A 49,202-nucleotide genomic window follows, 5' to 3' on the forward strand; every position below is an offset into this window, starting at 1 on the left:
CCACGGTGCCGCCGGGCGTCCACCGGGTGCTGCGCCAGATCCCGCCGGCGGCGCTGGCCGCCCTCGTGCTGCCCGCTCTGCTCCGCCCGGAGGGCACCCTCGACCTCGTCCAGCCCCGACTCCTCGCCGGAGCCGTCGCCGCCGCGGTGGCCTGGCGGTTCCGAAGCGTCGCCCTCACGCTGGTGGTGGGCATGGCGGTGCTGCTGTCCGTCGAGGCCCTCTGAACCTAGATCACCTTCAGCTCTGGGTGCCGCCGCTTGGTCGGGGCGAGGTCCTCGTCGATCTGCTTGGCGATGGCGGCGAAGGCCATGGCGACCTCACCGTCGGGGTCGGCCACGGTGATGGGCCGGCCGACGTCGCCGCCCTCGCGCAGCTCGCGCACGAGGGGCACCTGGCCGAGGAGCGGCACACCGAGGCGGTCGGCCAGCACCTGACCACCGCCGGCCCCGAAGAGCTCGTAGCGGGTGCCGTCGTCACCGGTGAACCAGCTCATGTTCTCGATGACACCCTGCACCGGGATCTTGAGCTGGTCGCTCTGGAACATGAGCCCGGCTCGCTGCGCCACCCGCTGGGCGGCCGACTGCGGCGTGGTGACGATGTAGGCCTCCGACCGCGGGAGGAACTGGGCGATGGAGAGGGAGATGTCGCCGGTGCCGGGCGGCATGTCGACGACGAGGAAGTCGGGGGCACCCCAGTAGAAGTCGGTGAGGAACTGCTCGAGGGCCTTGTGGAGCATGGGGCCGCGCCACACCACCGGCTGGTCGTCGCGCACGAAGAACCCGATCGAGGCGACCGTGATGCCGTTGGCCGTGGGCGGGATGATCATGGTGTTGTCGACCAGGGTGGGCGGCCGGTCGACACCGAGCATCGGCGGGATCGAGAACCCCCACACGTCGGCGTCGACGACCGCCACCCGCTTGCCGCGCTGGGACAGCGCGACGGCGAGGTTGACGGTGACCGACGACTTGCCCACGCCGCCCTTGCCCGAGGCGACGAGCAGGACGCGGGTCCGGTTGCCGGGGTCCTGGAAGGGCACCGCCCGGCCCTGGGCGTGGCCGTGGGCGGGCCCGCTTCCGGCGGTGGCGGCGGGGTCGCCGTGGAGGCGCAGGCGGAGATCGGCGCGCTCGTCGTCGCTCATGGCCACCAGGTCGACGGCCACGTCGCGCACCCCCTCGACCGCTCCCACGGCCTCGCCGGTGCGGGCGATCAGCTCGTCGGGCTGGGCGTAGTCGTCGACGATGACGGCGAGGGTCACCGCCACCCTCGACCCGTCGACCGACACCCGCCTGACCATGCCGAGATCGGCGACGCTCTGGTGCAGCTCGGGGTCGGTGACACCCCCGACGGCATCGAGGATCTGGGCTTCGGTGACGGCCATGCGAGCGTCGCTCTCCTTGGTTGCGGGGATTTCACCTACGCGCATAGGTAGAATACCGGCCGTGCCGAGTGACCCCCTCGCCGTGGAGCCCGCCCCCAGGGTGCCCTTCTCCGCCGACGACTTCACCTCGGCCGTCACCGCCATCACCTCGGCGTTCGGCGACCCCACCCGCCGCCAGATCTACCTCTTCGCCCACGAGCGGACCGAGGGCGTGACCGCCTCCGAGGTGGCCGAGCACTTCGACCTCCACGCCAACGTCGCCCGTCACCACCTCGACAAGCTCGCCGGCGGCGGCTACCTCGAGGTTCGGGTGGGGCGCGGCAGCGGCGGCGCCGGCCGGCCGTCCAAGCGCTTCGCCGTCGCCGAGACCGACGTGGCCCTCGACTTCCCCGTCAAGCGCGACGACCTGGTCCTGTCGCTCCTGAGCCGGGCACTCGAGCTGCTCCCCCAGGAGGTCGCCGAGGCAATGGCCGAGGACGTCGGCGTCAGCTACGGCAAGGCCCTGGCCGCGTCGCTCCAGCCCGGTGGCGCCCAGCGCTCGTTCCGCGCCGCCCTCCACGCCGTGGCCGACGCCCTCACCGCCCACGGCTTCGCCGCCCACACCGAGGAAGGGGGCGACGGCGTGCAGATCGTCTCCGACCACTGTCCCTTCGGCGGGGCGGCGGTGGTCTCGCCGGTGGTGTGCGCGGTCGACCGCGGGATGGTCAAGGGCATGCTCGGGGCCCTCTACGGCGAGACCGACCCCGAGACGTCCATGTCGAGGGCCCTCGGCGACGACACCTGCATCACCGCGGTCCACGGCTGAGCGTGGCCGGCCGGGCCTACCTCGACCACGCCTCGACGTCGCCCACCCGGCCGCGGGCGGTCGAGGCGATGCTCCCCTGGTTCGCGGCCGCCGCCGACCCGGGACGGATCCACAGCGAGGGCCACGCGGCGCGGGTGGCGGTCGAGGTCGCCCGCGAGCAGGTCGCCGCGCTCCTCGGCGCCCGGTCGCGCGAGGTGATCTTCACCAGCGGCGCCACCGAGTCGATCGTGACCGCCACCTGGATGGCCACCGAGCGGGGCGACCACGTGGTGGTGCCGGCGGTGGAGCACTCCGCCGTCCGTGAGGCCTCGGCCCGCCACCGCGTGACCGAAGTGGGCGTCGACCGCCTCGGTCGGGTCGACCCCGACGCGGTCCTCGCCGCGATCGAGGCCGGCACCGCCCTCGTGCACCTGCAATGGGGCAACCATGAGGTCGGCACCCTCCAGCCGGTGGCCGAGGTCGTCGCTGCTTGCCGACAGCGGGGCGTGCTCATCCACGTCGACGCCGCGTCGGCCGCCGGCCACGTCCCGATCGACTTCGTCGGCCTCGACGCCGACCTGCTCTCCGTGTCGGCCCACAAGCTCGGCGGCCCGCCCGGGGTGGGCGCCCTCCTCGTGCGCCGAGGCCTGCGGCTGCGGCCCCTCCTCGTCGGCGGCGACCAGGAACGTGCCCGCCGCGCCGGCTACGAGAACGTCCCCGGTGTGGCCGGCTTCGGCGCGGCGGCGGCGGTTCTCGCCGAGGGGGCGCTCGACCACGAAGCCGCGGACGCCCGCCGCCGCATCGCCCGGGTGACCGACGCAGCAGCCTCGGGCGCGCTCGGACCGGGCGTCGACGTCCTCGGTGACCCCGACCCGGGCGGCCGGCTCCCCCACCTGGTCTGCCTGGCGGTGGCGGGGGTCGAGGCGGAGCCCGTCCTGTTGGGGCTCGACCAGGCGGGTGTCGCCGTGCACTCCGGGTCCTCATGCTCCTCAGAGTCGCTGGAACCCTCACCGGTGCTCGAGGCCATGGGCGTCGACGCCTCGCGCTCGCTGCGCGCCTCGGTGGGGTGGTCCACCACCGACGACGAGGTCGAGGCCTTCTGCGCAGCGCTGCCGGGCGTGGTCGACCGGCTGCTGGCGCTGGGCCGCCCCGCCGGCTGACCCCGCCCCAGCGCTCACCCGACGCCTTCTGGCACCAGAAGCGCGCTGATAAGCAGCGCGATCCTGGTGCCAGAACCGTCCGGTGCACCTCCTGACCAAGGTCAGAGCCCGGGCAGGTCCTCGCCGATGGCCTCGTAGAGCTGCGCCAGCTGTCGGCGGAGGGTGGCGACCTCCCGCTCGAGGCGCTCGATGCGATCGGGGTCGACCGACGAGCGGGACGACCCGCTGGCTGCGGGCGCAGCCGATGCCGCCTCCACCACGACCGCATCGGGACCGCTGAGGAGGTGGGCCCAGCGAGCCTCCTTCTGCCCGGGCTGGCGAGGGAGGTGCACGGCGAGGGGCTGGTCGCGGCCGGCGAGGCGCTCGAGCACCTCCTCCACCTCGGCGAGGCTGGCGAAGGCGTGCAGCCGCTCGGCACGGGTCCGCAGCTCGCCGGGCGCCTGCGGGCCGCGCAGCGCCAGCACGGCCAAGAGGGCGAGCTCGTCGGGGGCCAGGTCGAGCGCCTCGTCGAGCACGTGACGGTAGCGGGTGGTGCGGGCACCGGCACCGGGGTGCACGAAGCGGAGCACCTTACGGGCCTTGAGCGAGTCGAGCGCGTCCATCACGGTGCGCTCGTCGTACGCCACCACCGGGAAGCGGCTCGTGCTCTGGTTGCACGCCGACCGAAGGGCGTTGAGGGTGAGGGGATAGCTCTCGGGCACCGTCGCCTGCTTCTCGACCAGGCTCATGACGACCCGGAGCTCGGCGTCGCCGAGTGGCAGGATCGGCGGCGGCGGTGCCTCGTCGGTCACGACCCCGATTGACGACAGGTGCTGCGCCGCTCCAGGCGGCGTAGGCCGAGGGCCGCGCCGGCGGCGGCCAGCCCTGCGAGGACGGGCAGCACCGCGCCCGTGGCCGGGATCTGCGACCGCGGCGGTGCCCCGTCGCTGGGGGCCGCCGTGGGGGTGGCCGCGTCGGCGGCCAGGGCCTCCGGCGGGTCCCAGACGCCGTTGGTGAGGCGGACCGCGTAGAACCCGCTGTTGCCGTCGGAGTACCAGATCTCCCTTCGCTCCGGCGCGAAGGAGGGGCTGGCCATGGCGTAGGCGCCCTCGCTGACGGGCGCGGCGCTCGCGTTGATGGGCCCGTTGAAGTAGGCGATCTCGCGCGGCTGGGCCGGGTCGCGGATGTCGAACACGCGCAGCCCCGACAGGATGAAGGTGCAGGCGACGATCCCAGGATCGACCCGGGACGGCACGTCGCAGTAGTGGCCGGTGTAGTTCTGGAGCGAGCCGGTGCCTGGGTCGTCGGCCTGCTCGCCGCGGTGGGCCTCGGCCTGGTTGACCTCGAGGCGGATGTCGGAGACGATCACCGGCGCCGTCTCGTCGGCGATGTCGATGATGCGCGCCGCGCCGACGCGCTCCTCGCTGCCCCGGAACTCGTCCATCTCGACCAGGTACGGGTGGCCGTCGATGGTCACCGGGACGTTGATCTGAGGGGTGCTCACCAGCGCCCAGGTGCTCCTGGAGAGGACCTCGACCGTGGGGTTCGGCTCCCTCGACTGGATCTCGCTCACGTCGAGGACCAGGAGGCCCTTCGGGCTGTTGGACGACTCGTTGCCGTTGGCCGCCATGTACAGGCGGTTGCCGTCGTCGCTGAGGTTGATCCCGTGGGAGTTGAAGTCGTAGATGCCGAGGGGCAGCGGGACCGTGGGGTCGCTGACGTCGATGGCCGTGACCGTCCGGCCGGACAGCGACGAGATGTAGAGCGTGTTGCCGTCGGGAGCGAAGCCGCTCTCGTGGCCGAGGACACCCACCGCAGCACTGGCCTTCAGCGTCGGCTGGCGGCAGTCCTCGGTGAGGTCGTAGATGTCGACGATGCCCGGGTAGTAGATCGGGTTGGCGGTCACGGCGGCCAGGAGGCCCCGCTCCTGGTTGAGGACCAGCGACTCGTGCGGCGACTGCATGGCCGGGCTCACGAGCGTCGTCGTCTTCACCGGTTCGGACGGGTCGGACATGTCGAGCACGGCGACGCCGGTCAGGTCGCCGCCCGACAGGTTGATCACGTTGGCAGGGAAGAGGAGCGTCGTGTCGTAGTAGGCGCACTCGTTGCCCGAGGTGTCGACGTAGCGCTCCACCTTGTAGCCGCCGGTCTGGCCCACGTGTGAGACGAGCTCGGCGTTGCACCAGTAGCCCTCCGCCGCCCGACCGCTCTCGACCTCGCTGCGCGGGACCCGTCCCTGGGCGCCCGTCTCGGGGTGGGAGCCGGGACCGCACTCGGCACGAGGCGTGGGCTGGGCGTCGAGGCCGGCCGTGCCGTCGATCGTCTGAACGGGCACTTCGAGGCCGGTGATGCGACCGCTCGGGTTGACCTCGGCCTCGGTCACGGTGCTCGCCGCGCGGGCGGCGGCGTCGCCGTGGGCGCCCACCGGCGGGGCCACCGCGAGGGCGGCGGCCGCGGTGACCACCATCGTGACCACGAGCAGCGCCCGCGGGGTCCGCTGTCCGTTTCGTGGTCCCATGGTCTTCCCTGCGCTCGTCCCGACTCCGCTGCCAACCTACCGACTCCCTCGGGTGCGACCTCCATCGCCGCCGGCTTGCCCGGCGCACCGGGGCGCCGGTGCACCGGCGCGCCGACCGTCGCTACCGTGCCGCCATGACCGTGACCGACGCACCCTGGCCGGGCGATACCTGCTCGCTCGTCGACGCCTTCCGCAGTGGCGAGCGCAGCCCTGCCGAGGAGCTCGAGGCCACCCTCGCCGCCATCGACGCCTCCGAGCTGAACGCCTGGTCGTTCCGGGACGACGAGGTGGCACGCCGGACGGCCGCCGAGGCCGACGTGTCGCTGCCCTTCGGCGGTGTGCCCATGGGCATCAAGGAGCTCGACCATGTCGCCGGGTGGCCCTTCACCAACGCCTCGGTCCCCCTCGCTGACCAGGTCTCGGCCTACGACGCCACCAAGGTCAGCCGCCTCCGGGATGCCGGCGCCGTGCTCGTCGGCATGACGACGGCCAGCGAGTTCGGGGGCGTGAACCTCACCCGCACCGTGCTCAACGGCATCACCCGCAACCCCTGGCAGCCCGATCGCACACCCGGAGGCTCCTCGGGTGGCACCGCCTCGGCGGTGGCCGGCGGCCACGTCACCATCGGCACCGCCGGCGACGGTGGTGGCTCGATTCGGATCCCTGCCGGCTTCACCGGCATGGTCGGGCTCAAGGTCACCTACGGCCGCATCCCGAAGGGTCCCCACTCCGAGATCGGCTCACTCACCGCCGTGCCCGGCTGCATCAGCCGCTCGGTGCGCGACAGCGCCCGCTGGCTCGACGTCTCCAACGGCCACGACCGGCGCGACCCACTCAGCCTGCCGCGCGTCGAGGGATGGGAGGCCGGTCTCGGCTCGCACCTCGGCGACCTCCGCGGCGCGCGCGTGGCCGTGCTGCCCACCTTTGCCGACGCCACCGTGGCGCCCGACGTGGTGGGGATCGTCGACGAGCTCGGGGGCTGGCTCACCGACCACCTGGGCCTGACGCGCGTCGACGTCGACGTGCGCATCCCCTCCATGGGCACGGCCTGGGCCCTGGCCGGCCTGCTGGCCGAGTTCGCCGCCCTCGGAGACCGCTGGCCCGACTGCGAGGACCAGCTCACCCCCCAGATCCGCCACGGCCTGCGCTTCGCCCACGACCGCTACGGCATCGACGCCCGCATCCTGCTGGAGCAGCGCCGCACCGAGCTGTTCGAGGCCATGGCCGGCCTCTTCGACGACGTCGACCTGGTGGTCACCCCCACCAACCCCGACGTGGCCTTCGCCGCCGAGGGGCCGCTGCCCGACACCTTCGGCGGCATCAAGTCCGAACCCGGCAACAACGGGCGCCTCACCATCCCGGGCAACATCTACGGCAACCCCGGCATCTCCATCCCCGCCGGCACCGTCGGCGGCCTGCCGGTGGGCGTGCAGGTGATGGCGCCACACCACCAGGAAGCAGTCCTGCTCGACGTGGCCCTGGCCGTGGAGCGCGAGCGACCATGGCCCCTCGTCGCCCCCGGCTCGCCGTCGTAGCGGCCGCACCAGCTGGAGACAGGCGCCGGCGCCGCCCGGCGGGGAATCAGCGGCGGGCGCCCTCGGTTGCACCGGCCATGCCCGACGATGTGCTCCGCCAACTGATCGCCGATCACCACCGGGGCGTGCTGGTGACGCTCAAGCGCGATGGGCGACCGCAGCTGTCCAACATCATGTACGCCCTCGGCGATGACGGGATCGTGCGGATCTCGGTGACCGACGGCCGGGCCAAGACGGCGAACCTGCGGCGCGACCTGAGGGCGAGCCTGCACGTCACCAGCGACGACTTCTGGTCCTACGCCGTGGTGGAGGGCGACGCCGACCTGTCGGCGGTCGCCGCCGACCCGGGGGACGACACGGTCGAGGAGCTGGTGGCGCTGTACCGGTCGCTTCAGGGCGAGCACGACGACTGGGACGACTACCGCGCCGCCATGGTGCGCGACCGGCGCCTGGTGGTGCGCCTGCCGGTCGGGCACCTCTACGGGATGGCCCGCGGCTGACCCATGGCCCAGGACCCACGGGGTCGCGCCTAACCTGCCCCACCCCCCGGTCAGCCCGGCCGGGGCCGGTCGGCGCGCGCCAGGGGGCTCGGCAGTGCGGTTGTTCTGGGAGCTCACGCGGCGGTCGTTCCAGCGATGGTCGACCTATCGCGCCGCCATGCTCGGCGGCCTCGTGCCCAACGTGGCGTTCGGCTACATGCGGGCCTACATCCTCCTGGCGGTCGTCGCCCAGGCCGGGCCCATCGGCGGCTTCGACGAGGCCGGCGTTGTCACCTACAGCTTCTACAGCCAGGCGCTGATCGTCCCCATCGCCATCTTCGGCGGGGGCGGGCCCGACATGGGCCTGGCCGAGCGCATCAAGACCGGCGACGTCGCCATCGACCTCTACCGCCCCGTCGACTTCCAGCTCTACTGGCTCAGCCAGGACCTGGGCCGGGCCGCGTTCGGCTTCCTGTCGCGCGGCGTGGCCAGCTTCGCCGCCGGCTTCCTCGCCTTCTCACTGGTGGTGCCCTCAAGCCTCGGCGGGATCGCGGCGTCCGCCCTCGTGCTGGTGCTGGCGGTGGTCGTGAGCTTCACGTGGCGATTCATCATCTCCCTCACCACGTTCTGGCTGCTCGACGACCGGGGGATGCAGACCCTCGCCGGCGTCACCGCCATGTTCTTCTCGGGCTTCCTGATCCCCACCACGTTCTTCCCCGGGTGGCTCCAGGGCGTGGCCGCCGCGCTGCCGCTACGGGCGATGGTGCAGCTGCCGGTGGAGGTGTTCCTCGGCCTCCACGACGCCCGGGGGGTGGCGGGCGTGGTGGCCGTGCAAGTGACCTGGATCGTGGTGCTCGGCCTCGCCGGGCGGGCGCTGGCGAACCTGGCCCTGCGCAAGGTGGTGGTCCAGGGTGGCTGACGTGGTCGAGGCGACCGCGCGCAACGCGCGGCTGTGGCGGCGGCTCATCGGCGCCCGCATCCGCAGCGACCTCCAGTACCGGACGTCGCTGGTCATGCTGGCCACCGGCACCTTCCTGGTGACCACCATGGACTTCGCCATGATCGCCGTGATCTTCGGCAGGGTGCCGTCGTTGGCGGGCTGGTCCCTGGCCGAGGTGGCGTTCCTCTACGGCACCGCAGGGATCGCCTTCGGCATCGCCGACCTCTTCGTCGGCTCGGTCGACAAGGCCAGCGAGCGCATCCGCACCGGGAGCTTCGACATCATCTTGCTGCGGCCGGTGGGGACCCTCCTCCAGCTGGTCACCGATGAGTTCGCCCTTCGGCGCGCCAGCCGGCCCCTCCAACCGCTCGTGGTGCTCGTGATCGCCATGATGGCCCTCGACGTGGCATGGACCCCGTTGCGCCTGGCCATGATCGCCCTGATGATCGTGGGCGGCACCGTGATCTTCAGCGGCATCTGGGTCATCAGCGCGGCGGCCACGTTCTGGACCGTCGAGGGACGGGAGGCCGCCAACGCGGTGACCTATGGCGGTGGCTTCCTCACGCAGTACCCGCTGCCGGTCTACGGGGAGGTGGTGCGCTCGCTGGCGTTCGTGGTGCCGCTCGCCTTCGTCAACTACGTCCCCGCCCTCGCCGTGCTCGGCAAGGACGACACGCTCGGGATCCCCGGCCCCCTCCGCTACGCCGCACCCCTCGTCGCCGTCGCCCTGACCGTCGTGGCCACCGTCACCTGGCGCGTCGCCGTCCGCCACTACCGCAGCACCGGGAGCTGACCGTGGGCCTCATCACCCTCGACGAGGTCGAGAAGACGTTCGTGCTGCGCCGCCGGGCCGGTCGCCTGCGGCGCGAGCGGGTGACGGTCCACGCAGTCGACGGGATCACCCTCGACGTCGTCCGGGGCGAGATGGTCGGCTACATCGGCCCCAACGGCGCCGGCAAGTCGACCACGGTCAAGCTCCTGACCGGCATCCTCGTGCCGTCGGCGGGCACCGTCCGCGTCGCGGGCCTCGACCCGTCGCGCCGGCGCATCGAGCTCACCCGGCGCATCGGGGTGGTGTTCGGCCAGCGCACCCAGCTGTGGTGGGACCTGCCGCTGCGCGACTCCTTCGCCCTCCTGCGTCACATCTACGACGTGCCCGCCTCTCGCCACGCCGAGAACCTGGCGGCCTTCACCAAGCTGCTCGACATGGGTCCGTTCCTCGACACGCCCGTGCGCCAGCTCTCCCTCGGCCAGCGCATGCGCGGCGACCTCACCGCCGCCCTCCTGCACGACCCCGAGATCCTCTACCTCGACGAGCCCACCATCGGCCTCGACGTGGTCTCGAAGTCCCGTGTGCGCGACTTCCTGGCCGAGGTCAACGCGGAGCGAGGCGTCACCGTGCTGCTCACCACCCACGACCTGGCCGACGTGCAGCGGCTGTGCCGACGACTGGTGGTCATCGACCACGGTCGGGTCGCCTACGACGGCGAGGTGACCGAGCTGCTGCGAGCCCACGGTGCCCACCGCACCCTCGTGGTCGACCTCGAGACGTCGATGCCGCCGCTGCAGCTCGCCGACGCCGAGGTGGTCCGGGTCGAGGGCCCCCGCCAGTGGCTGCGCTTCGACCGCACCCGCACCACCGCCGCCGAGCTGGCCTCTGCGGTCGGCGCCCACGCCCGCCTCGTCGACCTCGCCGTCGAGGAACCCGACATCGAAGACGTCGTCCGTCGCCTCTACGGCGGGCGGTGACACAAGGCGCGCGTAGCGCCACGACCCCGCGGCATGCTGGTCGGATGGACGGTCCGATCGTCGACCCCACGGGCGTCGTCCGCGTCGATGCCGACGCCACCATCGAGCGCCTGGCGCTCGACGAGGGGTCGTGGGTCGACACCAGCCGCGGCTGGCTGCGCGGCGCCGACCACCTCTTCGACGTGCTCCTCGCCGAGGTGCCGTGGCGAACGAGCCGGCTCTTCCGATACGACCACATGGTCGAAGAGCGACGCCTCGGTTCGTCCTGGAAGCGCGGGCGGCCCCTCCCCCACCCTGCCCTGGCGGAGGTGACGCGGCTCCTCCAGCGTCGATACCGCGCCACCTTCGACGGCTTCGGGATCATCCAGTACCGCGACCACCGCGACGGCCAGGCCTTCCACCGCGACACCGACATGCGCTGGCTCGACGACACCGTCATCGCCGTGCTCAGCCTGGGGGCTCGCCGCCCGTGGCTCCTGCGGCCCCGAACCGCCCGCCACGACCACTCCGAGGGCCGGGGCGCCGTCCACGATCTGGCGCCGGGGCCCGGCGACCTGCTGGTGATGGGCGGTCGCTGCCAGGCCGACTGGGAGCACAGCGTCCCGTACCTGCGCGAACCGGTGGGCACTCGCATCTCCCTCCAGTGGCGGTTCACGACCCGGCGGGGCCGGCCCTTCGTGGGTGCCTCGTACCGAGCACCGCGCCACTACGGCCGGGGGTAGCAGGCGTTCGGATCCGGCCGGGGCCCGGGTACCGTCGGCGCCATGGCCCCCGGGACGACACCGACGAGCACCGGCGAGCTGGTCACCGACCTCGACCGGCTGCCGTTCGACAACCGCTTCACGTCGCTGCTCCCGGCCGACCCCGACACCTCCGGAAGCCGGCGCCAGGTCCACGGTGCCGCCTACAGCCGGGTCCAGCCCACGTCGGTCGCCGCGCCCCGCACCCTGGCCTGGTCACCCGAGGTCGCCGACCTCCTCGGCCTCGACCCCGAGCTGTGCCGGTCGCAGGACTTCGCCGAGGTCTTCGCCGGCAGCCGCATCCCAGCGGGCGCCGACCCCTTCGCCATGGTCTACGGCGGCCACCAGTTCGGCAGCTGGGCGGGCCAGCTCGGCGACGGGCGAGCCATCGCCCTCGGTGAGGTGGTCGACCGCGAGGGAGGCCACCAGATGCTGCAGCTGAAGGGTGCGGGGCCGACCCCGTACTCCCGCACCGCCGACGGGCGAGCCGTGCTGCGGTCGTCGATCCGCGAGTTCCTCTGCAGCGAGGCCATGCACCACCTCGGCATCGCCACGACCCGGGCGCTCTCCCTGGTGACCACCGGGGACCAGGTCGTCCGCGACGTCCTCTACGACGGCAACCCGGCGGCCGAGCCGGGCGCCGTGGTGTGTCGGGTGGCGCCATCGTTCACCCGGTTCGGCACCTTCCAGCTGCCCGCCTCGCGGGGCGACCTCGAGCTCCTCCGCCAGCTCGTCGAGGTCACGCTGCGGACCGACTTCGCCCACCTGGTCGACGACGCCGTGCCGCTCGCCGGGCAGGTAGCGGCCATGTTCGCCGAGGTCTGCGACCGGTCGGCCGAGCTGGTCGTCGACTGGATGCGGGTGGGGTTCGTCCACGGCGTGCTCAACACCGACAACATGTCGATCACCGGCCTCACCATCGACTACGGCCCCTACGGGTGGCTCGAGAGCTTCGACCCAGGGTGGACGCCCAACACCACCGATGCGGGCATGCGTCGCTACCGCTACGGCGCCCAGCCGCAGGTGGTGCAGTGGAACCTCTTGCAGCTGGCCAACGCCCTGGTCGCCCTCACCGACGACCCGGGCCCCTTCGAGGCCGCCCTGCACGACTACGGCGACACCTATCACCGGCGCTTCCGGGAGATGACGGCGGCGCGCCTCGGCTGGGGGGCGCCGCGCGACGGCGACGACGCCCTGACCGAGGCGCTCTTCGGCGTGCTCGTGCGCACCGAGGTCGACCAGGTGCGGTTCTTCCGCGACCTCGCCCGGGTGCCCGTCGACCCCGACGCCGGCGACGACGACCTCCTCGCGCCCCTCGACGGTTCCTGGTACCAGCCCGACGAGGTGGTGGGCGACGTGCGCGAGGCCATCGTCGGGTGGCTGCGGTCGTGGGGCGAGCGGGCGGCCGCTGGCGGTCTCGACGACGACAAACGCCGCCACCGCATGGACGCCCTCAACCCCCGCTTCGTGCTGCGCAACTACCTGGCCCAGGAGGCCATCGACCTGGCCGAGCAGGGCGATGCCTCGCTCGTCACCGAGCTGCTCGACGTGCTGCGCCGGCCCTACGACGAGCAGCCCGGACGGGAGCGCTTCGCCGACCGTCGGCCGGAGTGGGCCCGCGACCGCGTGGGCTGCTCCATGCTCTCCTGCAGCAGCTGACCGGTCGCACTGCCCGGCCAGACCACCCGGTGACGGGTTCCGGGCACTCGCGGCCTACGCTGCAGCACCGATGGCCCTCCACATCGTCCGTCACGCCGAAGCCGGCGTCCGGCCCGCCTGGGACGGCCCTGATGACCTCCGCCCCCTGACCGACGAGGGATGGGGCCAGGCTCACCGCCTCGCTGATCACCTCGCCTCGTTCCCGGTCAAGCGGATCCTCTCCAGCCGCTTCGCCCGCTGCACCCAGAGCGTCGAGCCGCTGGCTGCACGCCTCGGCATCGACGTGGAGACGGTCCCCGCCCTGGCCGAAGACGCGCGGATCGAGGCATCGTGGGCCCTGCTCGCGGACCTGGCCGGCACCGAGGCGGTGCTGTGCAGCCACGGCAACGTGATCGGCGCGCTGCTCGACCGCCTCCACCGGCGCGGCGTCGACCTCGTCGCCGACGAGTGGTCGTGCAAGAAGGGCTCGATCTGGTCGATCGACGTCGGCCCCGGCGGGAACTTCGCCGCCGCCCACCTGGCCCTCGAACGGGCCTGACCGGGCCCGAGCGGACCAACGCCCTACGGGGTGGTCGTGGTCGTGGGTGTGTCGGGGGTGGCCGTGGTCGAGAGGAACGACTCGATCGACTCCCGCAGCGCGGGGGGCGGGTCGGCATCGAGCGCCCGGGCGAAGGCGTCCTCGGCTCCGCGGTCGTCGCCCTCGAGGCGCAGCGCCAGGCCCAGGTAGAACAGCGATCGGGGGTCGTCGGGGCGCAGGGCGAGGGCCCGCTCCACCGACTCCTTCCCCGCCTCGAGCAGCACCGGGCGCCCGGTGGCCTGCCCGAGGGAGACCAGCAGCAGGCCGCGCTCGCCCAGGGCCTCGACGTTGTCCGGGTCGTCCTCGAGCAGCCCGTCATAGACCTCGAGCGCCTCGCGCACCTGGCCCTCCTGTGCGAGCAGGGCGGCCCGCCGGAGCTCGGAGGAGGCGGTCGGGCGGATCTCCCCGGTGAAGGTCTCGCCCGGCAGCCTGGTGCCCGACGACGCGGCCACCGCCACGCCGGCGCCGACCGCCAACGTCACCACGGCCACGACGACCGCTGCCTGCCGCGGCCAGCCGCCCCGTGGCGACCGGGCCGCCGCGAAGGCGGCCCGGTCCTCGTCGATCGCCGGCACCCGCCGGCGGCGGAAGGCAAGCCCGAGGGCGGCCGCCGTGCCCAGCAGCGCCGCCACGGGCAGCACCCACACCAGGCCCGCGACCCCACCGCGGGGAGGGTTGAGCAGGATCCACTCCCCGTAGCTGCTCGCGAGGGCAGCCCGGATCTCGTCGTCACCCTGGCCCTCGGCCACGCGCCGCGCGATCTCACCGCGGATGTTGGTGGCGGCCGCGGCGTTGGAGGCGGCGGCCGACTGGCCGGCGCACGTCGGGCATCGCACGGTGGCGGCGATCGACCGCACCCGCTCCTCCGGCTCCGCCGGCGGGCCACCACGGCCACCGGCCACAAGGGTGGCGCCGACCACGACGACGAGGGCCAGCCAGGGCAGCCAGCGACGCATCAGCGGGTGACCCCGTCGCCGGCCTGGACCCGGGCGAGGAGCTCGTCGAGCTCGGTGGCCGAGATGCCGCCGATGATCTTGGCCCGGACGGTCCCCTCCGGGCCAACGAGGTACGACTCCGGCGGCTGGGCCACCCCCCAGGCCACCGCCAGGCGGCCACCGGGGTCGTCGAGCACGGGCCAGTCGCCACCCTCGCGCTCGAAGAAGCGCTGCACGGCCCGGGGGTCGTCCTGGAGGACCACGGTCACCACCCGGGCGTCGCCGCGCGCCTCGCCGGCCGCGGCGAAGCGCACCAGCTCGGGGTGCTCGACGATGCACGGGGGGCACCACGTGGCGAAGAAGTTGACGAGGGTGTAGCGGCCGTCGGCGTCGGCCAGGTCGAACTCAGCGTCGCCGACGATCGACGTGCCCGCCGTGGCCGGCGCCGGCCGGCCGATGAGGGGGCTGCTCACCGTGCGGTCCCCGGTGGGGCCGGTGGCCAGGAGAGCGATGAGGGCCACGAGGACGGCCCCCACAGCAAGGGCGACGAACAGGGCGGAGCGCCCGCGGCGGGGCTCGTCGCCGGGGAGGCCCGGGTCGTCGAGCCCGGCGGTGGAGGCAACCACGTCAGCCGACCTGCACCGGCTGGCGGACGTCGTCGTCGTCACCATCGCCGCCACGACCGTCGACGGGATCGTCGTCGGTGGCGGACGCCCCCGGCGGGTCGGCGGGGCGGCGGCGGCGGTCGCCCGGCCATGCCGAGAGGAGGGTTCCGAGCGCCATCACCCCGCCACCGATCCAGAGCCAGGTGACGAGGGGCTGGATGATGATCCCGATGACGGCCGGTCCGCCCTCGCGCTCGGGCGCCTGGACGAGCGTCAGGTAGACGTCGCGGTCGAGGCCGGTGCGCACCGACGGCGTGCCGATGGTCATGCCGGTGGCCTCGAAGCGGCTGAGGGAGGGCTCGTACACCTGGCCGCCGTCGACGCGCACCCGCGCCTCGAGCTTCACCTTCCGGTCGAGCCGGGACTCGGTCACGCCCAGGTAGGTGATGGTGTGGCCGGCGAGCGACGCCGACTCGCCTTCCTCCAGGCGGAGCTCCCGCGAGCTGACGTAGGAGGAGCTGGCGGCCAGGGCCACGGCGATGAGCACGACCCCGATGTGCACGACCATGCCGCCGTTGGAGCGGCCCACGAGGCCCCGCCAGGCGCCGCGGCCGGCACGGTGCGACGCCCGAGAGGCGAGGACGATCTGGCGGATGGCACCGGCGGCGGCGAAGGCCCCGAGGCCGAAGGCGACCAGCGGGGCGGTGCCCCGCGCGCCGACGACCACGGCCACGACGATGGCCGCGGCCCCCGCCCACGCCGGCCACTGGAGCCGGTCGCGCAGCAGCTCGCCCGACGCCTTGCGCCACGGCAGCACCGGCGCCACCGCCATCAGGAACAGCAGCGCCATCCCGATCGGCATGGTCATGCGGTCGAAGTACGGCGTGCCCACCGAGATGCGGTCGTCCCGGAGGGCCTCGACCACCAGGGGGAACACGGTGCCGAGCAGCACCACGAAGGCGAAGGCAGCGAAGAGCACGTTGTTGGCGAGGAAGGCGCCCTCCCGCGACAGCGGCGAGTCGATGCGCCCCGGCGAGCGGAGGCGGTCACCCCGCCAGGCGATGAGGCCCACCGTCACGACCACCACCGCGGCGAAGAACCCCAGGAGCCACCCCCCGATGGGCGACTCGGTGAAGGAGTGCACCGAGTCGAGGATGCCCGAGCGGGTGATGAACGTGCCGAGGATGGTGAGGGCAAACGTGGCGCAGAGCAGCGAGAGGTTCCAGACCCGCAGCATCCCGCGCCGCTCCTGGACCATCACCGAGTGGAGGTAGGCGGTGCCGGTGAGCCACGGGAGGAACGAGGCGTTCTCCACCGGGTCCCAGGCCCAGTAGCCGCCCCACCCGAGCACCTCGTAGGACCACCAGGCACCGAGGAGGATCCCGGCGGTGAGGAACCCCCAGGCCAGCAGTGTCCAGCGGCGGGTGGCAGCGAGCCAGCCCTCGCCGAGGCGGCCGGTGACGAGGGCGGCGACGGCGAACGCGAACGGCACGGTGAAGCCCACGTAACCCAGGTAGAGCATCGGTGGGTGGATCGCCATCAGCGGGTGGTTCTGCAGGAGGGGGTTCGGGCCCGGCCCCTCGGTGGGCACAGCACCGGCCACGGTTCGGAACGGGTTGGCGGGCCCGACCATGAGGGCGAAGAAGAAGGCGCAGACCACGAACATGGTGAGCGTGGCCCAGCCCACGAGCGGGTCGTCGAGGCGGTGCCGGAACTTGACGACCACCCCGACGGTGAAGCCGGCGAGCACCAGGCTCCAGAGGATGATCGAGCCCTCGAGCGCCGCCCAGAGGGTGGCCACGTTGTACAGCGCCGGTGTGAGGGTGCTGCCGTTCTCGGCCACGTACACCAGCGAGAAGTCGCGGGTGATGAGGGCGATCTCCATGGCGACGGTGGCCAGCACCGCCCCACCGAGGATCAGCCAGGCGTACGACCGTCCGAGGCGCAGGAGGGAGGCGCCCCGCGCCCCGCGGCGGAGGCCGAGCGCCAGGGTGGCGATGCCGAAGAGGGAGGCGACGAGGCCGAGGGTGACGCCGGCGCTGCCGAGGGCGGCGTTCACGTCTCGCAGCCCTCCTCAGCCGCCTTCTCGAGGCGGTCGGCCTCCTCGGCGGTGTACTCCTCGGTGTGGCGCACGAAGATGCGGTCGCTCTCGTAGGTGTCGCCGGTCTCGCCGAAGGCGCCCTCGAGCACGACGGGGATGCCGTTCTGGAACAGCTCGGGGCGGCTGCCGGTGTGACGCACGGCCACCCGCTCGCAGTGGAACTCCACCTCGAAGAGCACCGCCGGATCGGCGACGCTGCCGACCTCCTGCACCGAACCGGGCACGACCGTGCCCTGGAGCCGGAAGCGGCTGGTCCCGAGCTCGTCGCGCTGGGCGACGGCCTCGTCGGCGTTGCGGAAGAAGGTGGTGGCCTCGCCGAGGCCCTGGATCACCAGGAACGCCAGGGCGCCACACACCACAGCGATGGCCACGCCGAGGCGGAGGCGGTTGCGCTGGAACTGGCGGCGGGGCGAGGAGGCGTCGGGGCCGCCCTGCTCGTCGGCGCTCGGCGTGCCGTGGTCGTCGGCGTCGATCATCGCTTGCGCTCGTCGACGGCCCGGCCGAGGGCGCGACCGCGGCGCAGGAGGTGGGCGGCATACGCGGCCAGGGCCACCAGGGTGATGCCGTAGCCGGCGGCGACGTAGCCCATCAGCCCACCACCGCCTCGCGCCGGCGCTCCTCGATGGCCGCGGCGAGGGCGTCGTCGTCGAGCGCCTCCTCGAGCCGGGCGACGCGGACGCGGTGGCCGAGGAACCAGCCGTACAGCAGGGTCATGGCGAGGAAGCCCATCGCCATGGCCCCGATGAAGGCGCCGTCGAGCTCGCTGGAGGGGTTCATCTGGGCCAGCGAGCGGCCCTGGTGCAGGGTGCGCCACCACTCCACGGCGAAGTGGTTGATGGGCACGATCGTGACGGCCAGCAGGGCGGTGACCGCCGAGCGGCGTCCCCGGACCTCGGCGTCGGCGGGCACCCGGCGCAGCGCCAGGTAGCCGAGGTAGATGGCGAGCATGAGGGCCGAGAGGGTGAGGCGGGCGTCCCACACCCACCAGACGCCCCAGGTGGGCCGGCCCCAGATCGAGCCGGTGGCCAGGGTCAGGGCGGTGAACAGCACGCCGATCTCGGCGGAGGCGCCGGCGGTGAGGTCCCAGGTGAGCGAGCGGGTGGTGGGCCAGAGCCACAGGGCGCTGGCGAGGGCGGTCACCCCGAAGGCGATGTACGACGCCCACGCCAGGCCGGGGTGGATGGCGATGAGTCGGGCGTACTCGCCCTGCTCGACGGTGGCCGGGAGCGTGAGGCCGAGGCCCACCGTGACGGCAAGCGCCACCAACCCGGCCAGGCCGAGGCTCAGCGTCAGCGCGCTGCCGGCGCCCGCTCGCTCCTGTGTCTGCGTCATGCTTCCTCCATCAGGGGCCCGAAGGCCACGACCCCAAAGGCCACGTACACCACGGCGAACACGCCGAGGAGCCCGATCCAGTCACCCGTGGCCACGTCGAGGGTGACCCCCGTGAGGGCCGCCTCCGAGGCACGGGTCGCCGCGATCAGCACCGGCGCCGTCACCGGGAGGAGCAGGAGCGGGAGCAGCGTCTCTCGCACCCGCAGCCCGGCGGCGAGCACCCCGTAGAGGGTACCTGCGGCGGCCAGCCCCACGGTCGCGACCAGGGCGGTCACGACGAGGGTGCCGAGACCGGCCACGTCGACGTTGTAGAGGATCACCACGCCGAAGCCCAGCAGCACCTCGAGCACCAGCAGCTGGGCGGCGACCGCCGCCGCCTTCCCGAGGAAGATCCCCGCCGGGTCGAGGCCCGAGAGGCGGAGGGCGTCGCGCGCGCCATCGCCCGACTCCACCGCCTGGGAGCGCTGAACGGCGAGCAGGGCCGAGAACAGCACCGCGACCCAGAAGAGCCCGGCCGAGGCCCGGACCAGGACCCCGCGATCGGGGTCGAGGGCGAAGGCGAAGAGCACCAGGACGAGCACCCCGAAGGGCGCCACCTGGTTGAGGGCCACGCGTGACCTCGCCTCGATGCGGAGGTCCTTGCCGGCCACGAGGAGGGCGTCACGCAACATGGGCCCGCCCCCCTGACGCCGGCACCGGCGGACCGGAGTCGTCGACGACGCGGCCGCCGGCGATGGTGACGATGCGCCCGGCGACGGCGGCGGCGCGCTCGAGCTCGTGGCTGGCGAGCAGGATGGTGGTGCCGGCGCCGGCGGCCTCGGCCACCAAGGCGTCGAGCGTGTCGCGACCCTCGGCGTCAAGGCCGGCGTGGGGCTCGTCGAGCAACCAGAGCGACGCCCGGCGGGCGAGGAGGCCGGCCAGGGCGGTGCGGCGACGCTGGCCGGCGGAGAGGCGGCCGGCAGCCACGTCGGCGAGGCGGCCGTCGAGGCCCAGGCGGGCCATGGCCGTCTCGGCGTCGGCGGCGGTGCCACCGGCGGCGCGGGTCCAGAACCGAAGGTTGTCGGCCACCGTGAGGTCGTCGTAGAGGCCACTGGCGTGGCCGAGCATGGCCACGTCGCGGCGCACGGCCCGCCGGTCGCGGCGCAGGTCGCGACCGAGCACCACCGCCTCGCCGGAGCTGACGGGCACCAGGCCGGCCAGCGCCCGCAGGAGGGTCGACTTCCCCGCCCCGTTGGGGCCGCGCACCAGCACCACCTGACCCGCGCCGACGTCGAGGTCGAGGCCGGCGAGCGCGGGGAACCGGCCGAGAAGGCAGACCGCGGAGCGGAGGTGCACAGCGTGGTCCATGGCGACCATGGCAACGCTACCGGCGCCCTCGAAGGTCCACCAAGGCGCGGTGGAGGCGCGACGCAGGGCGTTTACGCTGCTCACATGCGTCTGGCGCGGGTGGTGGGGGCCGTGGGCCGGGTCCTGATCACCGTGGGCGTGCTCGTCCTCGCCTTCGTGGCCTACCAGCTCTGGGGCACCGGCCTGCAGGAGGCCAGGGCCCAGTCCCAGCTCGAGGCGGAGTTCGAGGCGGCGCTGACGCCGACCACCGTCCCTGGCACCACCACCACGACCACCACCGGGCCCGAGCCGACCACGACCACGACCACGACCGCGCCCCCGCCGGTCAAAGGTGACGCCGTCGCCCGGCTGCAGATCCCCCGCATCGGGGTCGACAAGGTGGTGGTCGAGGGCGTGAGCCTGGACGACCTCAAGCGGGGACCCGGCCACTTCCCCGGCACGCCCCTGCCCGGCGAGCTCGGCAACTCGGCCATCGCCGGCCACCGCACCACCTACGGCGCGCCCTTCTACGACATCGGCGAGCTCGAGGAGGGCGACGAGATCCTGGTGACGACCCCGCGCGGGGAGTTCCGCTACCTGGTGTCGTCGGTGACGGTGGTGCGCCCCGACCAGGTGGAGGTGCTCGACCCCAGCGACGACGCCCGGCTCACCCTCACGACCTGCCACCCGCGCTTCAGCGCCCGCCAGCGACTCATCGTGGTCGCCACCCTCGACGGCGAGGCGCTGGAGCCCGCCACCCCGCCGGAGGCCCCGACGCTGCCCGCCCTCCCCGACGACGGGCCGGATGGCGACGACCCGGATGGCGACGACCCGGAGAGCGACGACGAGCAGGAGGGCGACGACCCCGCCGGGACGGGCGGCGACCGCGTGATCAGCGGCCAGGTCATCGGGGAGAACGCTGCGGCCGGCCTCTCCGGCGACCCCACCGCCCGGGTGCCCGCCCTGCTCTGGGGGCTCGCCGCCGCCACCATCTGGCTGGCGGCCTGGTTCGTCTCCACCCGCTGGCGGCGGTGGCCGCCCTACCTGTTGGCCTTCCCGTTCTTCGCCGTCGCCCTCTTCCTCTGCTTCGAGCAGGTAGGCCGCCTCTTCCCCGCCAACATCTGACCGACGGGCTACCGACCCTCGAACCGCGGGGACCGGCGCTCGTGGAACGCGGCCTGGCCCTCCCGGAGGTCGGCGCTGCCCCACGCCCGAGCGAAGGCGCCAGCGATGACCTCATCGTCGGCCGGTGGGGGCTCCAGCCGGTCGAGCATCGCCTTGGTGCCGGCGATCGTGAGCGGCGCCAGGGCGCTGATCTCGTGGGCCCACGCCACGGCGTCGGCGGGCGTTCCGAGGCGCTGCACCAGGCCGAGGCGGTGGGCCGACGCGCCGTCGATCGACTCGGCGGCCAGGAGCATCGCCCGCGTGGGCCCGTCCCCGGCGAGCGACTTCAGGCGCTGCAGCGTCCGGGCGTCGACCATCAGGCCGAGCTTGGCGGCGGGGATGCCGAAGCGGGCGTCGGGGGTAGCGACCCGGAGGTCGCACGACACCGCCAGCTGGGTGCCGAGGCCAAGGGCAGCGCCCTCCACGGCGGCCACGGTGGCGATGGGCACCCCGGCGAGGAGGTCGAGCACCTCACGGAGCACCACCGTGAACCCGACGTCCTCGAGCGTGGTGAGGTCGGCTCCGGCGCAGAAGTGCCCGCCCGCACCGGTGAGCACCAGCGCCCGTGCCCGCGACTCGAGCGCCGACGACACCGCCTCGCGCAGCTGCTCGAGCGCCTCGTGGTCGACGGCGTTGCGCCGCTCGGGGCGGTCGATCGTGACGACCGCCACCTGCTCGTCGATGGCCAGGTGGATCACACCGCTCCTCGAGGTCGGGCCGGGCCGGGCCGGGCACACTACCGGCCATGGAGATCATCCTCGTCCTGCTCGCCCTCGTCCTCCAGGGCCTCGTAGTCGGCGCCCTCGGCCGCCTGGCGATCCCCGGGCCCAACCCCATGTCGATCGGCCAGACGATCCTGGTGGGCATCGGCGGCTCGTTCCTGGGTGGCCTCGTCGGCCTCCTGGTGTTCCGCGAGCCCGGTGGGCTGCTGCTGGGCGTCCTCGGCGCCGCGCTCATCGTCTGGCTCCTCGAGCGCCGGAGGGAACCCTCGGAGCGCTGAGCTCCGCCCTCTTCCCGGCATCCTCGGCACCCTCCGCTCCTGCGACATGCCGGGGTCGACCACGCGCAGCCCGTGGGAGGGAGACCCAGACCCGATGGACTCGCCCGACCACGTCGCCGACGGCACCTGACGATTCGGATCGGCGATGATCAAGGTCGAGCCCGCGGTGGCAGGTCACTCGTAGGCTGTCGACGTGGTTGCACCCCGGGTCCGAGTCGAGGGGGCCTGCCTCGAGCTCGGTCGGCCCGAGGTCATCCGACGATGTCGCATCTTGCTTGCCGGGGGTGCTGCAGAGCCCGATTTCATCATCACGCTCGGGGGACCTGCGGCGATCCGCTACCTCAACGATGGCCAGCCGGAACACCAGGCGTATTGCCTTCGCGTCTGGGGAGGGCGTGGGTTGCTGTGGGCAGGGCCCGGCACAGACACCACGGTGCTCCGAGAGGCGCTCCGCGACGAGCATTGGCGGGTCCGGGAGATGGCCTGCAAGGTCATAGCCCGGCATCGGATGGGAGACCTCCTCGACTCTGTCGCCGCCTTGGAGTCGGACCCGATCCCGCGAGTACGCGCCGCCGCAACGCGAGCTGCCTCGACCATCGTCGAAGCCGAGGGGTGATCTACCGGAGAACGGCACGCATGGGCGGCGAGGTCCGTTCCCACTCGTCGGCGACGCAGAAGTGGTTGCCTTCCGGGTCGAGCATCTGCTTCAGGTTCCCCTAGCGTCCTGGCTGCCATCCCGCTTCGCTACGTCACGAGCGTTCGCTCGATGGCGCTTCGGAGATCCTCGATGTCGATGTCGAGCTGTCGGAGGATCTCGACCGGTTCGGTGTGATCGCCACACAGGCCGAGAGCAAGGTGTCCGGGTGTGATCATGCGTTGCTTGCGGTGGATGGCCTCGCGGAGGGCCAGCTCGAGGACCTCTTTGCTGCTCGGCGAGAAGGGCGGGGCGCCGCTGCCGCGCCCAAGCTTGGGCGCGGGACGGTCGAGAGCTCCGGGGCCGAACACCTCCTCGGTCGCGCGGCGGACCTCCTCGAGGTCGATTCCGATGCCGGCAAGGGCTTCTGCGTCGTCGTCGCTGATCCTCGCTGGAGCGTCGTGACGCTGCTGGACGACGCGACGAACAGACGGGTAGCAAGCCCCGGCTTCGTTGAGCACAGCTCGTGCGGGGCTCTCGACACTCGCCACGCCGAGCAGGATGTGCTCAGGACCGATGCACGAGCTCGCGAGACATCGCGCTTCGCTGTGCGCGGTGATGATCGCATCGCGAGCGTCGCGCGTGAACCGTTCGAACATCGCTGCTACCTCCCCAGTCTGCGAGCCAGGCGACCCGCGGCGAACTTCTTGTGGACGGCTTGCTTGCTCACCCCGAGGGCGTCGGCGATCTCCTGCCACGACCAGCCGGCGGACCTTGCGCCGTCGACCTGAAGCGCCTCGAGACGCTCCAGCAGCACTCGGAGCGCAGCCACCGCTTGCAGTCCCTTGGTGGGGTCCGACCCGCCTGCCGCCTTGGCCAGGGTCGTCGCGTCATCCATAGAAGTCAACCTACGTTGACCTAGGCCGACTGTCAACAGAGGTTGACTCAGCCTTGTAGCACGTGGTGCTACTTTGTTGGCATGAGTCGTGAGATCACCCAGCGGGAGCTCCGCAACGAGAGCGGGAAGATCATGCGAGAGCTCGACAAGGGCGAGAGCTTCATCGTGACGCGCCGGGGCACCCCGGTCGGCGAGCTCAGTCCCCTGCGGCGTCATCGCTTCGTGCCGGCAGAGTCCGCCGTCGCGCTGTTCCGGTCTGCGCCAGCGGTGGACTACGAGCGCCTGCGCCGTGACCTCGACGAGATCGTCGAACAAGGCATCGCACCCCGTGGCTGAGCATGCACGGCGCCACGCTCGAGGAGTCCTCGACACGTCGGTGTTGATCGATCTCGAGGACATCGACGCCGATTCGCTGCCGGCAGAGGTCGCGGTGAGCTCGCTCACCATGGCAGAGCTGGCTGCTGGGCCACATGCGACGACTGACTCAGACGAACGGAGCCGGCGGCAAGATCGGCTGCAGCGAGCAGAAGCGGCCTTCGACCCCCTCCCGTTCGACAGCGGTGCCGCACGGGCGTACGGAAGAGTGTTCGCCGCGGTCACAGCCTCTGGCCGCAAGGCGCGAGGGACCCGGGCAGTCGACCTGCTGATCGCCGCAACGGCGGTGGCAGAGGGCATTCCCCTCTACACGCGGAACGGGCGGGACTTCGATGCACTCGAGGACCTCCTCACCGTCGTCGTCGTGTAGGCCCAGGTTCGCCGCCTCAGCCCTGCCGCCAGCTGGGCGGGCGCTTTTCGGTGAAGGCGGCGATGCCCTCGGTCGCCTCCTCGGTGGCGGCCGTGACGCTCAGCATCGGATGCAGCAGCCGCAGGGCGTCGGCCGCCGCCAGGTCCCACACCGCGTAGAAGGCGTCGCGGCCCAGCTTGACCACCGCCGGCGGCTTGGCGGCGAGCGTGGCGGCCAGCTCGTCGACGGCGGCGTCGAGCTCGTCGACGGGGACGACCCGGGTGACGAAGCCGATGCGCTCGGCCTCGGCCGCCCCCACCCGGCGACCGGTCAGCATCAGCTCGAGCGCCACCTTGGGCGGCATCGACCGGGTAAGGGGCACGGTGATCATGTGGGGCCAGAGCCCCACGTCGATCTCGGGGGTGCCGAAGATGGCGTCATCGGCTGCCACCACCAGGTCGCAGGCGAGCGCCAACCCGAAGCCCCCGGCGAGGGCGTAGCCCCGCACCCGGGCGATGGTCGGCTTGCCGAGCGACCAGAGGTCCTCGAAGAGCCGGGCCAGCTCGCCACGCGCCTCGTGCTGCTCCACCACGCCCGCCCCCTCGCCCATGCCCGCAAGGTCGGCGCCGGCGCAGAACGCCCGATCGCCGGCCCCGGTGAGCACCACCACCCGCACCTCCGGGTCGGCCCGGACCTCGGCGAGGGCCTGGCGGAGCTCGGCGACGAGCGCCCACGAGAGCGCGTTGCGGCGCTCCTCCCGCTCGATGGTGATACGCCCCACGTGGTCGGCCACCACGAGCGACAGTCCCTGGTACGCCATGGGTCGGACGCTACCCTCGGCGCCCGATGGGCTTCACGAGCATCGCCGTGGTGGTGGGCTTGGCCCTCGCGCTCGCCATGGGCGGGCGGCCCGCGAACGTGGCCGACCAGCGTCTCCGCTGGCTCCCGGCCCTCGTCGCCGGGGCCGCCCTCCAGCTGGGCGCCGAGGTGCTCGACCTCACCGACGCGCTCGCCATGGCCGTCGTCGCCGCGTCGTACCTCGCCCTTGGCGCCTTTGCGGTGGTCAACCTCCGTCTCGTCGGGATGCCGGTGGTGCTTGTCGGCCTGGCCCTCAACGCCCTCGTGATCGGCGTCAATGGGGGGATGCCCGTGCGGGGCGATGCCATCCGGGCGATCCGGGACGTCGAGCCTGCCGAGCTGGCGGCCATCGACTTCGGCGCCAAGCGCCACCTCGAGGGCCCGGACGACCGCCTGACGGCCCTCGGCGACATCATCCCGGTGCCCCCCCTCGGCGAGGTCCTCTCGTTCGGCGACCTGGTGCTGGCCGTCGGGGTGACCAACGTGGTCTTCCGCCTCCTGCGGCCCCGGCGGGACGCTCCCGTCCTCCGCCAGCGACCCGGCCCGGGGCGTCCGGCGGGGCCCGTCGTGGTCCTGCCCGACCGCGGCCCCGCCCCCGCGACCCCGACCGGGGATGGACACGGGGGCGCCGACGACGGCATGCCCGTCGCCCCCGGCTCTTGACCCCGGCTTCTGACCGCCCGGCGCGGCCCGCTGGGCTGTTCGACCTTGTCACCAGGAACCACAGGGGTTACCTTCTCTCCCACTGCCAACAGTGGCAACACCAAGTGGTGGGCAGACCGTTGGCAGCGGTCCCGAAATCCCCGGAGAGCTCCCTCAACAAGGTCTCATTCGGGCTGAAGGGACTGAAAGCACGCACGTTGACAATCGAGTCGAGAAGGAGACGGCGAAAGCGCGCCATCCCATCACCAGCGGAGCGAAGCGTCACCCGCCACTAGCGGACGCGGGAAACCATTCGCAAGGGAGGTGATGTGACATGAAGAACGCACGCGTCCGTGCCGTGGCCATGCTGGCCGGCCTGGCGACCCTGCTGCTCTCGAGCGGCGCCAACTTCCGCTGGAAGTAATCCAACGCTCAGCTGACGCGCTTTCGCCGCCTCTTTCCCGACCCGATCCACGTTGCCGGGGACCCGCCCCAGGCGTCAGGAACTGCCCATGAAACACCGGAGCGCGCTGCTGCAAGGGGCCGTCGTGCTCGCGGCCGCCTCCGCCCTGGTGGGGGCCCTGCGGCTCGACGGCGGGGTCGACTGGCCGATCGTGGCCGCGTTCGTCGCCTTCCTCATCATGGCCGAGAGCACCTCGGTGCTCATGGGCGTGGCCATGAGCGTCAGCCCGGGCTTCATGATCATCATGGCCTCGATCGCGGTCCTCGCCGCAGACGGACCGAGCGGTGCGGTCGCCGGCGCAGCCGTCATCGGTTGCAGCAGCGGCCTCGCCCTCGACGACCTGCGGTCCCGCAACCTGCGGGCCATCGTCATGAACAGCGGGCAGATCCTCCTGGCCGCCGCCGGCGGCGCGCTGGCCTACGTCACCGTCCTCTCGCTGGGCGGCTGGGCCTTCGTCGCGGCCGTGGTCGCCGTGGCCGTCTACGGCTCGCTCAACATCGGGCTCCTCATCGGGCTCCGCTCGCTCAGCACGGGCCCCTCGGCGGCGGTGCTCTGGGCGGACATGCGCCCAGCGGTCCCCAACTACCTGGCCTTCGGCCTCCTCGGTGTCCTGATCGGCCAGATCGGCGCCGAGCTCGGCGCGGTGGCCGTCCTCCTCCTCGCCATCCCGGTCGTGATCGGCCGGTGGACCTTCCGGTCCTTCGAGCGGACCAGGGACGCCCACGACGCCTCGATCCGCCTCTTCATCCGCCTCATCGAGGCCAAGGACCCCTACACCGCGGGCCACACCGAGAGGGTCGCGAAGTACTCGTGCTACATCGCCGAGGAGATGGGACTCTCGCCCGACCGCATCGCCCACCTCCGCCAGTCGGCGCTGATGCACGACGTCGGCAAGCTGGCGGTCCCGAGTCGGCTGCTCAACAAGCCCGGCCGCCTCACCGCCGACGAGTGGGAGATCGTCCGCCGTCACAACGACGCCGGCATCGGCATCCTCGGCCGAGTGAACTTCATGCGCGACATGGCGGTGGTGGCCTCGGACCGCGCCGGACGCTTCGAGCACGACACCGCCGGCATGGCCGCCGAGCTGGTGCTCGAGGGCCACATCGTCGCCGTGGCCGACGCCTTCGACGCCATGACCTCCACCCGTTCGTACCGTCAGGCGCTCGACCAGGACATCGCCTTCGAAGAGCTGCGCAAGAACGCAGGCACCCAGTTCAACCCCACCTGCACCGAAGCACTCATCGCGGTGATCGAGCAGCGGGGCGAGCGCTACGGCCGCGGCTTCGAGGTCGATGCCCACGCCTTCGCCGTCGCCCCGCCCGACGTCGGGGTCGGCTCGGCCGGCCTGGGTGACCTCTCCGACGAAGCGACCGCCGCGGGTTCGAGCTCGTGAGCGCCCCCGACAGCGGCCGCCGGTTGAGCCCCGTGCTCGTCGCCGCCGTCGGCGTCACCGTCGGCGCCGCCATCGCTGCGACGGGACCCGACCGAGCGCGGGTGCTCGTGGGCGTCGCCGTGGCCCTCGGGGTCGGCCTGCTGGTGACCGTCCCCGTGCCCTGGGGGGGCAGCGTCCCGATTGGATTCGCCCTCGCCATGGCCGTACCCACCACGCCGCTCACCTTGCAGGAGCAAGGGATCGTGGCCGTGGCCGCCCTCACGATCGCCCTCGCCGTGACCGCCAACCGCCACGACCTCGCCGAGGTGGGCCGGGTGGGGTCGCGGCTGGCACTCGCGCTGCTCGCCGCCGGCGCCGCCGTGTTCGCGTTCGACCTGGTGGTGCCCGAGGCCACCGTGCTCGCCCGGGCCGGGGCCGGCATCCTCGGTCTCGTGGCCGTCGACGCCCTCGTCACCCGTTGGGTCCTGGTCGACGGCGAGCACCTCGAGCTCAAGTCGGCGGCCCCGGTCCACCTCACGTTGGCCTGTGCCGCCGCCCTCATCGCCGTGGCAACCGACCAGGTGGGCGTGGCCATGGCCGCGGTCGCCGGCCTGCCGCTGCTCATCGCTCGCTTCTCCTTCCTGCGCTATGCCAGCGCCACCGACACCCTGGGCCAGACCGTGCAGGCGCTCGGTCTGGTACCGGAGCTGGCCGGGCTCTCCCCCCTCGGCCACAGCGAGCGAACCGCCTGCTACGCCGACGTCGTGGCCGGTGAGCTCGGGTTCGACCGGGCGACGAGGCAGCGGATCGTGACCGCCAGCCGGCTCCACCGGCTGGGAGCCGTGCCGCTCGACGACAGTACCGGCGAGGCCGTCCCGGCGACCGACGCCGCCGACGACCACACCACCGTGGCCGTCCAGGGCGCCAGCATCCTGCGCGACGTGGGCTTCACCAGCGAGGTCGCCGACCTGGTCGAGTCGGCCAAGGCCGGGTCCCTCGAGGGTCCGGCCCCGTCGCTGGAGGCCGCCGTCGTCCGGGTGGCGGTGGCCTTCGACATGGTGGTCGGCGACGACCCTGACCTCGCCGACCGGGGGCTGTCCCTGCTGACCGGCGTGGCCCGTGATGGCGCCACCCGACGGGCGACCGCCGCGCTGTTCCGGCTCATCGCCGACCGACCGGCGACCGTCACCGACGCCATCGCCGCCGGCGACCGCTTCCGCCAAGCTGCCAGCGGCCTCGACCTCGAGAGCCTCGTGGCCGGTGGGGGCGACATCCTCCCCTTCACCCGCCGGAAGAGCGCGCTCTGAGCGCCTCCCAGGTGCCCGACGGTCCCCGATCCCCGGCGGGCCGGTCGGTACGCTCGACCCGGTGAACGACCTCGACCTGCGCTCCGTCGAGCGCGAGCTGTGCCGCATCCCCGACGTGCGGGCGGCCCGCATCGTCGTGGGCCCCGACACCGAACCGGTGGAGGTCCACATCCTCGCCGTACCGGGCAAGCACGCCAAGCAGGTGGTACGCGACATCCAGTCGGTCGCCATGGCCAGCGTGGGCCTCGAGATCGATCACCGCATCGTGAGCGTCGTCCAGCTCGAGGACCCGGTGGTCGAGCCCCCCGCGTCGCCTGGCGCACCAGCGGCGCCCGCGTCCGCGGCCCAGGCACCCGAGGCCGTGGCAGTCTCCGCAGCGCCAGGACCCGCCCCGGTCCCACCAGCCGCCGACCCCGAGGGCGCAGCCTCCTCCAACGGCCGGGCCGAGGCGGCACCCACCTCGCCGCCTGCCGGGACGAACACCGGTGAGCGCCCCGTCGTCGAGAGCGTCCACCTGCTGCGGCGCGGCCCCCGCTGCAGCGCCGAGGTCGCCCTGCGCGCCGGCGAGGTCGAGGCCACCGGCACCGTCGAGGGGTCAGCCGCCGCCAGCGCAACCCTCCGCCTCGTCGCCGAGGCAACCCTCGACGCCCTCCGCCAGCTCGACGGCACGGCCGCCCAGGTGACGGTCGAGACCGCCACCGTCACCTCCTTCGGCGACCGGCCGGTGGCCATGGCCGTGCTGGTCCTGATGGTGCCGCCCTACGAGGAGCTCCTCACCGGCTCGGCGCCGGTGCGCAGCATGGGCGAGCACGAGGCGGTGGCCCGCGCCGTGCTCGACGCCACCAACCGCCGGCTCCGCCCCCCGAGGTAGCAACCCACCGTCGAGCCGGTCACACCCGTCGCAGGTGATCGGGCAGCACCGCGCCGGGATCGAGCACCTCGGGCGCGTCGATGGCGGCCCGGACCGCGAGGTACTGGGCGGTGCCGGCCACGTCGTGGACCCGCAGCAGCGACGACGGCGCGGCGGCGGCCAGCGCCCCGGCGACGGCCAGCGTGCCCGGCGCCCGGTCGAGGGGGCCGGTCATGGCGATGGCGCCGATGAAGTCCTTGCGGGAGATGGCGAAGAGCAGGGGCCCCTCGATCGCGGCGTGGAGCGCCCCGGCGCGGTGGACCAGCTCCAGCGACTGACGAGGGGTCTTCCCGAAGTCCAGACCCGGATCGACGATGACCTGGTCCGGGTCCACGCCCGCCGTGGCCAGCTGCGAGAGCTTGGCGTCGACGAACGAGAGGACAGCGCTGACGACGTCGTCGTACCGGTGAGGATCGAGGATCTTCGACTTCGGTGGCCCGACGGTGTGCATCAGGACGTAGCCGGCGCCCCACGAGGCGACCACGTCGGCGAGCTCGGGGTGGTGCAGGCCGCTGACGTCGTTGATGACGTCGGCGCCGGCCGCCAGGCACGCGTCGGCCACTGCGGGCTTGTAGGTGTCGACGGAGATCACCGCGTCGCTGGCCGCGCGCACTGCCTCGATCAACGGGACCACGCGGGCGACCTCGTCCTCGACGGCCAGCGTCGGCGTCCTGGTGTTGGCCGACTGGCCCCCGATGTCGACGACGAGGGCGCCGGCGGCGACCTGCCGGAGGGCGAGGTCCACCTGCACCTGCAGCTCCGAGCTCCCGTCACCGGAGAACGACTCCGGGCTGGCGTTGACGATCCCCATGAGGGGCGTCCCGTCGACGACCACGGTGCGCCGACAGGCCACGAACGTCCGCTTCACCCTCGTGAGACTAGGGGTGCGATGCCGACCGCCTGCCCGCCCCCGACTGCCTGCCCCGTTCCCTTGGTGTCGACCCCCGCCGGTGGCCACCGGTCTGGTAGGAACCTCTCATGGCCGCCGACCCCGTCCGCCACCAGCGCGCCCGGGTCGCCCGCCACACGGCGACGGCCAAGCGGGTGGGCTATGCGCTGTGGGTGCTGGCCATCGTCGGCTTCTTCGCCGGCCTCGCCACCCGGTTCACCGACCTGCTGGCCAACGCCGTCATCGCTGCGCTCGTGCTCGGCGGCGTGATCCTCGCCCCGGCGATCATCCTCGGCTACGCGGTCAAGGCCGCCGAGCGCGACGACCGCGAGCGAGGCCTCTAGGAGCGATTCCCAGGTCTCGCCTGGTCCCCGGCGGTGTGCCACGATGCGGCTGACACCACCATCATCGAAGGGGAACACCAATGGTCAAGGCCGCAGTGCTGGCAGGGGTCGGGCAGCCGCTCGAGATCCGGGACGACATCGAGATCGAGGCGCCGCACGCCGGTGAGGTCAAGATCAAGATGGGCGCCGCCGGCGTCTGCCACTCCGACCTCTCCATGCAGAACGGCACCATGTTCCCCAACTGCCCCATCGTCCTCGGCCACGAGGGCGCCGGCGTGGTGGAGGAGGTCGGCGAGGGCGTCACCAGCGTGAAGCCCGGCGACCACGTGGTGGTGTCGTGGATCCCCCAGTGCGGTGAGTGCTTCTTCTGCCAGCGCGACGAGGGCTACCTGTGCGAGAACGCCGGCGCCGCCCTGGCCTCCGGCGGCCTGCTCGACGGCACGCCCCGCTTCACCTCCCAGGGCGCCCCGCTGCACCAGATGGCGGCGGCTGGCACCTTCTCGGAGTACTCCATCATCCCCGCCATCGGTGCGGTGAAGATCGACGACGACATCCCGATGACCATCGCCGCCCTCATCGGCTGCGGCGTGCTCACCGGCGTGGGCGCCGCCCTCAACACCGCCGACATCAAGGAAGGCGACACCGTCGCCGTCGTCGGCTGCGGTGGTGTGGGCCTCAACGTGATCCAGGGTGCCCGCATCGCCGGTGCCAAGGAGATCATCGCCGTCGACATGAACGACACCAAGCTGGAGATGGCCAAGAAGTTCGGTGCCACCCAGACCGTCAACGCCAGCGAGGGCGACCCCGTGAGCAAGGTCATGGGCATGACCGGCGAGCGCGGCGCCGACGTGGCCTTCGAGGTCATCGGCCTGCAGCAGACCATCGACCAGGTCATCGCCATGACCCGCCGTGGTGGCGAGGCCGTGCTGGTGGGCGTCCCCAAGATGGACGCCATGGTCACCATCCCCGCCTTCCTCGGCTTCGTGCTCCAGTCGAAGACGATCAAGGGCTGCTGGTACGGGTCGTCCAACACCCACACCGATGTCACCCGCATGGTCGAGCTCTACCGATCGGGTCAGCTCATGCTCGACGAGCTCATCTCCTCGACCATCTCGCTCGAGGACGTCAACGACGCCTTCGAGACCATGGGCAAGGGTGAGATCGCCCGCCAGGTGATCGCCTACTAGAGGTGATCGGGGCCCGTCACCGACGGAACCCTCCCACCCTCCGCAGGCTCCGGGCGGGTCCCTTCCGTCGGTGCCACCCGATCACGAGATCCGGCGTCGCCTGGTCGTGCTGTGGGGATCTGAGGGGACTCGGCCTTCGGCCGAGGCCTTTCTCTACCAGTCGGGGTCGGTGCCTCCGGCGCGGGGCAGGCCCGACCGATAGCGACGGCGGTGCACCTTCAGTGCCAGCAACGTCACCCCAGCGTGCTCCGCCGGCAGCGGCCGGAGGGGCTCGGGGGGTCGGGTCCTCTGCTTGGCCGGACCGGGCCGTCGTGTGCTCGCCACGAGTGAACCTTTCGCCGCGGCACGGCGCCGTTCCTGCACGACCGGCCTTGTTACTCTTCGGTAACTCATGAGCCTCCGCCTCCCCGCTGCCGCCCGGCGCCGCCAGCTCCTCGACCACGCCCTCGAGGTGTTCGCCGAGCGGGGGTTCCACTCCACGTCGATGAACGACGTGGCCGAGGCCGCCGGCGTGACCAAACCGGTGCTCTACCAGCACTTCGGCTCGAAGCGCGACCTCTACCTCAAGCTGCTCGACGACGTGGGCGGCCAGCTCCAGGAGCAGATCCTCCTCGCCACCGCCGCCGCCGAGAGCCCGCGCGGCCAGGTCGAGGCCGGATTCGCGGCGTACTTCCGGTTCGTGGTCGAGCACCGGAGCGCCTTCTCGCTGCTGTTCGGCAGCGACAACCGCTTCGACGTCGAGTTCGCCGGCACCGTGCGGCGGGTGGAGTCGGCCATCGCCGAGGCCGTCGCTGGGCTGATCGAGGCCGACCTCGACCACGAGCACCGGCGCACCCTCGCCTACGGCGTGGTGGGCCTCGCCGAGGTCACCAGCCGCCACCGCATCGCCGACGGCGTCGAGCTCGACCCGGGCCGCCTGGCCCGCCAGATCGCCGACCTGGCCTGGGCCGGCCTGCGAGGCGTCCGCCGCCTCGAGTGACCCGAGTGTCCTAGACGGCCAGTGTGGTGGTCTCGGGCTTGGGTGGGCGGCGGGGGGCGGTGGCGAGGAGGGCGTCGAGGTCGCCGCCGTGGGCGGGGCACGACGGCTTGAACGAGCACCAGTCGCACAACACGCTGGGGGTGGCCTCGAACTCGCCGGTCTCGCAGCAGCCGGAGATCGACCGGGCGGTGGCGACGACGACCTCGGTGGCCGACGCCAGCGCCTCGGGGGTGACGGATCGGACGACCTCGCCGGCCCGCTGTCCGAGGTAGAGGTGGCGCACGGCGGTGACCCGTCGACCCTCGACCGGGGGCTCCTGGCCCAGCAGGATGGCGTAGATCCACACCCCGAGGAGGCGGTCGTCCTGGTAGGCGACGCCCGGCTTCTGACCAGTCTTGTAGTCGGTGACGGTCAGGCCGCCGTCGGCGGTGGCGTCGAGGCGGTCGACGATGCCCCGCAGCGCCACCCCCTCGACCTCGCCGCGCACCCACAGCTCGGTGCCGGTGACGTCGATCTCACGCGGGTCCTCCAGGGCGAACCAGCGCTGCACCGCCTTCCAGGCCCGGCGCTTCACGCCGGGGATCTCCGCGGTGTCGACGGCCAGGGCCCGCCACTCGTCGTCGTCGACGTGGAGCGACCAGGCCGCGGTGGCGGCGGCCCGGGCGGCGTCGAGGGTGCGCTCCTCGGCCGGGAGGTTGCAGAGGCGCTCGGCCACGGCGTGGACGAAGGTGCCGATGGACGCGTCGAGGCTGCCGACCCGCTCGAGGCGCTCGAGGTAGTCGAGCCGCCAGGCGAGGGGGCACGTGCGGAACGAGCCGATGCTCGACGGCGACAGGTGCTCGGGTGCCTCCACGACCATGCCCGTACGGTAGGCCCCAGCTGTGACACCGGCGCGGACGGGGAGGCGCAGACGGGTCTGGGCGATGGGGACAGGGCGGTGCTCTAGCGTCCGGGCCGTGCCCGAGGACCCCTCCCCCGTCCTGTCGGTCGTGGTGCCGTGCTTCAACGAGGAGGCCACCGTGGCCGCGTGCCTCAAGCGGGTGCTGGCCTCCCCCTGGACCCGCGAGGTGGTGGTCATCGACGACGGCTCGACCGACGCCACCCTCGCCCGGATCGAGGCGGTCGACGACGAGAGGCTGCGGGTCCTCCGCCAGCCCGTCAACCGCGGCAAGGGAGCGGCCCTGCGCCGGGGCTTCGCCGAGACGACCTCGCCCTTCGTCATCGTGCAGGACGCCGACCTCGAGTACGACCCCGCCGACTACGACCAGCTGCTCGGCCCGCTCGTCGACGGCAGCGCCGACGTGGTGTTCGGCTCGCGGTTCGTGTCCGACCGGCCCCACCGGGTCCTCTACTTCTGGCACTACGTGGGCAACCGGGCACTCACCCTCCTCTCCAACGCCTTCACCAACCTGAATCTCTCCGACATGGAGACCTGCTACAAGGCCTTCCGGCGAGAGGTGCTCGAGGGGATCACCCTCGAGGAGGAGCGCTTCGGGATCGAGCCGGAGCTCGCCGCCAAGGTCGCCGGCGCCGGCTGGCGGATCTATGAGGTCGGCATCTCCTACAGCGGGCGCACCTACGAGGAGGGCAAGAAGATCGGCTGGCGCGACGGCGTGCACGCCCTCACGTGCATCGTCCGCTACTCGAAGCCCGTACAGCGCCTTCGGGGCACGCTCCACCGACGCTCGGCCTGAGCGCCGGAAGCGACCTCGCCGGTACCGTGGCTGGGCGCGGCCTCGACGCCCACCAGCCGGAGGACACCCATGACGATGAACGTCAAGCCCATCCCCACCCTCGACGAGCGGATCAACGACATCCGCGGCCGTACGGCAAAGATCGTCAACGAGTGGATCGTGCCCAACGAGTCGACGCTGTGGGCCTCCCGCCGGACCGAGGACGTCGACGACGCGACCAGGGCCGAAGCGCGCAAGCTCCGCGAGGAGATCAAGTCCGAGGTCCGCAAGGACGGCCTGTGGGCCCCGCACCTGCCCCAGGAGTACGGGGGCATGGGCCTCGACTTCCTGGCCCACGCCTACATGAACGAGGTGCTCGCCTACGCCATCGGCGCGGCGTCGCTCTTCGGTGTGGTCGCCCCCAACTCCGGCAACCAGAAGATCCTCGTCAAGTACGGCACCGAGGACCAGAAGCGCAAGTGGCTCTTACCGCTCATCGAGGGCGAGATGGAGTCCGGGTTCTCGATGACCGAGCCGCACAACGCCGGCTCCGACCCCCGCTCGATCACCACCTCCGCCGTGCGCGACGGCGACGACTGGGTGATCAACGGCCACAAGTGGTTCACCTCCAACGGCATCGCCGCCGACTTCTTCATCGTGATGGTTCGGGTCCACGACGACTCGCCCGACGCCGCCACCAAGCCCGGACAGATGGCCCAGATCATCGTCCCCACCTCCAACCCCGGCGTGGAGATCGTGCGCGGCATCGGCATCTGGGGCCGGCCCACCTCCGACCACTGCGAGGTGCGCTACCACGACGTGCGGGTGCCGGCCGAGAACATCCTCGGCGCCGTCGGCCAGGGCCATGAGGCGGCCCAGGAGCGTCTCGGCGCCGGCCGCGTCTTCCACTGCATGAACTCGATCGGCCAGATGTGGCGGGCGTTCGACCTCATGGTCGAGCGCACCCTCACCCGCGAGGTCCACGGCGGCCTGCAGAAGGACAAGCAGTTCATCCAGGGCTTCATCGCCGACAGCTACATCGACATCCAGGCGGCGCGGCTCATGACCATCCACGCCGCCGAGAAGGTCGACGCGGGCATGAAGGAGGCACGGACCGACATCTCCGCCATCAAGGTCTTCGTGCCCGAGGCCTACACCCGCGTGGTCGACCGGGCCATCCAGGTCTGGGGTGCCGCCGGGGTGTCCAACGACCTGCCGTTGGCCGGGATGTACCAGGGCGCGCGCACCCTGCGCCTGGCCGACGGGCCCGACGAGGTCCACAAGATCCTCATCGCCAAGAACGTGATCGGCCGCTACGAGCGCGGCGAGAGCTGGGACTTCGGCAACTGAGCGGAGGCGGCCGGCACAGCGGCCACCGCGGTCGCTAGGTTCGGTGCACTGCAGCGGTGAGGCCGGCTCGCCCGGCGAGGAGGGGAACCATGCCGTACGTGGAGGGACGAGTCGTCCACGATGCCGACTCGCACATCTTCGAGCCGCCCGGTTACGCCGAGCACTACGCCGACCCGGGCCTGCGGGCCCGCCTGACCGAGGCCCTCGGCCCGATCGTCGGCGACCAGTCGGAGCTCTTCGACGCCGCCCTGGCCAAGCAGGACGACCCCGAGTTCCGGGCGCACGACGCCGAGGAGGTGCTCCTGCGCAAGAACTTCGTGGCGCTGGGCGCGGTGCGCAACGCCGACCGGCCCGCCGCCCTCGACCACCTCGGATTCGCCAGCCAGCTGGTGTTCACCACCACCTACCTCGGGGCGCTCAACCGCCTCGACCACGGCGACGACGGCGAGCTGGCCTACGGCCTGGCCACCGCCCACAACCGGGGGATGGTCGACTTCTGCAGCGCCGACCGGCGCCTCCTGCCGGTGGCGTACGTCCCGTTCACCGACATCGACGGTGCCGCCCGCTGCGCGGCCGAAGCCATCGAGATGGGCGCGGCAGCGCTGATGATCGCCTCGGCACCGCCTCGCCGGCACTCCCCCAGCCACGTCGGCTTCGACCGCGTGTGGGCCCAGGCCGAGGAGGCCGGGGTGCCGATCGTGCTCCACGTTGGCGGGGAGAAGCCGATGGACCCCGTGTACAAGGAGAACGGGCTGCCCCCGGTCCCCGACTTCCACGGCGGTGACGCCAACTTCACCTCGGTCTCGTACATGGCCATCCCCTACTCCCCGATGCAGACGCTGTCGGTCCTCATCGTCGACGGGGTCCTCGACCGGTTCCCGGGACTGCGCATCGGTGTCATCGAGCTCGGCGCCAGCTGGGTACCCGGGTGGATGCGGTCCATGGACTCCGCCGCCGAGGCCTTCCGTCGCAACGAGGAGCGGTTGCAGCGCCTGAGCGCGCGCCCGAGCGAGATCGTCCGCCGCCAGATCCGGGTGACGCCCTACCCCCACGAGGATGCCGGCTGGATCGTCGAGCACACCGGCCCAGAGGTGGCGATGTTCTCCTCCGACTACCCCCACGTCGAGGGTGGACGGAACCCCATGAAGCGCTTCACCGCCAGCCTCGAGGGGCGAAGCGACGCCGAGCGCGACGCCTTCTACCGGGACAACTTCGCCGACCTCATGGGTCCCACCCTCGACCGGGTCGGCATCTCGGCGCCGGTGTAGCCCCTACAGGAGCGACGCCAGGTCGAGCTCGGTCACCGCCCGGACGAAGCGCTCGTTCATGCAGTCGAGGAGGTTCCGCTGGCGGGGGTCGTCGAGGTCCATGCCGCGGCTGGCCACGATGGGGTAGACGAGGCAGAAGAGGGCAGCGACGCGGTAGTCCTCCCACATCCGCCCCAGGTCCTCATCGGCCACGCCACCGGCGCGCAGCCCGGCGATCCAGCGGTCGAACAGGTCGCGCTCGTGGGCCGAGGCATCCTCCGAGCGCAGGCTCTGGGTGATGAAGTACGCCAGGTCGTAGGCGCCGCTGCCGGTGCCGATGAGCTGGAAGTCGAGCAGCACGATCGAGCCGTCGGGACCAAAGAGGATGTTGTCGGCCCGGAAGTCGCCGTGGGTCACGGTGTTTGGCCCCTGGCTCAGGTGGGCGAGGAGGCCGGGGATGGCGTCGGCGAAGCGGGGGCCGACGTCGAGGATGGCGTCGTGGACGTCCATGCCGGTGGTGACCTTCTCCCAGCCCTCGGCAAAGACGAAAGGCAGCACCGCCGGGTACACCGGGTCACCGAGGCTCACGGTGGTGCCGGCGGCGGCGAGGCCCTCGGAGGGCTTGCCCCACCAGGTGGCGTGCCAGGCAGCCAGCTCGTCGACGGCGCGCTCGGCGTCGGCGAGCTCCATGCCGTCGAGCTGGTCGACCATGCGCATGGTGCCCATGTCCTCCATCACCACCACGAAGCTGCTCGTCTCCTCGTCGACGGCGCCGTGGTAGCCCTTCGGCACCCGCACCGGCGACTCCGCCGCCAGCTGCTCGAAGAACCGGACCTCCCGGATGTACATGCGCAGCACCGTCGAGGTGAACACCGCCGCCTCGTCGAGCGCCGGCATCTTGATGATCACCGACTCGGGGCAACCGGTGCCGCCGGTGAGCCGGGCCCGGAAGAGGGCGCTGCTGACCCCGATGCCCACGCCGATCTGGGTGATCTCAGCAGTCTCGATCGGCAGGCCGGTCGCCGACGCCAGCCACGCTGGGGTGACCTCGTCGATCGTCGAAGGGATCGGGACCAGGTTGGTCGACATGGGGGCTCCTCGGGGACGGCGTGGTGGCGGTGCAGTATGGCCGGCGAGCCGGGTGGGGGCTACGAGAGCCCGAGGCGGACCAGCTGGTCGTCGGGTGCCTCGACGCTGCGCAGCGCCTCGCGGAGCAGCTCGGCGGCCTGGCGCTCCTCGCTCGACCCCGAGCGGTCCTCGGCCTCGGCCGGGTCATCGGCGAGGTCGAACAGGAGGTTGCCGCCAAACGACGTGAAGGCCCAGTACGGGAGCATGTCGCCGGGCGCGAAGGGCTGCCGGATCACCGGGACCGACGACCCCGGCATCCGGTCGAGCCACGCCCGGTCGTCCGGTGCCGGCAGCCGGAGGTCGGGAAGCTGGTGGACCGGCATCGTGGACCAGCGGTTGGACCACATCGAGATCGGCGCGTTGTCGCCCGATGGGACGCGGGCGTACTTCAGCCGCCCGTCGGTCACGTGCACCTCACGGCCCCACACCCCGAACAGCGCCCACTCGCGGATGTGGTCGGCAGCCCCGGTGATCAGTGGGACCAGCGACGAGCCGTGGGTCCGGTGGCTGGACGACACCTCGAAGACGTCGCAGAGGGTGGCGTGGAGGTCGACGCTGGTGGTCAGGGCGTCGCGGGTGCCGGCCGGCGTCCCCGGCCAGCGCACGAGCAGAGGGATGTGGCCGAGCGCCTCGTACACCGGCGCGCCCGGCTTGCCGAAGAGGTCGTGCTCGCCGAGGTAGTGGCCGTGGTCGGTGCAGACGACCACGGCGGTGTCGTCGGCGAAGCCGTTGCGGTCGAGGGCGTCGAGGAGCCGGCCGAACCAGGCGTCGATCATGGTGAGCTTGCCGCCGTACTGAGCGCGGACCTGGCGCGCCTCCTCCGCGGTGAGCACCCCCTTCTCGAGGACCCGGGTGGCGTAGGGCGGCCAGATCAGCTTCGGGCCTTCCCACGACGGGTCGTACATCGAGGCGTAGGGCTCGGGCGTGTCGAAGGGCTCGTGGGGGTCGAACTCGTCGATGAACAGCAGCCAGCGGCCCTCCGCGCTCGCCTCCTCGTCGAGCCAGCGGGCGGCCGCCGCCATGGTGCGCGGGCCGGGGAAGTCGTCCTCTCCCCGGAACCACCCCCGACTGTCGTCGTAGGGCGAGTGGCCGCGACCGAACGACGGGGCGCCGACCCACGACGGGTCGGGCCTCGTCCGCCAGGCGTCGCCCTCGTGGCCGCGCTCGTAGTCCCAGGCGGTGAAGTCGACGTGGTAGTTCTCCCCGCCCGCCTCGAAGAGGTGGGGGTGGTCGGTCACCAGCTTGGTCACGACCCCAGCGCGCCGGAGGGGGACGGTGACGGCCTCCTCCCAGACCTCGATCGATCCCCACGGCTTCCAGAGGAAGTCGAGGGCGCCGCAGAGGATGTCGTGGCGAGCCGGCATGCACGGCAGTGAGCCGACGTGGTGGTTGGTGAACCGCAGCGACGAGGCGGCAAAGCGGTCGAGGTGCGGGGTCTCGAACTCGTCGCCCCCGTAGCAGCCGAGGAGGTGGCGGTTGAGGCTGTCGAGCAGGACGACGACGACGTTGCGGGGACGCTCGGTCACCCCCCGGACCGTACTGGGCATCACCGGCCGGCGATGAGGCAGGATCTCTCCATGCCTGCGCCCTTCTTCCCCGATGTCGAGCCGGTGCCCTACCTCGGCCCCGACACCGACGACGAGCTCGCCTACCGCTGGTACGACGCCGGCGCGGTGGTGGCGGGGCGGACGATGGCCGAGCACCTCCGCCCGGCGGTCTGCTACTGGCACTCCTTCGCCTGGGCTGGCAACGACATCTTCGGCGACGGGACCCTCGACCGACCCTGGCTCGCCACCTCCGGCGACCTCATGGACCACGCCCGGTCCAAGATGGCCGCCGCATTCGAGGCGTTCGAGAAGATCGGCGTGCCGTTCTTCTGCTTCCACGACCGCGACATCGCCCCCGCCGGTGCCACGTTCCGGGAGTCGTGCGCCAACCTCGACGCCATGGTCGACGAGGCCGCCGGCCACATGGAGCGCACGGGCGTCGGCGTCCTCTGGGGCACGGCCAACCTCTTCACCCACCCCCGCTACGCCGCCGGCGCGGCCACCAACCCCGACCCCGAGGTCTTCGCCCACGCCGCCGCCCAGGTGAAGCACTGCCTCGAGGCCACCCATCGCCTCGGCGGGGCCAACTACGTGCTGTGGGGAGGGCGGGAGGGCTACGAGACGCTGCTCAACACCGACCTCCGCCGCGAGGACGCCCAGCTGGCTCGCTTCCTGCACCTGGTCGTCGACCACAAGCACCGCATCGGCTTCGAGGGGCTCATCCTCGTCGAGCCCAAGCCGGCCGAGCCCACCAAGCACCAGTACGACCGCGATGCCGCCACCGTGCACGCCTTCCTCGAGCGCCACGATCTCGTCGGCGAGGTCAAGCTGAACCTCGAGGTCAACCACGCCACCCTGGCCGGCCTCTCGTTCCACCACGAGGTCGCCTACTCGGTCGCCCACGGCGTCCTCGGCAGCATCGACGCCAACCGCGGCGACCCGCAGAACGGCTGGGACACCGACCAGTACCCGGGCAGCGTCGAAGAGCTCAGCCTCGCCCTCTACGAGATCCTCAGGGGAGGCGGCATCGGGACGGGGGGCTTCAACTTCGACACCAAGCTGCGCCGCCAGAGCGTTGACCGGGCCGACCTCATCCACGCTCACGTCGGAGGCATCGACACCCTCGCCCGGGCGCTCCTCGTGGCCGCCGGCCTCCTCGAGGACGGCGACCTCCCCGGTGCCGTCGACGAGCGCTACGCCGGATGGGAGCGCGGCCTCGGCCAGGAGATCCTCGACGGCAAGGCCGACCTCGCTTCGCTCCACGAGCTGGTGAGCCGTGACGACATCGACCCGGCACCGGTGTCGGGTCGTCAGGAGCGACTCGAGAACCTCGTCAACCGGCGCATCCACCGCCCCGCCTGAAGCACCGTGACCGGCAGCAACCCCTACCAGGACCCCTCGCTCCCGGTCGACGAGCGCGTCGACGACCTGCTCGGGCGGATGACCCTCGACGAGAAGCTGTCGCAGCTCGGCTGCGTCTGGGTCACCGAGCTCGTCTCGGGAGACCGCTTCGACCCCGACGTCACCGCCGAGCGGCTGCGCCACGGGATCGGCCAGGTGACGCGCATCGGGGCCTCCACCGGTCTGCGCCCGGCCGAGAGCGCCGCGCTGATGAACGACATCCAACGGGTGGCGGTCGAGGGCACCCGGCTGGGCATCCCGGTCGTCGTGCACGAGGAGTCAACCGGCGGATACTGCGGCCGCGACGCCACCGTCTTCCCACAGGGCATCGGCCTGGCGTCCACCTGGGACCCCGCCCTCGTCGAGGAGGTGGCCGGCGTCATCCGCGACCAGCTCCGCGCCGTGGGTGCGCGCCTCACGTTGGCGCCGGTGCTCGACGTGGCGCGCGAGCCGCGTTGGGGCCGGGCCGAGGAGACCTACGGCGAGGACCCCTTCCTGGCCGGCGCCATGGGAACGGCGTACGTGCGCGGCATGCAGACCGACGACCTCGCCGGCGGGGTGATCGCCACCGGAAAGCACTTCCTCGGCTACGCCGTGTCCGACGGCGGGCGCAACCACGGACCGGTGCACCTGGGCCCCCGCGAGCTGCGCGAGGTGCACGCCGAACCGTTCGCCGCCGCCATCCGCGACGCCGGCCTGGCCGCGGTCATGAACTCGTACAGCTCGGTCGACGGGCTGCCGTGCGCGTCGTCGCACGCCATCCTCACCGGGCTGCTGCGCGACGAGCTGGGCTTCGAGGGGGTGGTGGTGGCCGACTACTTCTCGGTCGTCCTGCTGCGCAACCACCACCGCACCGCCACCGGGAAGGGGGAGGCCGCCGTCGCCGCCCTCAGCGCCGGCCTCGATGTGGAGCTGCCGTCGCTCGACTGCTACGGCGACCCGCTGCGGGCAAGGGTCGAGGCCGGCGCGGTGCCCATGGAGGTGGTCGACACCGCCGTGCGGCGGGTGCTGGAGGGCAAGGTCCGCCTCGGCCTCTTCGAGCGGCCCTACGTCGACGCCGACGCGGCCGGTGCCGTGTTCCAGACGCCGCCCCAGCGGGCGCTGGCGCGGCGAGCGGCGGCCGCCTCGGTCGTGCTCCTCACCAACGACGGGGTGCTGCCCCTCGGCCCGGACCTGTCGTCGGTGGCGGTGATCGGCCCCGGGGCCGACGACCAGCGCCTGCTCCAGGGCGACTACCACTACCCAGCCCACGTCGAGATCGTCTACGAGTCCGACGAGGACGCGGGCGGCGTCTTCCTCCCCGAGGCCGGCGGTGCCTTCGCGCCGGGACCGTACTTCACGCCGCACACCACACCCCTCGCCGGCATCCAGGCAGCGGCGCCACCCGGGTGTCGAGTCGAGCACGCGCCTGGTTGCGAGGTCAGCGGCGACGACCGCAGCGACATCCCTGCCGCCGTGGCGTTGGCCCAGGAGGCCGAGGTCGCCGTCGTGGTGGTCGCCGGCCGGTCCGGACTGCGCCCCGCCTGCACCGTCGGCGAGTTCCGAGACGCAACCTCCCTCGACCTCACCGGTGTGCAGGCCGAGCTCGTCAGCGCCGTGGCCGCCACCGGCACGCCCATCGTGGTCGTCGTCCTCTCGGGGCGGGTCCACACCCTCGCCGGGGTGGTCGACGACGCCGGCGCCGTCCTGCAGGTCTGGCCACCGGGAGAGGAGGGCGGTGCCGCCGTGGCCGACGTGCTCTTCGGCGCCGTGAACCCCGCCGGTCGCCTGCCGGTCACCCTGCCCCGCAACGTTGGCCAGCTGCCGGTGCACCACGGTCAGCGCGCCGGAGGCGACCGCAGCCAGTTCCTCGGCGACTACACCGACAGCCCCACCGCCCCGCTGTTCGCCTTCGGGCATGGGCTGTCGTACACGACCTTCGAGTACGGCGAGCTCGAGGTCGCCGCCTCGTCGACCGACGCGCCCGTCGAGGTGTCGGTGCGGGTGGCCAACACCGGTGACCACGACGGCGACGAGGTGGTCCAGCTCTACGGCCGGGACGAGGTGGCCTCGGTCGCCCGTCCCGACAGCCTCCTGCTGGGCTTCGCCCGGGTGCCGATCCCCGCCGGCGAGGCCCGCACGGTGACCTTCACCGTGCACCCCAGCCGGCTGGCGTTCTACGACGCCGCCATGCGCTTCGTGGTCGAGCCCGGCGGCCTCTCGCTCCACGCCGGCGCCTCGTCGGCCGACCTGCGCTCGAGCGCCCGGGTCGTGCTCGACGGTGACGTGATCGAGCACCGCCAGCGCGAGGTGGTGGCCACGCAGGTCACGATCACCGCCGGCTAGGGGTCCTACCAGCCTTCGGTCCCCTCCCAATCCCAGCCGGGCAGAGGAAGGTCGCTCGGCACCTCGTCTGGCGTGGTCCATCGGTGATTCAGCATCGCCGTCGCCCAGGTGAACCAGGCGATGAGCTGGAACCGCAGACGGGGGTCGGTCGGGATGCCGGCGTCATCGAGGGCGAGCACAAATGCGGCGACCGCACGACCGTCCATCTGTTCATGCGGCCCGTTGCCGCTGTGGACTCGCACGACCTGGGAGTAGTCGCCGATCGACTCCGTGTATGTGGCCGGCCCGCCGAGTTGCTCCGACCAGTAGGCAGCGAGTCGCTCGGTGTGCTGCGGGTGGACCCCGCCCTCAAAGGGATGGGCCAGGATCGGGTCGGCCAAGCAACGTTTGTGCCAAGCCTCAGCGAGGGCCAACAGTGCCTCGGCGCCACCCATCACCTCGTAGATCGTTCGCTCCACGAGCGACGATCGTAGGCGAGGCGCGGAGGTCGCTCCATCAGCAGGGGGCGGACTCAAGCGGTGGACGCGACGCGGGCGTTCGAGGTCGAACGTCGACCATGACGCTTGCCGTTCATAACGTGTGGCGTTACGCTGCGTCGTGTGCTGCAGTCCTTTCGCGACAAGGGCACCGAGCGGGTGTGGCAGCGCAAACGATCGAAACGGTTCGATCAACCGACCCAGCGTGCCGCTCTTCGAAAGTTGCTGATCCTGGACGCTGCCGATCAGCTCGGAGACCTCCGAGTCCCGCCAGGAAACACGCTGGAGAAGCTCAAGGGCGACCGCTCCAACACCTACAGCATCCGCATCAACGACCAGTGGCGCATCTGCTTCCGATGGACGACTGCGGGACCCGAAGACGTCGAGATCGTGGACTACCACTGAGGGGAGACGAGATGACCAGCGCACCAACCATGGCCCCGATCCACCCCGGGGAGATCCTGCAGCTCGAGTACCTCGAGCCGCTGGGCGTCACCCAGCACCGCGTCGCCGTCGCGGTCGGGGTACCACCGCGGCGGATAAACGAGATCGTGCACGGCAAGCGCGGCATCACCGCCGATACCGCCCTCCGTCTTGCCCGGTACTTCGGAACGAGCGAGCGGTTCTGGCTGAACCTGCAGAGCCGCTACGAGCTCGAGATCGAGCGTGACCGACTCGCAGGAGCCCTCGACCAGATCGAACCGCTCGCCGCCGGATAGATCGGGCCCACTTGACTGCAGGTGTCACCGCGCGGCCCGATGGACAGGTCGTAGTGTCACCTCCCACACGACCGTGGTCATCGGTGACATCGGGCAAGCCGTGTTCCATCGCACCACGCGTCGAGTGGCTCGGCTGCTTCCCCAATCCGAGACGGTGGATGTCTCCGAGAGTGGACACCTCATCGCAATCGATCAGCCCGTCGCCTTCGCCGCAACGGTGGGGGACGTCCTGGAGAGCTGAAGCCGACCGCGGTGCGCCGGGCTCACCGACGGCTGAACCGCGGGCGCTGCCGGTGGCGGGGTCAGGTGCCGTGGAGGGTCGCCCGGGCCCGGTGGTGCCGGTCGAGGGCACCGTCATCGCGCGCCACCGGGTCCAGCACCCGGCCCGCTCGACCGCCGAAGCGGCGGGCCACGTCCATCAGGTCGTCGCCGGTGAGGCAGGCAGCTGCCTGGACCGCCGCCCCGAGCGCCACCAGCTCGTCGGCCACCGGCACCTCGACCGGGCGGCCCGAGAGCCGGCCCACGACCTCCTGCCAGATCTGGCTGCGGGCGCCACCGCCGATGAGCACGATCGGTCGGGCCCGGTCCCCGGCGCCGTCGATGCGCTCCAGCGCGTCGAGCAGCGAGACCACCGCTCCCTCGTAGACGGCGCGCAGCACCTGCTGGCGGGTGGTGGCGTGGGTGAGCCCGAGGATCGAACCGGTGGCCGCCGGCAGGTCGGGCGTGCGCTCGCCGTCAAGGAAGGGGACCACCACGGCGGTGCCCGAGTCGCCGGCCGCATCATCGCGGTCGAGGTCGAGCCACGTCGCCACCCGCTCCACGGCGAGAGTGGCGTTGAGGGTGCAGGCAAGGGGCAGGTGCCGGCCGGTGGCGTCGGCGAAGCCGGCGACGACCCCCGTCGGGTCGGCCGCCGGTCGGTCAGTGACGGCGTAGGCGGTGCCGGAGGTGCCCAGCGAGATCACTGCCGTGCCGGGATCGAGGGCGAGGCCGAGGGCCGCGGCCATGTTGTCGCCGGTGCCGGGGCCGACGAGCGTTCCGGCGGCCAGGCCGGAGGCGGTCGCGGCGTCACCGATGACGGCACCGGCGCGCTCGGCGGGACCGTGGACCACCGGCAGCCACTCACGCTCGATCCGCACCCGCTCATGGGTCAACACGTCGTCGTGGTACGCCCCCCGGGGCACCGACCACCAGCCGGTGCCCGAGGCGTCGCCGCGGTCGGTGACGGCCCCTCCACAGAGGCGCCCGGTGAGCCAGTCGTGGGGAAGGCGGAGGGCGCGGGTGGCAGCGGCGACGTCGGGCTCCACCCGCCGCAGCCAGGCCCATGACGAGACGGTGAACGCGGCGACCGGGACGCTACCGATCTCCTCGGCCCACCAGGGGGCGCCCAAGTCGGCCACCAGGCCGGCGGCATCGGACGCCGAGCGGGTGTCGTTCCAGAGCACGGCGGGGCGAAGCGGGTACCCGTCGGCGCCGAGGGCGATGAGGCCGTGCTGCTGGCCGCCAACTGACAACGCCTCGATCTGCGACGCCACGCCGGTGGCGGCCAGCGCCTCTCGCAGGGCGACCCACCACACCTCGGGGTCGGTCTCCGAGGCACCGGCCTCGTGGTGGACGGCGTGGCCGGCTCGGCCGTGGGCAACCTGCTCACCGGTCGCCACATCGACCACCGTGACCTTGGTGGCCTGGGTGGAGCAGTCGACACCGGCAACGAGGGTCCTGGGCACGACCCCAGTGAAGCAGCGCGGCGGTACGGTTCACGTCGCTCCCACCAGCCAGCTATCGCGCAGAGGATCCAGTGACCAACCCCGACACCCAACCCGGCAGCCAGCACCCGTGGGACTTCAGCGACCTGCGGGCGTTGTTCCTCAACTGCACGTTGAAGCCCTCACCCGCACGCTCGCACACCGACGGCCTCTTCGCCATCGCCAGGCAGGTCATGGAGGGCGAGGGGGTGACGGTGGAAGAGGTCCGCGCCGTCGACTGGGACCTGCCGCCCGGCGTCTACCCCGACATGCGCGAGCACGGGTTCACCACCGACGCCTGGCCGGAGCTCGTCGAGCGGGTGATGGCGGCCGACATCGTGGTCATCGGGACCCCAATCTGGCTGGGGGAGAAGTCGTCGGTGTGCAACCGGGTCATCGAGCGTCTCTACGGCAACTCGGCCGAGCTCAACGAGGCCGGGCAGTACTCCTACTACGGGCGGGTCGGGGGCTGCCTCGTCACTGGCAACGAGGACGGCGCCAAGCACTGCGCCATGAACATCCTCTACTCCCTCCAGCACCTGGGCTTCACCATCCCGCCCCAGGCCGACGCCGCCTGGCTCGGTGAGGTCGGTCCCGGCCCCTCCTACCTCGACGAGGGCTCCGGCGGCCCGGAGAACGACTTCACCAACCGCAACACCACGTTCATGGCCTGGAACCTGCTCCACCTCGCCCGCCTCCTCCTCGACGCCGGCGGCATCCCCGCCCACGGCAACCAGCGCAGCGAGTGGGACGCCGGCTGCCGGCCCGGGTTCGAGAACCCCGAGCACCGCTGACGGCGGGCGCCCCCTTCGCTGGGTGCCATCAGCGTCCGGTGACGTCGCGGAACAGTGGGGTCCAGGTCACGCCGTCCTCGGAGACGTAGATGGCGGTGGCGCCGTCATCGACAGCTGCGTAGACGCCGTCGTCGGCCACAAGCAGGGCCTGGGGGCCACCTCCGAGGCGTTGGCGAGCTTGCCACGCGTCACCCACAAGCTCGTGCACCTCCCCGTCGGCGCCAAGGCCCCACAGCCCCCGCTCCTCGTGCCAACCGAGGAACGCCAGCGCCGGCCCCTGTGCCGCGAACGGCGTCCAGCTGCGCCCACCGTCGACGCTCTCGAGCAGTCCCGCGGCAGTGGTGGCCACGATCCGGTCGGGGTCACCTGGGCTCACGGCGAAGTCCACCATGCTCTGTTGCGACCTGGCGTGCCACTGCTCGCCGTCGTTGCTGACCATGAAGACACCCGTCGCCGAGTTGAACCCGTACACCGCGCCGTGCGCAGCCGACAGCGAGTGGAAGTCGGCCTCGCCCAGCAGCGACAGCGGCTCCCACGTCTCCCCACCATCGACGCTCTCGATCAACCCCAGCAGGGGCGGGTGCCCATCGCGGCGGAGATCGTCCGACTTGAGACTCGGGTGACCGCTGGCCAAGAAGTGGGCGGCGCCGACCACCGTGAAGCCCATGAGGTCATGGGGTGCACTGACCAGCTGGGCCGAAGAGCTGTCCTCGATTCGGAACAGGCCGTGGTGAGTGGCGGCGTGGAGCGCCCCGTCAGCTGGATCCACACCGAGCCCGTGGACGTGGGCCACACCGGGTGTGCCGTCGGCAGCGGTCGGTACGTCCCCGTCGCCGCCAGCGCCGACGACCAGCACCGTCGCGACGACGGCCGCGACCACGATGCCGCCGACCCACAGGGCGACCGAACGCGCCCGCCCCGGTCCCCTGGTCGGGGTCGCTCCCTTGCGACCGCGCGTCGGGGGGTTCTTCGATGCGGTCACGGACAAACCTCCTCGTCGGTGCGGCCGCCGCGCAGCTGGGCGAGCTCGACGCTGGGCTGGGGACGGGCTGCACCTCCAGGCATGGCACAAGTGTGCCTCGGAGGGTGGGTAAGAGATCTCCACCGCCACGGCACCCTCTACGAGATCAGGTGACCGAACGCACCTACTCGATGCGCAGGCCGCTGATGGCCCGGGCGATCACCAGCTGCTGGATCTGCTCGGTGCCCTCGAAGATGTCGAAGATCTTGGGCTTCTGTAACATCCCCCGCTAAAAAGCAGGGGATTTTGTTGTATTGGCGCTTAGGTGGCGCTTACACTTGCGTCCTGGTGTCCGATAAGGACGCCCCGATGCGTCCGCGAATGCGCTGGCGAGGCCGCTCTCCACCGTGTGGCCCATGACCACAACCGAGAGTGCCCTGACCGAGACCAGCTGGACCAAGAAGCAGGTGGCCGCCTACTTGCAGATCTGTGAGCGCAGCGTGGACAACCACGTCGAGAGCGGCGAGCTCCCCGCACCGAAGCGCCTGGGGCGCAGCACCCGCTGGCACCCCCAGACGGTGAGGGATTCCGTCGCCGCCGGCGACCGTCCGGTGACCCACACCGCCAAGCGACCCAAGCGAAAGGTCCACCAACGTGTCCGGTAGCAACAA

53 protein-coding genes are annotated in these 49,202 nt (G+C 72.2%); 31 read left to right on the forward strand and 22 right to left on the reverse strand.

Translation table 11 applies throughout. The annotated features are described in order from the left end of the window. Window positions 1-224 (forward strand): AzlD domain-containing protein (locus VMN58_11345; protein HUF33788.1); only part of this gene is annotated, 224 nt, incomplete at its 5' end. 2 nt (window positions 225-226) lie between these two features. Here the strand turns inward: VMN58_11345 and VMN58_11350 are convergent. After that, window positions 227-1,378, reverse strand: coding sequence for an Mrp/NBP35 family ATP-binding protein (locus VMN58_11350; GenBank protein ID HUF33789.1), 1,152 nt, complete (start codon window positions 1,376-1,378; stop codon window positions 227-229). Between the two features lie 61 nt (window positions 1,379-1,439). Between VMN58_11350 and VMN58_11355 the strand changes: the two genes are divergently transcribed. Both VMN58_11355 and VMN58_11360 read left to right on the forward strand, forming a co-directional pair. Then, on the forward strand, window positions 1,440-2,183 hold the full coding sequence (locus VMN58_11355; protein HUF33790.1) for a helix-turn-helix domain-containing protein: 744 nt from the start codon (window positions 1,440-1,442) through the stop codon (window positions 2,181-2,183). Between the two features lie 2 nt (window positions 2,184-2,185). Next, window positions 2,186-3,322 (forward strand): aminotransferase class V-fold PLP-dependent enzyme, encoded by a 1,137-nt coding sequence (locus VMN58_11360; GenBank protein ID HUF33791.1) that lies wholly within the window; start codon window positions 2,186-2,188, stop codon window positions 3,320-3,322. A gap of 101 nt (window positions 3,323-3,423) precedes the next feature. Here the strand turns inward: VMN58_11360 and VMN58_11365 are convergent, their stop codons facing one another. Then, the gene (locus tag VMN58_11365) at window positions 3,424-4,113 is read right to left on the reverse strand and encodes a YceH family protein (GenBank protein HUF33792.1); all 690 of its coding nucleotides are present in this window, start codon (window positions 4,111-4,113) and stop codon (window positions 3,424-3,426) included. Next, window positions 4,110-5,819 (reverse strand): hypothetical protein, encoded by a 1,710-nt coding sequence (locus tag VMN58_11370; GenBank protein ID HUF33793.1) that lies wholly within the window; start codon window positions 5,817-5,819, stop codon window positions 4,110-4,112. Before VMN58_11370 ends, VMN58_11365 begins: the two co-directional genes overlap by 4 nt. A 134-nt stretch (window positions 5,820-5,953) precedes the next feature. Between VMN58_11370 and VMN58_11375 the strand changes: the two genes are divergently transcribed. From VMN58_11375 to VMN58_11410, 8 genes are all read left to right on the forward strand, one after another. After that, entirely contained in the window at window positions 5,954-7,354 is a 1,401-nt protein-coding gene (locus VMN58_11375; GenBank protein HUF33794.1) for an amidase, read from the forward strand. 77 nt (window positions 7,355-7,431) lie between these two features. After that, window positions 7,432-7,854 (forward strand): PPOX class F420-dependent oxidoreductase, encoded by a 423-nt coding sequence (locus VMN58_11380; GenBank protein ID HUF33795.1) that lies wholly within the window; start codon window positions 7,432-7,434, stop codon window positions 7,852-7,854. A 94-nt stretch (window positions 7,855-7,948) separates the two neighbouring features. Further along, window positions 7,949-8,752, forward strand: coding sequence for an ABC-2 family transporter protein (locus VMN58_11385; GenBank protein HUF33796.1), 804 nt, complete (start codon window positions 7,949-7,951; stop codon window positions 8,750-8,752). Between the two features lies 1 nt (window position 8,753). After that, window positions 8,754-9,566: an ABC-2 family transporter protein gene (locus tag VMN58_11390; GenBank protein ID HUF33797.1), complete on the forward strand. Its 813-nt coding sequence runs from the start codon at window positions 8,754-8,756 to the stop codon at window positions 9,564-9,566. Between the two features lie 2 nt (window positions 9,567-9,568). Beyond that, the gene (locus VMN58_11395; protein ID HUF33798.1) at window positions 9,569-10,522 is read left to right on the forward strand and encodes an ATP-binding cassette domain-containing protein; all 954 of its coding nucleotides are present in this window, start codon (window positions 9,569-9,571) and stop codon (window positions 10,520-10,522) included. A gap of 44 nt (window positions 10,523-10,566) precedes the next feature. After that, window positions 10,567-11,244 carry an alpha-ketoglutarate-dependent dioxygenase AlkB gene (locus VMN58_11400; GenBank protein ID HUF33799.1) on the forward strand — a complete coding sequence of 226 codons (678 nt, stop codon included), beginning with the start codon at window positions 10,567-10,569 and terminating at the stop codon, window positions 11,242-11,244. Between the two features lie 42 nt (window positions 11,245-11,286). Next, complete coding sequence (locus tag VMN58_11405; GenBank protein HUF33800.1) at window positions 11,287-12,921, forward strand: YdiU family protein; 1,635 nt, start codon at window positions 11,287-11,289, stop codon at window positions 12,919-12,921. Between the two features lie 70 nt (window positions 12,922-12,991). Continuing rightward, on the forward strand, window positions 12,992-13,459 hold the full coding sequence (locus VMN58_11410; protein HUF33801.1) for a phosphoglycerate mutase family protein: 468 nt from the start codon (window positions 12,992-12,994) through the stop codon (window positions 13,457-13,459). Between the two features lie 23 nt (window positions 13,460-13,482). Here the strand turns inward: VMN58_11410 and VMN58_11415 are convergent, their stop codons facing one another. Genes VMN58_11415 through ccmA form a run of 8 tightly spaced genes read right to left on the reverse strand, consistent with a single transcriptional unit; the run spans window position 13,483 to window position 19,818 of the window. Then, window positions 13,483-14,454: a cytochrome c-type biogenesis protein CcmH gene (locus tag VMN58_11415; GenBank protein HUF33802.1), complete on the reverse strand. Its 972-nt coding sequence runs from the start codon at window positions 14,452-14,454 to the stop codon at window positions 13,483-13,485. Next, on the reverse strand, window positions 14,454-15,059 hold the full coding sequence (locus VMN58_11420; GenBank protein HUF33803.1) for a TlpA disulfide reductase family protein: 606 nt from the start codon (window positions 15,057-15,059) through the stop codon (window positions 14,454-14,456). The genes VMN58_11415 and VMN58_11420 overlap by 1 nt, the downstream gene beginning before the upstream one ends. Window position 15,060: 1 nt before the next feature. Continuing rightward, entirely contained in the window at window positions 15,061-17,097 is a 2,037-nt protein-coding gene (locus VMN58_11425) for a heme lyase CcmF/NrfE family subunit (GenBank protein HUF33804.1), read from the reverse strand. Continuing rightward, window positions 17,094-17,615, reverse strand: a complete 522-nt coding sequence (locus tag VMN58_11430; protein HUF33805.1) for a cytochrome c maturation protein CcmE — start codon at window positions 17,613-17,615, stop codon at window positions 17,094-17,096. Before VMN58_11430 ends, VMN58_11425 begins: the two co-directional genes overlap by 4 nt. After that, window positions 17,612-17,728, reverse strand: coding sequence for a heme exporter protein CcmD (gene ccmD / locus VMN58_11435; GenBank protein ID HUF33806.1), 117 nt, complete (start codon window positions 17,726-17,728; stop codon window positions 17,612-17,614). Before ccmD ends, VMN58_11430 begins: the two co-directional genes overlap by 4 nt. Continuing rightward, window positions 17,728-18,471 carry a cytochrome c biogenesis protein CcsA gene (gene ccsA / locus VMN58_11440; protein HUF33807.1) on the reverse strand — a complete coding sequence of 248 codons (744 nt, stop codon included), beginning with the start codon at window positions 18,469-18,471 and terminating at the stop codon, window positions 17,728-17,730. Before ccsA ends, ccmD begins: the two co-directional genes overlap by 1 nt. Beyond that, window positions 18,468-19,142, reverse strand: a complete 675-nt coding sequence (locus tag VMN58_11445) for a heme exporter protein CcmB (protein HUF33808.1) — start codon at window positions 19,140-19,142, stop codon at window positions 18,468-18,470. Before VMN58_11445 ends, ccsA begins: the two co-directional genes overlap by 4 nt. Further along, entirely contained in the window at window positions 19,132-19,818 is a 687-nt protein-coding gene (gene ccmA / locus VMN58_11450) for a heme ABC exporter ATP-binding protein CcmA (protein HUF33809.1), read from the reverse strand. Before ccmA ends, VMN58_11445 begins: the two co-directional genes overlap by 11 nt. An 84-nt stretch (window positions 19,819-19,902) precedes the next feature. Here ccmA and VMN58_11455 point away from each other — a divergent pair, with 84 nt between their 5' ends. After that, a complete protein-coding gene (locus VMN58_11455; GenBank protein HUF33810.1) occupies window positions 19,903-20,922 on the forward strand; it encodes a class E sortase in 1,020 nt (339 codons plus the stop codon). Window positions 20,923-20,930: 8 nt separating this feature from the next. On the opposite strand, the gene VMN58_11460 is transcribed toward VMN58_11455, so the two are convergent. Continuing rightward, the gene (locus VMN58_11460; protein HUF33811.1) at window positions 20,931-21,659 is read right to left on the reverse strand and encodes an enoyl-CoA hydratase; all 729 of its coding nucleotides are present in this window, start codon (window positions 21,657-21,659) and stop codon (window positions 20,931-20,933) included. A gap of 47 nt (window positions 21,660-21,706) precedes the next feature. On the opposite strand from VMN58_11460, the gene VMN58_11465 reads away from it, so the two are divergent. After that, window positions 21,707-21,961, forward strand: coding sequence for a hypothetical protein (locus tag VMN58_11465; GenBank protein HUF33812.1), 255 nt, complete (start codon window positions 21,707-21,709; stop codon window positions 21,959-21,961). A gap of 744 nt (window positions 21,962-22,705) precedes the next feature. Here VMN58_11465 and VMN58_11470 read toward each other — a convergent pair. Further along, complete coding sequence (locus VMN58_11470) at window positions 22,706-23,254, reverse strand: Clp protease N-terminal domain-containing protein (protein HUF33813.1); 549 nt, start codon at window positions 23,252-23,254, stop codon at window positions 22,706-22,708. A 5-nt stretch (window positions 23,255-23,259) separates the two neighbouring features. Then, a complete protein-coding gene (locus VMN58_11475) occupies window positions 23,260-23,493 on the reverse strand; it encodes a hypothetical protein (GenBank protein HUF33814.1) in 234 nt (77 codons plus the stop codon). Window positions 23,494-23,574: 81 nt separating this feature from the next. Between VMN58_11475 and VMN58_11480 the strand changes: the two genes are divergently transcribed. Continuing rightward, window positions 23,575-23,829: a type II toxin-antitoxin system prevent-host-death family antitoxin gene (locus tag VMN58_11480; GenBank protein ID HUF33815.1), complete on the forward strand. Its 255-nt coding sequence runs from the start codon at window positions 23,575-23,577 to the stop codon at window positions 23,827-23,829. Further along, complete coding sequence (locus tag VMN58_11485; GenBank protein HUF33816.1) at window positions 23,822-24,238, forward strand: type II toxin-antitoxin system VapC family toxin; 417 nt, start codon at window positions 23,822-23,824, stop codon at window positions 24,236-24,238. Before VMN58_11480 ends, VMN58_11485 begins: the two co-directional genes overlap by 8 nt. Before the next feature lie 16 nt (window positions 24,239-24,254). Here VMN58_11485 and VMN58_11490 read toward each other — a convergent pair whose 3' ends face one another. After that, window positions 24,255-25,037, reverse strand: a complete 783-nt coding sequence (locus VMN58_11490) for an enoyl-CoA hydratase-related protein (GenBank protein HUF33817.1) — start codon at window positions 25,035-25,037, stop codon at window positions 24,255-24,257. 26 nt (window positions 25,038-25,063) lie between these two features. On the opposite strand from VMN58_11490, the gene VMN58_11495 reads away from it, so the two are divergent. The 4 genes from VMN58_11495 to VMN58_11510 all read left to right on the forward strand — a co-directional run bounded on the left by VMN58_11495 (window position 25,064) and on the right by VMN58_11510 (window position 29,730). Beyond that, window positions 25,064-25,738, forward strand: coding sequence for a DUF5317 family protein (locus VMN58_11495; GenBank protein HUF33818.1), 675 nt, complete (start codon window positions 25,064-25,066; stop codon window positions 25,736-25,738). Between the two features lie 491 nt (window positions 25,739-26,229). Continuing rightward, window positions 26,230-27,573, forward strand: a complete 1,344-nt coding sequence (locus VMN58_11500) for an HD domain-containing phosphohydrolase (protein HUF33819.1) — start codon at window positions 26,230-26,232, stop codon at window positions 27,571-27,573. Next, window positions 27,570-28,859 carry a hypothetical protein gene (locus VMN58_11505; GenBank protein ID HUF33820.1) on the forward strand — a complete coding sequence of 430 codons (1,290 nt, stop codon included), beginning with the start codon at window positions 27,570-27,572 and terminating at the stop codon, window positions 28,857-28,859. Before VMN58_11500 ends, VMN58_11505 begins: the two co-directional genes overlap by 4 nt. A 61-nt stretch (window positions 28,860-28,920) precedes the next feature. Beyond that, window positions 28,921-29,730: a hypothetical protein gene (locus tag VMN58_11510; protein ID HUF33821.1), complete on the forward strand. Its 810-nt coding sequence runs from the start codon at window positions 28,921-28,923 to the stop codon at window positions 29,728-29,730. Window positions 29,731-29,749: 19 nt separating this feature from the next. Here the strand turns inward: VMN58_11510 and folP are convergent, their stop codons facing one another. Next, complete coding sequence (folP, locus tag VMN58_11515; GenBank protein HUF33822.1) at window positions 29,750-30,637, reverse strand: dihydropteroate synthase; 888 nt, start codon at window positions 30,635-30,637, stop codon at window positions 29,750-29,752. Between the two features lie 110 nt (window positions 30,638-30,747). Between folP and VMN58_11520 the strand changes: the two genes are divergently transcribed. From VMN58_11520 to VMN58_11530, 3 genes are all read left to right on the forward strand, one after another. Next, window positions 30,748-31,002 carry a hypothetical protein gene (locus VMN58_11520; protein HUF33823.1) on the forward strand — a complete coding sequence of 85 codons (255 nt, stop codon included), beginning with the start codon at window positions 30,748-30,750 and terminating at the stop codon, window positions 31,000-31,002. A gap of 80 nt (window positions 31,003-31,082) precedes the next feature. Beyond that, window positions 31,083-32,189 (forward strand): Zn-dependent alcohol dehydrogenase, encoded by a 1,107-nt coding sequence (locus VMN58_11525; GenBank protein ID HUF33824.1) that lies wholly within the window; start codon window positions 31,083-31,085, stop codon window positions 32,187-32,189. Window positions 32,190-32,580: 391 nt separating this feature from the next. Then, window positions 32,581-33,168 carry a TetR/AcrR family transcriptional regulator gene (locus tag VMN58_11530; GenBank protein ID HUF33825.1) on the forward strand — a complete coding sequence of 196 codons (588 nt, stop codon included), beginning with the start codon at window positions 32,581-32,583 and terminating at the stop codon, window positions 33,166-33,168. A 10-nt stretch (window positions 33,169-33,178) separates the two neighbouring features. Here VMN58_11530 and VMN58_11535 read toward each other — a convergent pair whose 3' ends face one another. After that, the gene (locus VMN58_11535; GenBank protein HUF33826.1) at window positions 33,179-34,027 is read right to left on the reverse strand and encodes a PD-(D/E)XK nuclease family protein; all 849 of its coding nucleotides are present in this window, start codon (window positions 34,025-34,027) and stop codon (window positions 33,179-33,181) included. Between the two features lie 97 nt (window positions 34,028-34,124). Between VMN58_11535 and VMN58_11540 the strand changes: the two genes are divergently transcribed. The 3 genes from VMN58_11540 (at window position 34,125) to VMN58_11550 (ending at window position 37,459) form a co-directional block, all read left to right on the forward strand. Then, window positions 34,125-34,862, forward strand: a complete 738-nt coding sequence (locus VMN58_11540; protein HUF33827.1) for a glycosyltransferase family 2 protein — start codon at window positions 34,125-34,127, stop codon at window positions 34,860-34,862. 69 nt (window positions 34,863-34,931) lie between these two features. After that, a complete protein-coding gene (locus VMN58_11545; GenBank protein ID HUF33828.1) occupies window positions 34,932-36,191 on the forward strand; it encodes an acyl-CoA dehydrogenase family protein in 1,260 nt (419 codons plus the stop codon). 89 nt (window positions 36,192-36,280) lie between these two features. Then, window positions 36,281-37,459, forward strand: coding sequence for an amidohydrolase family protein (locus VMN58_11550; protein HUF33829.1), 1,179 nt, complete (start codon window positions 36,281-36,283; stop codon window positions 37,457-37,459). Window positions 37,460-37,462: 3 nt separating this feature from the next. Here the strand turns inward: VMN58_11550 and VMN58_11555 are convergent, their stop codons facing one another. Both VMN58_11555 and VMN58_11560 read right to left on the reverse strand, forming a co-directional pair. Beyond that, window positions 37,463-38,527 (reverse strand): phosphotransferase, encoded by a 1,065-nt coding sequence (locus VMN58_11555; GenBank protein ID HUF33830.1) that lies wholly within the window; start codon window positions 38,525-38,527, stop codon window positions 37,463-37,465. A 59-nt stretch (window positions 38,528-38,586) separates the two neighbouring features. Beyond that, window positions 38,587-40,092 (reverse strand): sulfatase-like hydrolase/transferase, encoded by a 1,506-nt coding sequence (locus VMN58_11560; protein HUF33831.1) that lies wholly within the window; start codon window positions 40,090-40,092, stop codon window positions 38,587-38,589. Between the two features lie 51 nt (window positions 40,093-40,143). Here VMN58_11560 and xylA point away from each other — a divergent pair, with 51 nt between their 5' ends. Both xylA and VMN58_11570 read left to right on the forward strand, forming a co-directional pair. Further along, entirely contained in the window at window positions 40,144-41,475 is a 1,332-nt protein-coding gene (gene xylA / locus VMN58_11565) for a xylose isomerase (protein ID HUF33832.1), read from the forward strand. Between the two features lie 6 nt (window positions 41,476-41,481). Then, window positions 41,482-43,839: a glycoside hydrolase family 3 N-terminal domain-containing protein gene (locus VMN58_11570; protein HUF33833.1), complete on the forward strand. Its 2,358-nt coding sequence runs from the start codon at window positions 41,482-41,484 to the stop codon at window positions 43,837-43,839. A gap of 5 nt (window positions 43,840-43,844) precedes the next feature. On the opposite strand, the gene VMN58_11575 is transcribed toward VMN58_11570, so the two are convergent. Beyond that, entirely contained in the window at window positions 43,845-44,297 is a 453-nt protein-coding gene (locus VMN58_11575) for a group II truncated hemoglobin (protein HUF33834.1), read from the reverse strand. Between the two features lie 141 nt (window positions 44,298-44,438). Between VMN58_11575 and VMN58_11580 the strand changes: the two genes are divergently transcribed. Together VMN58_11580 and VMN58_11585 are read left to right on the forward strand one after the other, a co-directional pair. Continuing rightward, window positions 44,439-44,720 carry a type II toxin-antitoxin system RelE/ParE family toxin gene (locus tag VMN58_11580; GenBank protein HUF33835.1) on the forward strand — a complete coding sequence of 94 codons (282 nt, stop codon included), beginning with the start codon at window positions 44,439-44,441 and terminating at the stop codon, window positions 44,718-44,720. 11 nt (window positions 44,721-44,731) lie between these two features. Beyond that, entirely contained in the window at window positions 44,732-45,034 is a 303-nt protein-coding gene (locus tag VMN58_11585) for a HigA family addiction module antitoxin (GenBank protein HUF33836.1), read from the forward strand. A gap of 302 nt (window positions 45,035-45,336) precedes the next feature. Here VMN58_11585 and xylB read toward each other — a convergent pair whose 3' ends face one another. After that, on the reverse strand, window positions 45,337-46,758 hold the full coding sequence (gene xylB, locus VMN58_11590; protein ID HUF33837.1) for a xylulokinase: 1,422 nt from the start codon (window positions 46,756-46,758) through the stop codon (window positions 45,337-45,339). A 71-nt stretch (window positions 46,759-46,829) separates the two neighbouring features. On the opposite strand from xylB, the gene VMN58_11595 reads away from it, so the two are divergent. Continuing rightward, window positions 46,830-47,570, forward strand: coding sequence for an NAD(P)H-dependent oxidoreductase (locus VMN58_11595; protein HUF33838.1), 741 nt, complete (start codon window positions 46,830-46,832; stop codon window positions 47,568-47,570). Window positions 47,571-47,598: 28 nt separating this feature from the next. Here VMN58_11595 and VMN58_11600 read toward each other — a convergent pair whose 3' ends face one another. After that, window positions 47,599-48,552 (reverse strand): hypothetical protein, encoded by a 954-nt coding sequence (locus VMN58_11600; GenBank protein HUF33839.1) that lies wholly within the window; start codon window positions 48,550-48,552, stop codon window positions 47,599-47,601. A 395-nt stretch (window positions 48,553-48,947) separates the two neighbouring features. Between VMN58_11600 and VMN58_11605 the strand changes: the two genes are divergently transcribed. Beyond that, window positions 48,948-49,196, forward strand: coding sequence for a helix-turn-helix domain-containing protein (locus VMN58_11605; GenBank protein ID HUF33840.1), 249 nt, complete (start codon window positions 48,948-48,950; stop codon window positions 49,194-49,196). The last annotated feature ends 6 nt before the right edge of the window (window positions 49,197-49,202 follow it).

Source organism: Acidimicrobiales bacterium, assembly GCA_035512495.1.
Classification (GTDB): Bacteria; Actinomycetota; Acidimicrobiia; order Acidimicrobiales; family CADCSY01; genus DATKDW01.

Excerpts from the sequence above, each read along its gene's own strand:
- VMN58_11350 (HUF33789.1), bottom strand. The coding sequence starts at position 1,378 with ATGGCCGTCACCGAAGCCCAGATCCTCGATGCCGTCGGGGGTGTCACC.
- VMN58_11370 (HUF33793.1), bottom strand. The coding sequence starts at position 5,819 with ATGGGACCACGAAACGGACAGCGGACCCCGCGGGCGCTGCTCGTGGTC.
- VMN58_11375 (HUF33794.1), top strand. The coding sequence starts at position 5,954 with ATGACCGTGACCGACGCACCCTGGCCGGGCGATACCTGCTCGCTCGTC.
- VMN58_11380 (HUF33795.1), top strand. The coding sequence starts at position 7,432 with ATGCCCGACGATGTGCTCCGCCAACTGATCGCCGATCACCACCGGGGC.
- VMN58_11400 (HUF33799.1), top strand. The coding sequence starts at position 10,567 with ATGGACGGTCCGATCGTCGACCCCACGGGCGTCGTCCGCGTCGATGCC.
- VMN58_11405 (HUF33800.1), top strand. The coding sequence starts at position 11,287 with ATGGCCCCCGGGACGACACCGACGAGCACCGGCGAGCTGGTCACCGAC.
- VMN58_11410 (HUF33801.1), top strand. The coding sequence starts at position 12,992 with ATGGCCCTCCACATCGTCCGTCACGCCGAAGCCGGCGTCCGGCCCGCC.
- VMN58_11415 (HUF33802.1), bottom strand. The coding sequence starts at position 14,454 with ATGCGTCGCTGGCTGCCCTGGCTGGCCCTCGTCGTCGTGGTCGGCGCC.
- VMN58_11430 (HUF33805.1), bottom strand. The coding sequence starts at position 17,615 with ATGATCGACGCCGACGACCACGGCACGCCGAGCGCCGACGAGCAGGGC.
- ccmD (HUF33806.1), bottom strand. The coding sequence starts at position 17,728 with ATGGGCTACGTCGCCGCCGGCTACGGCATCACCCTGGTGGCCCTGGCC.
- ccsA (HUF33807.1), bottom strand. The coding sequence starts at position 18,471 with ATGACGCAGACACAGGAGCGAGCGGGCGCCGGCAGCGCGCTGACGCTG.
- VMN58_11445 (HUF33808.1), bottom strand. The coding sequence starts at position 19,142 with ATGTTGCGTGACGCCCTCCTCGTGGCCGGCAAGGACCTCCGCATCGAG.
- ccmA (HUF33809.1), bottom strand. The coding sequence starts at position 19,818 with ATGGACCACGCTGTGCACCTCCGCTCCGCGGTCTGCCTTCTCGGCCGG.
- VMN58_11455 (HUF33810.1), top strand. The coding sequence starts at position 19,903 with ATGCGTCTGGCGCGGGTGGTGGGGGCCGTGGGCCGGGTCCTGATCACC.
- VMN58_11465 (HUF33812.1), top strand. The coding sequence starts at position 21,707 with ATGGAGATCATCCTCGTCCTGCTCGCCCTCGTCCTCCAGGGCCTCGTA.
- VMN58_11470 (HUF33813.1), bottom strand. The coding sequence starts at position 23,254 with ATGTTCGAACGGTTCACGCGCGACGCTCGCGATGCGATCATCACCGCG.
- VMN58_11475 (HUF33814.1), bottom strand. The coding sequence starts at position 23,493 with ATGGATGACGCGACGACCCTGGCCAAGGCGGCAGGCGGGTCGGACCCC.
- VMN58_11480 (HUF33815.1), top strand. The coding sequence starts at position 23,575 with ATGAGTCGTGAGATCACCCAGCGGGAGCTCCGCAACGAGAGCGGGAAG.
- VMN58_11490 (HUF33817.1), bottom strand. The coding sequence starts at position 25,037 with ATGGCGTACCAGGGACTGTCGCTCGTGGTGGCCGACCACGTGGGGCGT.
- VMN58_11495 (HUF33818.1), top strand. The coding sequence starts at position 25,064 with ATGGGCTTCACGAGCATCGCCGTGGTGGTGGGCTTGGCCCTCGCGCTC.
- VMN58_11500 (HUF33819.1), top strand. The coding sequence starts at position 26,230 with ATGAAACACCGGAGCGCGCTGCTGCAAGGGGCCGTCGTGCTCGCGGCC.
- VMN58_11520 (HUF33823.1), top strand. The coding sequence starts at position 30,748 with ATGGCCGCCGACCCCGTCCGCCACCAGCGCGCCCGGGTCGCCCGCCAC.
- VMN58_11525 (HUF33824.1), top strand. The coding sequence starts at position 31,083 with ATGGTCAAGGCCGCAGTGCTGGCAGGGGTCGGGCAGCCGCTCGAGATC.
- VMN58_11530 (HUF33825.1), top strand. The coding sequence starts at position 32,581 with ATGAGCCTCCGCCTCCCCGCTGCCGCCCGGCGCCGCCAGCTCCTCGAC.
- VMN58_11535 (HUF33826.1), bottom strand. The coding sequence starts at position 34,027 with ATGGTCGTGGAGGCACCCGAGCACCTGTCGCCGTCGAGCATCGGCTCG.
- VMN58_11545 (HUF33828.1), top strand. The coding sequence starts at position 34,932 with ATGACGATGAACGTCAAGCCCATCCCCACCCTCGACGAGCGGATCAAC.
- VMN58_11550 (HUF33829.1), top strand. The coding sequence starts at position 36,281 with ATGCCGTACGTGGAGGGACGAGTCGTCCACGATGCCGACTCGCACATC.
- VMN58_11555 (HUF33830.1), bottom strand. The coding sequence starts at position 38,527 with ATGTCGACCAACCTGGTCCCGATCCCTTCGACGATCGACGAGGTCACC.
- xylA (HUF33832.1), top strand. The coding sequence starts at position 40,144 with ATGCCTGCGCCCTTCTTCCCCGATGTCGAGCCGGTGCCCTACCTCGGC.
- VMN58_11585 (HUF33836.1), top strand. The coding sequence starts at position 44,732 with ATGACCAGCGCACCAACCATGGCCCCGATCCACCCCGGGGAGATCCTG.
- VMN58_11605 (HUF33840.1), top strand. The coding sequence starts at position 48,948 with ATGACCACAACCGAGAGTGCCCTGACCGAGACCAGCTGGACCAAGAAG.